The sequence below is a fragment of the Actinomadura latina NBRC 106108 genome (genome assembly GCF_001552195.1).
GTDB lineage: Bacteria > Actinomycetota > Actinomycetes > Streptosporangiales > Streptosporangiaceae > Spirillospora > Spirillospora latina.
Window position 1 is genome coordinate 1 of the sequence record NZ_BCQS01000033.1, and the last position, 57,671, is coordinate 57,671.

Consider the following 57,671-nt stretch of genomic DNA (forward strand, 5'->3'; position numbering starts at 1 on the left):
ACAGGCCAACAACCCCGGCAGCCTGCTGCACTGGACCCGCAAAATGATCGAGATCCGGCAGCGCCACCCCGTCTTCGGCGTCGGCTCCTACGTCGAACTCTCCGCCTCCAACCCCTCCGTCCTCGCCTTCACCCGCGAGATCACCGAGGACGAGAGCCCGTGGGGCGAGATGGACACGGTGCTGTGCGTCGCCAACCTGTCCCGCTTCCCGCAGCCGGTGGAACTCGACATGCGGCGCTTCGAGGGCTACTCCCCCGTCGAGTGCATGGGCGGCGTCCAGTTCCCGGCCATCGGCGAACTCCCGTACCTGCTGACGCTTCCCGGGCACGGCTTCTTCTGGTTCCAGCTGCTCCCGCCGGACGACGCCGGCGCGGACGGGATCGTCGGCGCGGGAAGGACCGTCTGACCGTGCTTCCACCGCGATCCGACCTGGCCCGAGACCTCGCGGAGTGGCTGCCCCGGCAGCGGTGGTTCGGCGGCAAGGACGGCCCGATCGACGAGCTGTCCATCGGCACCGCCACCGAACTGCGCGCCGGCGACCCCGCACTCCACCATCTCGTCCTCGACGTCCGCCAGAACGGCGTCACCGACCGCTACCAGCTGCTCCTCGGCGTGCGGCGGCACCTGCCGGACCGGCTCCGGCACGTGGAGATCGGCGGCGCCGCGGGCGGCGCGGAGGCGCGCCCGTACGACGCCGCCCACGACCCGGACCTGACCCGGATGCTGCTGGACGCGCTGGCGGACGAGGCGTCCATCGGCCCGCTGCGGTTCCACCGCATGGACGGCGCCCGCATCCGGACGGAGCTGGCGAGCCTGCCCATCACCGCCGAGCAGAGCAACACCTCGCTGCTGTTCGGCGACGCCTACATCTGCAAGCTGTTCCGGCGGCTCAGCAACGGCGTCAACCTCGACCTGGAGGTCAACCTCGCGCTGACCCGCCAGGGCTGCGAGCACGTCCCGGCCGTGCACGGCTGGATCGAACTGGAACCGGGCGAGCCCGGCGCGGAACCGGTCACGCTCGGGCTCCTGTCGGACTACCTGCACACCGGCGCGGACGGCTGGAGCCTGGCGATCGCGAGCGTCCGCGACTGGTTCGCGTACCCGCTGCCGCCCGGCGACGAGTGGGCGGAACTGGACGCGAGCGGTGCGGGCGGCGACTTCGCCGCCGAGGCCGAGCGGCTCGGCGCCGCCACCGCGCAGGTGCACCGGGCGCTCGCCGGCGCGTTCGGGGTGACGACCGTCCCGGCCGGCGAGGTGCGCGCGACGGCCGCCCGGATGAACGCCGAGCTGACCGCGACCTGCCGGGCCGTGCCCGGCCTCGCGCCGCACGCGAAGTCGCTCACCGGGGCGTTCCTGGACCTGGCCGCGCAGGCGGCGCCGATGGCGGTCCAGCGCGTGCACGGCGACTACCACCTCGGCCAGGTGCTGCGCACCGAGTCGGGCTGGGCGCTGCTGGACTTCGAGGGCGAGCCGGCCCGTGCGGAGAGCGAGCGGCGCGCCCTCGCGCACCCGCTGCGGGACGTCGCCGGGATGCTGCGCTCGTTCGAGTACGCGGCGCGGTTCCTCATCACCAAGGCCGGCACGGTACCGACCGAGTCGGGCCCGCACCTGGAGACGCGGGCGCACGCCTGGGCGGCGCGGAACAGGGCCGCGTTCTGCCGCGGCTACGCGGCGGCCGGCGGCGCCGACCCGGCCGCGCATTCGGTGCTGATGCACGCGTTCGAATTCGAGAAGGCCGTGTACGAGGTGCGGTACGAGGCGCGGAACCGGCCCGCGTGGCTGCCCGTCCCGCTGACTTCGCTCGCTCATCTGACCGCATGATCAAAGACACCAAAGCGCGTCTCCAATTCGGCGTCATGATCATGTAAAATCGGCGATCTCTCCCAATCCCATGGCGATCAACGGGTACCCGAACTCTCGGCGAGGTGATCACCCGCCGAGCACGACCCGACAATGGGAACGGAGAAAACAGAAATGTCCATCGGACGCCACTCGCACGAAGACGACGCCGGAAGCCGAGCATTCGAGGGCCATACCGGCCGCACCCGGGCGGAGGGCCGAAAACAGGGAATGCTCCTGGCGGCCGTCACCGTGACGGCGACCGGGTTCGCGCTGGCGGTGCCGCTGGGCGCCCCCGCGCGGGCGGCGCTCAATCCCGCGGTACTGGAGACCCTGCACCTCGACTCCGGCACGCTGGCGAAGGTCCAGGCCTACGACAAGTACCGGACGCGGGTGGCGTCCCAGCGGACGAAGGCGAAGAGGGCGCTCAGATTCGCCCGCAAGCAGATCGGCAAGCCCTACCGCTGGGGCGCCGACGGGCCGAACGCCTATGACTGCTCCGGCCTCACGATGGCCGCGTGGCGCAAGGCGGGCGTGGAGATCCCGCGGGTCACCTACGGGCAGTACCGCAAGGTCGACCGGAAGGTGAAGCTGACGGACCTCAAGCCCGGCGACCTCATCTTCTTCCACGGCCGCAGCCACGTCGGCCTCTATGTCGGGCACGAGCGATTTCTGCACGCGCCCCATTCCGGGGCGAGGGTCCGCATCAACAAGCTCGGTTCGCGGCGGAAGGGACAGTTCGCCGGAGCGGTGCGCCCCGGCGCGCCCGCCCGCAAGGATTTCCCTCAGTCGGTGAAGGAGCTCGTCGAGAAGATCGACCGGATGAGCGCGCAGAAGAGAGCCGACCAGAAGCCGCCAGATAAGGAGCGGACCCCCCACATTCCGCCACCTGCCGACAGCGTTCCACCATCCCGCGACACTCCCCCGGCCACCGCCCCCGAAGACACCCCGGCGAAACAGGCCGCGCCACCCGGCGGCCCCGCCCCCGCGCCGGACGATTCGGCGGCCCAGCCGCCGCAGAGCGGCCCACCGCCGGACGAGACGAAGCCGGCCCCCAGGCCGCGCACCGAACCGGCCGCCCACCTGTACACGCCCAGGCACCACGCGTGGGCCAAGTACACCGGCCGCATGCCGTTCACGGTGCTGACCTGATCGAACGGTGCTGACCTGATCGAACGGTGCTGACCTGATCGAACGGTGCTGACCTGATCGAGCCGCTCCACGCCGCCATGGGCGCCCACGAGCCCATGGCGGCCTGGTCATCGGCGGGGGCGGAGGCGGCCGTCCAGCAACCCGTCGAAGCTCAGCCGGACCAGTGCCTCCCCCAGGGACGACATTTCGCGCAATGTCTGCGTCAGCTGGGCCAACTCCTGGAAGGCGCGGCCGTAGGCGCGCTGCCGGTCGAGGGACAGCCGGGGAATCCGGGCGCGGCGCAGGTCCATGCGGCTGGATCCGGTGCCTGTGCGGGTGGGCGCGAACGTCAGGAACCCGGCGAGGAAGCGCGGGTCGAGCCGCTGCGGGTCCGGCCGGTAGAGGGTGAGGTAGGGGCCGAGCGCGGCGCCGGCGGACGTGATGACGCGGGCGGAGCCGGCGGTGGTGGCGACGACGTCGCCGGGTTCCACCATGATCAGGCCGGGGTCGGCGGCGGCCGTCCCGGTCGGGCCGGTCCCGGCGCGGACGTCGTCCGCAGTGAGGACGGCGACGTCGCCGCCGGCCGGCAGCCGGGCCGGCGCGTGGCTGATCGCGACGACGCCCGCCTTGGCCAGCTCGGCGAGCGTGGTGAACGGCAGGGGCCGCTGGTCGGGCAGCAGTTCCAGGGCCGGCGGGGCGGGCGCGGCGGCGGCCAGCCGGTCGAGCGCCCCGGTGAACCGGTCGGCGAACGCCGGGCCGCTCTGCCGGGGCCGGTGCCGGGCGGGGCTGAGGTCGACCTCGTCGTCCAGCAGGTCGATGACCGGGACGCGGAACTCGCCGTCCGCACGGCGCTCCCAGGCGCGTTCGGCGCGGCCGAGGTCGCCCTCGGCGTCCAGCAGCAGGACGGCGGCGGGCGGCGGCTCGGCGGGGCGCGGGCGGCGCAGCAGCCACAGGTCGGGGCCGCCGGGCGCGAGCGTGATCACGGCGCGCAGCGCGCCGGCCCGCAGCAGGTTGCCGCGGATGCGGCGGCCGGGCCGGCGGCCCGCGACGGCCGCCGGCAGCAGCACCGCCGCCCGGCCGCCCGGCCGGACGTGCGCGAGGCAGTGCTGGACCCAGGCCAGCTCGGGCTCGCCGCGCGGCGGCAGCCCGTACTCCCAGCGCGGGTCTCCGGCGAGGTCCTCGTGGCCCCACGACCGGTCGCCGGACGGCGGGTCGCACACGACCGCGTCGGCGACCTCGCCGGGGAAGCCGTCGCGGCGGAGGGAGTCGGCGGCGGCGACCTCGGCGGGCGTGCCGGCGAGCAGCAGCCTGACCGCGGCGATCCGGGCGGCGGCCGGCGCGGCGTCCTGGCCGAGCGCGCGCCGCGCCCCGGGCGCCGCCAGCAGCAGCGTGCCGAGCCCGCACGCCGGGTCGAGGACGACGTCGCCGTCCCCGCAGGCGAGGCGGGTCATCAGCTCCGCCACGTCCGGACGGGTGAGGACGAGGCGCCGCGAGTGCGCCTGGACGTAGCGGCGGAGGAGCAGTTCGAAGGCGGCGGCGTGGCCGTGCTCGGCGGCCAGGTCGGCGAGCATGGCGGGAAGGCCGGGGTCGTCCGGTTCGAGATCGGGCGGCGGCACTGCCCCGGCGCCGCCGTGCAGGCCGGGGCCCCGGTCTTCGAGGAGGCGCACTCCGGCCCAGCCGACGAGGTCGGCGAGCCGGAAGTCGTCGCCGGACGCGCGGAGCCGCTGCCAGACCCGGTCGCCGAGGGACACCTCGAACGGCTTGCCGTTGCGGCGCAGCCAGGCCTCGACGTCGGCGAGGGAGAACAGCGGGCTGGCCGCGGTCCCGCCGACCGGGCGGGGGAAGTCGCCGTGGCGGCGCCGCCAGTTGCTGACCGTCGCGCGCCCCACGCCCACCAGCCGGGCGATGTCTCCGGCCGTCACCCCGGGGTCGCCGGTCACGAGCGGCCGAGCCGGGTCGGGCGTCCCGGGGCGGCGGCCCCGACCAGCTGCGGGCGCTGCTCCGGGGCGTCCGCCGCGGGGACGACGTCCGCGACGACGCAGGTGATGTTGTCGTGCCCGCCGGCCCGGTTCGCGAGGGCGATGAGCCGCGCGACGGCGTCCTCCGGGCGTGCCTCCTCGGCCATCGCCGCGCGCATCGCGTCGGGCGGGACGAATCCGGAGGCGCCGTCGGAGCAGAGCAGGTACCGGTCACCGGGCAGGGCATCGTGCCGGAACACGTCGGGCTCGCCGCTGCCGCCGCTCTGCAGCGCCCGGACGAGCACCGAGGCCCGGGGATGGTTCGCGGCCTCCGCGGGGGTGAGCTGCCCTCCGTCCACGAGCGTCTGGACCATCGTGTGGTCGCGGGTGAGCTGGAAGAGGTCCCGGCCGCGCAGCAGGTAGGCGCGGGAGTCGCCGATGTGCGCGACCGCGAAGCCGTGGCCGTCCCATGCCATCGCGGTGAGCGTCGTGCCCATCCGCGCGAGCTCCGGGTCGCGCCGGCCGAGGGCGTCGAGCCGCGCGGCCACCTCGGCGACGCCGGCGGCGAGGGCGGCGGCCGGGTCGTCGCCGAGCGGCAGCGCGGCGACGGCCGTGATGGCGGTGCGGCTGGCGACGTCGCCGTGCGGGTGCCCGCCCATCCCGTCGGCGACCGCGAGCAGGCGCGGACCGGCGAACGCGGAGTCCTCGTTCGTCTTCCGCCGCCTGCCGACGTCCGTCCCGGCGGCGAAGCGAAGCATCTGGTGAGCCATGCATCCCATGCAAGCACGTTAAAACTCAATTCACAAACTTCCCTCTTCGGCACCTTGCTTGCAGGGCGCGTGTCCCGGGCGGGCGCCCTCCTCGCCGTATCGGCGCTGCTGGCGGCCGGATGCGGGGCGTCGTCCGACGCCGGGCACGAGGCCGGCCCCGTCCTGCCGTTCGCCGTGCACGGCATCGGCGAGCTGTCGTTCGCGGGGGCGGCGAGCGCGCTGCTGCTCGGCACGAGCGTGGCGGGCGGCTCGATCGCGGGCGCGGCGGCGCCCGGCTCGGCACCGTCCCCGCATGATCTCCCGCACATGATCTCTTGGTGCCCGCCCGGCACTGGACGCCGGGCGGGCACCGCACCGCGGTGGGCGTTCCGGATATTCCGGATCTCCGGTCGCCAGGTCGTTGCGATTCGCTTACCCACCCGTGGGCATCGCCGCAGGACGCAAGGGCATCTACAAGACTCTTGCGACTTTCGGGGCGATTGGGAGGGACGCGATGTGGGATTTCGCGGGCCGTGACACCGCTATCGACCTGGGCAGCGACACCGTGCGGATGCACGTGAAGGACCGCGGCGTGGTGTGCCGCGAGCCGTCCGTGCTCGCCCGCTCCCGGGAGACCGGGCACATCCTCGCGCTGGGGCTGCCCGCGCGGGAGATGGCCGGCCGCAACCCCGACGTCACGCTCGTCCGGCCGATCCGGGAGGGCGCGCCGACGGAGACCGACGAGGCCGAGTACCTGATGCGGCACCTCGTCCGGCGGCACCACCGGCGCCACTACACCGCCCGCCCGCGGCTCGTCGTGACCGTGCCGAGCGGGATGACGTCCGTCCACTACCGGGCCCTGCAGTTCTCCGCCTACCAGGCCGGCGCGCGGCGGCTCACGCTCGTGCCGACGCCCATCGCCGCCGCGATCGGGATGGGGATGACCACGTCCACGCGGCCGGAGATCGCCGTCATCGCCTGCATCGGCGCGGACGTCACCGACGTCGGCGTCATCGCGTTCGGCGGCCTCGTCACCTCGCACACCGCGCACGTGGGCGGGTCGGCGCTGGACAAGGCGATCGTCGCGCTGGTCCGGCGCGAGCACGGCGTGGTCCTGTCGCGGTCCGCCGCCGAGGCGGCGAAGCTGGAGGTCGGCGCGGTGCCGCCGCTCGGCCGGCGGCCGGTGAAGCAGACCGTCGTGACCGGCCGCGACATCGCGACGGGGATGCCGCGCGAGATCGTCCTCACCACGCTGGACGTCGGCCGCGCCATCGCCGCGCCGGTCGCGGAGATCGTGGACGCGCTCCGCACCGGGCTGACCGGCTGCTCCCCCGAGATCTCCGGGGACCTGCTCAGCGTCGGCATCACGCTCACCGGCGGATGCGCCCGGCTGCCCGGCCTGGAGCGGCTGATCCGCGACAGGACCGGGCTGGAGGCGCGGCTCGGCGACGACACCGGCGACGCGGCCGTGCTCGGCGCCGGGGAGGTGCTGCGCTCCGCCGGGACGCAGGAGCCGTCCGCGCGCAGGTCCGCGCCGCGGCCGCAGGTGCTGACCACCCTGCCGGAGTACTGAACGGGGCTACACTGCCGGTCCCATGAGCGACGCGCCCGGCCTCGACGGCCCAGGAAGCCCCCGCCTGCAGGAGGTCTCGGACGGGGTCTTCGCCTACGTCCAGCCGGACGGCACCTGGTGGATCAACAACACCGGCTTCCTCACCGGGACGCGCGGGGTGGTGAGCGTCGACTCGTGCTCGACCGAGCGCCGCACCCGCGCGTACCTGGAGTCGATCCGGTCGGTGACGGACCGGCCCGTCCGGACGCTCGTCAACACCCATCACCACGGCGACCACACGTTCGGCAACTACCTGTTCGCGGGCGCGACCGTCGTCGGCCATGAGGGGACGCGGGAGGGCGCGCTCGCCTGGGGCAAGCCGTTCGACGAGCCGTTCTGGACGAAGGTGGACTGGGGCGACATCGAGGTGGAACCGCCGTTCCTCACCTACACCGGCGGCGTGACCCTGTGGGTGGACGACCTGCGCTGCGAGGTCCGGCACGTCGGGACGCCCGCGCACACCACCAACGACTCCATCGTGTGGATCCCGGAGCGGCGCGTCCTGTTCTGCGGCGACCTCCTCTTCAACGGCGGCACGCCGTTCCTGATGCAGGGATCGGTCGCGGGCGCCATCGCGGTGCTGGCGGAGGTCGTCGCGCCGCTGGGCGCGGCGACGATCGTCCCCGGGCACGGCCCGGTCGGCGGCCCGGAGCTGATCGACCGCGTCCTCGGCTACGCGCGGTTCGTGCAGGCGACGGCCGCCGCGGCGAAACCGGCCGGGCTGACCCCGCTGGAGGCGGCGCGGGAGGCCGACCTCGGCCCGTACGCGGAGCTGACCGACGCCGAGCGGCTCGTCGGCAACCTGCACCGCGCCTACGCCGAGCTCGACGGCCTCCCACCGGGCGGCGACATCGACCTGGCCGCCGCGCTCAACGACATGATCGCCTTCAACGGCGGCCGCCCCCTCACCTGCCGCGCCTGAGCCGGGGGACGGACGGAACGGTCAAGAGAGGCAGCGATGGGGATCGGGGACGGGACGCTGGCCGTCGGAGCCGGGCGGCCGGAGGCGGAGAACTACGCGCCGAGCCTGCCCGGCCCGGTCTTCGCGTCGCACTTTCATCTGGCCGGCGAGGCCGGCGGGCCCTACACGTACGCGCGGGACACCAACCCCACGTGGACGCTGCTGGAGCGGGCGATCGGGGAGCTTGAGGGCGGGGCGGAGGTCGTCTCGTTCTCATCCGGGATGGCAGCCGTGTCGGCCGTGCTCCTGTCGCAGGTGCGGGCCGGCGACACCGTCGTTCTCCCGGACGACTGCTACCAGGTGACGCGGGCGCTCAAGGAGCGGCTGGAGTCGTACGGGGCGGAGGTGCGGATGGCGCCCACCGCCGGGGACGCGCAGATCGCGCTGGTCGACGGGGCCCGGCTGGTGTGGCTGGAGTCGCCGTCCAATCCGGGTCTGGACGTGTGCGACATCGCGCGGCTCGCCGAGGCCGCGCACGCGGCGGGGGCGCTGCTGGCGGTGGACAACACGTTGGCCACGCCGCTGGGTCAGCGGCCCCTGGATCTGGGCGCCGATTTCTCGGTCGCCAGTGACACCAAGGCGTTGACCGGGCACGGCGATCTGCTGATCGGCCATGTCGCGACGCGCGATGCGGAACTGGCCGAGGGAATCCGGTTCTGGCGCAAGACCGTGGGCGCCATTCCCGGGCCGATGGAGGCCTGGCTGGCGCACCGGTCGCTCGCCACCCTGCAGCTGAGGCTGGAGCGGCAGGCCGCCAACGCGCTGGCGGTGGCGGAGGCGCTGCGCGGACGGGTCGCGGGGCTCAGGCATCCCGGGCTGCCGGACGATCCGGCGCACGAGGTGGCGGCCCGGCAGATGCGGCGGTTCGGATGCGTCGTCTCGTTCACGCTGCCGAGCGAGGAGGCCGCCGAAAGGTTCCTCGGGTCGCTGCGTCTGGTCATGCAGGCCACCAGCTTCGGCGCCGTGCACAGCTCCGCGGAACGGCGCGGACGCTGGGGCGGCGACGCGGTCGAACCGGGGTTCGTCCGGTTCTCGGCCGGCATCGAGGACACCGATGACCTCGTCGCGGACGTTCTCCAGGCCCTGGAGGCCGGCGGCCCGGCGTGAGCGCCGCCGGCCCGGACGATCACGAACGGGTGCGCATGTCCTCCTCGACGGCGTCGGCGGCCTTGCGGGCGGCGATCAGGACCGGGTCCCAGACGGGCGCGAACGGCGGCGCGTAGCCGAGGTCGAGCCCGGTCATCTCCTCGACCGTCATCCGGTTCCACAGCGCGATGGCGAGGCCGTCGATCCGCTTGGCGGCGTTCTCCTCGCCCACGATCTGCGCGCCGAGCAGCCGCCCCGAGCGCCGCTCGGCGATCAGCTTCGTCTTCATCCCGGTGGCGCCCGGGTGGTAGCCGGCGCGGGTGGTCGACTCGACGACCACGCTCAGCGCCGCGAACCCGGCGGCGGCCGCCTCCCGCTCGCTCAGGCCGGTCCGCGCGACCTCCACCTGGCAGATCTTGGCCACGGCGGTGCCCACGACGCCCGGGAAGGTCGCGTAGCCGCCGCCGATGTTGACGCCGGCGACGCGCCCCTGCTTGTTGGCGTGCGTCCCGAGCGGGATCGCGACCGGGCCGCCGGACACGAGGTGGCGGCTCTCGACGCAGTCGCCCGCCGCCCACACCCGCTCCGCCCGGGTCCGCATCCGGCGGTCGGTGACGATGCCGCCCGTCGGGCCGGTCTCGATCCCCGCGTCGCGGGCCAGCCCGGACGCCGGTTTCACGCCCAGGCCGAGGACGACCAGGTCCGCGGGCAGCGTCCGGCCTCCGGTGCGGACGGCGGCGACGTACCCGTCCGGCGCGGTGTCGAAGCCCTCGACCGGCTTGCCCAGGTGCAGCCGCACGCCGAGGCCGCGCATCGCGTCCGCGATGATCGCGCCCATATCCGGGTCGAGGGTGCGCATCGGCTGGTCGGCGGCGTCCACCAGGGACACCTCCAGGCCGCGCCGCACCAGCGCCTCGGCCATCTCCAGGCCGATGTAGCCGCCGCCCACCACGACGGCGCGGCGCGGCGCGCGCTCTTCGAGGACGCGGCGGATCGCCACCCCGTCGCCCAGGACCTGGACGCCGTGGATCCCCTTCGCGTCCGCCCCGGGCAGCCGCGGCCGGACCGGGACGGCGCCGGTCCCGATCACGAGGTCGTCGTAGGGCTCCCAGCGCTCGCCGCCGCCGTCCACGTCGCGGACGCGCACCCGGCCGCCGTCCAGGTCGATCTCCACCGCCTCGGCGCGCAGCCGCAGGTCGATGTCCCGGTCGCGGAACTCGGCGGGGGTGCGCGCGATCAGCTTGCCGAGCTCGTCGACCACGCCGCCGACGAAGTACGGGATGCCGCACGCCGAGTAGGACGCGTAGTGCCCGCGCTCGACGGCGACGATCTCCAGCTCGTCCGGGCCGCGCCGCCTGCGGGCCTGGGACGCGGCGCTCATCCCGGCGGCGTCGCCTCCGATGACGAGCAGGCGTTCACGTGCGGCCATGACGGCTTCCTCCCCAAATGATCGTCCGTAACGATCGTTCTCGTCACCGACCATAGACGCGGCGGGCGTTGCCCGACGCGATCATCCCCGCGATCCGCTCGGCGTCCCCGGACGTCCACGCGCCGTCCTCGACGCCGCCCGCGAGGAACCCGGCGAGGCCGTGCCGGAACAGCAGCGCGCCCAAGTGGTACAGCTCGGCGAGCCCGAACGCGTCCGAGGAGTACAGCACCTTCCCGAACGGCGCCAGCTCCAGCAGCTCGGCGATCAGCGCGGGCGAGCGGTGCCCGAGGTTGTGGGTGGCGAGCCCGGCGTCGACGTACACGTTCGGGAGCACCTGCGCGAGGTAGCCGGCGTGCCGGTGGAACGGGTAGTTGTGCAGCAGCATCGCCGGGACCGGGTCCATGGCGCGCAGCAGCTCGATCAGCAGCAGCGGGTCGCCGCGGCGCAGGTCGGCGTCCACGTCCCCGTACCCGGCGTGGAACTGGACGGGCAGCCCCGCGTCGACCGCGCACCAGACGAGGAACCGGTGCAGGACCTCGTCGCAGACGCGCGGCGCGTTCCCGCCCGCCTCCGCCGCGAGCATCAGCCGCCCGGCGGCCCCCGTCACCTCGGCGTCGGACGGCCGCTGCCCGGACAGCTCCAGCCCGGCCCGGTAGGCGGCGATCGACTTGGCGCCGACGACGTCCCGGGCATCGAGCCGGGAGCGCACCTCGTCCGCGAAGCCCGCGGCTCCGACGCCGCCGGCCGCGACCCGCTCGGCCACGGTCTCCAGCCGGACGATCTCGCGGGCGTCCGCGCCGGCGAGCCGGCCCAGCTCGGGCGGGCCGAGGATCGCCTCCGGGCTGTAGCCGGTGTCCACGTACAGGGCGTCCAGCCGGGCCGCGGCCAGGAAGCGGCGGTTGACCTCGGCCGCGCCCAGCCCGGCGCGGCGCGCCAGGTACCCGTCCGGCTCCGCGTGCGCGTCCAGGCCCAGGACGGGCGGGCACCAGCGCCGCAGCGCGAACCCCACCTGCGTGTCGAACATGCTCACTCCGGGCGGCCCGGACGTCTCCGCCTCGGTCAGCGACTCCTCGAACGCCGCCCGGCCGAGATCACGGTCGAGGACGCCGTGACAGTGGTGATCGACCAGCGGCAGCGACTCCAGGTGCTCCAGCACGGCGCCCGCCTCCCTGAAACAAGCCGTCGTTCTCCCTACGATGCCCTTACGGGCCGTGCCCGCGTCCGCCGCCGCCACTCCGACCGGGAGCCAGCACCGTGGAACAGACCCCCGAGACCGCGACCAGCGGATCCGGCCTCGACGCGTACGCGCTCAGCGGAGCCGAGCGCACGCGCCTCGCTGACCGCGCCGCCGTCGCGGCCCGGAGGCTGGCCGGGGACGGTCTCGTGGGCATCGCGCTGACCTGGGTGGACGTCAGCGGCATCACCCGCACCAAGACCGTCCCGGTGGAGCGGCTGGAGCACGCCGCCGCGTGGGGCGTCGGGATGTCCCCGGTGTTCGACGTCTTCCTGCTGGACGACTCGATCGTGTCCGGGCGCCACATCGGCGGCCCCGTCGGCGACCTGCGGCTCCATCCCGTCCTGGAGCGGCTCGTGCCGATGGCGGCGCTGCCCGGCTGGGCGCACGCGCCCGCGCACCGCTACGCGCAGGACGGGGTCCCGCACCCGCTGGACGCGCGGGCCCTGCTGCGCCGCGAGACCGACCGGCTCTCGGCGCTGGGCTGGTCGGTGAAGGCGGCGTTCGAGATCGAGTGGGCGGTGTCGCAGGGCGACGGGGACGAGTTCACCCCCGCCTGCAAGGGCCCCGCGTACGGGATGACGCGGATCACGGAGCTGGCGGGCTACCTGCGGGACGTCCTCGGGGCGCTGAAGGAGACGGGCGTCACGGTCGTGCAGCTGCACCCGGAGTACGCGCCCGGGCAGTACGAGGTGTCGGTGGAAGCGGAGGACCCGCTCGGCGCGGCCGACACAACCGTCCTGGTCCGGGAGACGATCCGGGCGGTGACGATGCGGCACGGCATGGCCGCGTCGTTCTCCCCCAAGGTCGAGGCCGACTCGGTCGGCAACGGCGCCCACGTCCACCTCAGCCTGTGGCGGGAGGGCACGGGCGACGGACCGGCGAACGCGATGGCGGGCGGCGGCGGCCCGTACGGGATGACGGCGGCCGGGGAGGCGTTCGCCGCCGGGATCCTGCACCACCTGCCCGCGCTGCTGGCGATCGGCGCGCCGACGGTGGCGAGCTACCTGCGGCTGATCCCGTCCCATTGGGCGGGCGCGTTCGCCTGCTGGGGGCTGGAGAACCGGGAGGCGGCGCTGCGGTTCGTCACCGGGGCCGAGGGCGAGCGGGCGACCGCGGCGAACCTCGAGGTCAAGTGCCTGGACGCCGCCGCGAACCCGTACCTGCTGCCGGCGGCCCTCCTCGCCGCCGGGCGGGACGGCCTCGACAGCGGCCTGCGGCTGCCCGCGCCCGTCGACGTCGACCCGGCGGGCCTGCCGGAAGCGGACCGCGCGGCCCGGGGCATCGTGCCGCTCCCGGCCTCGCTGGCGGAGTCGGTCGCGGCGTTCGAGGCGGACACCGTCCTGCGGGACGCGCTCGGCGAGGCGGTGGCCGACACGGTCGCGGCGGTGCGGCGCGGGGAGATCGAGCTGCTGGACGGCGCGACGCCGCAGCAGGTCGCCGCCGCCACCCGCTGGCGCCACTGAGGGACCGGAGGCAGCGGCGATGCGCGTCACGGGTTACCGGAGCCACGGGGTGTCGGCGGCGGTCGCGCTGGTCAACGCCGTGACGAGCGCCGGCGGGGACGGCTCCGCCGGCGCGCTGCGCCGCATCCTGCGCGACGCCGAGTTCTTCTGGCGGGAGTTCCGCGACGAGGACGCCGAGGAGCTCCGCCGCTGGGGCCGGACCCTGCGCCCGTTCTTCGACGCCGGCCGGCTCCAGGACGCGACAGCGCTGCTGAACCGGCTCATGCTGGAGAGCCCCATGCACCCGCACCTGGCCGACCACGAGCCGCACGGCCTGCACATGCACTACGCGCCGCCCTCGTCCCGGCTCCCGGACCGGTTCCGCGCGACCACGCTGATGAGCCTCGCCGAGCTGGTCGTGGAGCACGGGCTCGGCCGGACCGGCGTGTGCGCGGCCGCCGGCTGCGACCGCGTCTACGCCGACACGTCCCGGGCGGGCCGGCGCCGGTTCTGCTCGGAGGCGTGCGCGAACCGGACGAACGTCGCCGCGTTCCGCGCCCGCCGCCGGACGTGACCTCCCCCGCATTCAGGGGCTTTGCCGCAATATTGCCGGGGTGCGGGAAGGACGTACGGCATGCCACGCCCGCTCTTCCGCGCCCGGTCCGGCCGGGGCGACCGTGCCGGACGCTCGCCGCTGCACGTGGCGATGGAGGTGCAGTCCACCGTCTACCGCATCGCCCGGCTGACGCTCACCGCCGTGCTGGCGTTCGTGCTGGCGAGCGCCGTGCTGCCGCCGGGCCAGCCGGAACCGCTGCTGTCGCCGCTGACGGCGCTGCTCGTGGTGCAGTTCTCCGTCGTCGGGACGATCAAGGCGGGCATCCTGCGGGTCCTGGCGGTCACCTCGGGGGTGCTGGTCGCGGTGATGGCCGCGTCCACCATCGGGTTCTCCTGGTGGACGCTCGGCCTCACGATCTGCGCCGCGCTGGTCATCGGGCACGTCCTGCGGCTCGGCGAGCACGTGCTGGAGGTGCCGATCTCCGCGATGCTGATCTTCGCGCTGGGCGCGGCCAGCGAGGCGGGCGCGACCGAGCGGGTGCTGGAGACGCTGATCGGCGCGGCGACCGGGCTGGCGGCGACGCTGCTGGTCCCGTCGGTGCGGGTGCGGCCGGCGGAGGAGGCCGTCGAGGACGTCGCCGGGAAGCTGCGCGGGCTGATCGAGGACATCGCGGACGGGCTGCGCGGCGACCGCACCGAGGGCGAGGCGGCCCGCTGGCAGGACGAGGCGGAGCGGCTCGCCCGCGAACTGGGCCGTACCGACCGCGACCTCGGCGCCGCCGAGGAGAGCGTCAGGCTGAACCCGCGGGCGCGGCGGCTCGTCGACGCCGGCGTCGCGCTGCGCAACGCCATGGAGACCATGGAGCACTGCATGCTGTCGCTGCGCGGGCTGACCCGGTCCCTCGCCGACGACGAGGGGTTCGGGGAGCGGGGCCGGCTGCTGACCGACCCGACGCTGCGCCGCGAACTCGGCGACGCGCTCGCCGGGATCGCCGCGAGCATCGCCGCCTACGGCCGGCTCGCCCGCTCCGACCTCACCCGCGACGCCCGCCCCTTCCTCGCCGAGCACGACCTGGAGGTGCGGGTGGACGTGGCCCGCGAGCGGCGCGCCCGGCTGCGCCGCGAGCTGCACGGACGCGCCGCGGCCGGGGACCTGTGGCCGCTGTACGGCGAGGTGTCCATGGACATCGACCGGCTCATCGAGAACCTGCGGGTCGAGCACCGGGCCCGCGCCCGCGAGCACTGGCGGCGGCACCGCGGCGCGTCCCGGCACCTGCCCGCCCGCCCGGTCCAGGCCGTCCAGCAGGCCGGGCACCAGCTCCGCCGGGCCGCCGGCTCCGCCACCCGGGCGGCCGAACGCAACCCCCGCGACCGCGGCGGGCCGGACGACCGCCCGTGACGGCCTCTGGCGACTCCTGTTCGGCGGCAGTCAGCGGAAGGCCGGCTCCAGGACGTCGATACCGCGGGTGTTGTCGGCGACGTAGACGTACTTCCCGTGCCAGTACGGCTGCCAGGACGCGGCGTCCGCCGGCCGGTAGTAGGCGACCTGCCTGGGGTTCGTGGGGTCGCGGACGTCCAGGAAGCGCGTCCCCTGCGAGTAGAACGACTGGACGATCACCCCGTCGCGGACGTCGAAGTAGTGGGCGGAGCAGTCGGTGCTGGCGGGGTCGCTGCCCTCCTTGCCTGCGACGCCCCACGTCCCGACGGTGTGCAGGCGGAACTTGTGCTCCGGCGTGGAGCGCCAGCCTTCGCCCCTGTAGGAGCCCTTCAGGGACGCGATGACGAGGAGGCCGTCGTTGGCGCAGCCGTCGTTGAAGGTCTCCTCGGTGACGTAGAGGAGCTGCCCGTTGCCCCACCTGCGGGGGTCGGCGGCCTGGTTCCGCGTCCGGCCCACCGCGCGGTAGCTGTTGTGCATGAACGTGGAGTTGGTCGTGGCCTCGTCCAGGCCGCCGCCCGCGTACGGGACGGGGTCGACCGCGGTGGCCCTGCGCCACTCCTTCTCCACCGGGTCGTAGTGCCGGCCGGTCGTGTAGTAGCCGCGGACGCCGCCGCGTCCGGACGCCCATGCCACACCGTTGGAGTCGACCTGGATGTCGTGGGTGTAGTCGGTCTTGCCGTCGTTGCGGCCGGTGTCGATCGGGTCCTGGTGGACCTTCGGCCTGGCCGGGTCGCGGACGTCGGTGACCCAGACCGGGCGCCCGCCCCAGTCCTCGGGCATCCAGTCGGCCTTGGCGGGGCCGCCCGTCCACAGGTACCTGCAGTCGTTCACGCACGTCGTGGTGTGCCCGGCGGGGACCTTCACGTAGGTGATCTGGCGCAGGTTCTCCGGTTTGGACGCGTCCACGACGTAGATGCCGGACTCGCCGGTGCGCGTGTCGCCGCCGAATGCGCGCGGGTCCCGGGACAAGTAGATGATCTTGCGCTTGGGGTCGAAGTCGGTGTCCTCGGTCTCCCACATGCCCGGCATGTTCAGCTGCCCGACCAGCGTGGGGACCTTCGGATCGGCGGTGATGTCGTAGGCCTTCAGCCCGAACTCGCCGGTCGCGTACATGATCGTCCGCTTGTGGGGGCCGCGGCCGTAGTCCATGAACATCAGCGAGATGGCGCCCTTGGCGTCGGACACGCCGCCGACGCGCCGCACGCCCTTGACCGCCTCGGACTTCGCGGCCGCGGCGGCGTCAGCCCGGTGGTAGTGCCCGGCGTGGCCGCCGGTGCCTTCGGTCCCGGCGGCCTGCCCGGTCCGGGTGTTCTCGGGTTCGGGCGGGCAGGCCCAGGCGGAGCCGGCCAGCAGCGCCACCGACGCCGCGACCGCCGCGCCGCCCTGGGCGAGGCGCCCGGCGGGGATGGATGTGCGAGGGAGCATCGCGCCTCCACGGAAGAAGATCTTCGCAAGCGCCAGTGTGACCGCGCCCGCAGACTTGATCAACAGGCGGCTTGGTCACGAAATGGACTCAGCACCGTAAGAGCTGGTGGGACCTGTCGTCGTCCTCTACGCTCACCGGCGTCGGCCGCCCCCTGCTCCCGGGAGAGGCATGAAGAGCTCCACGCGCACGGCCGCCCTGATCACCGGGGCGGTGGCGGTGCTCCTGGCACCGGTCGCGGCCCTGCGCGCGTGGAGCGAGCCGGCCGATCCGCGGATCTCGGTGGGCGCCGCCGCGCCGGCGACGCTGCTGCCCGGCGACGTCCGCGACCCGGCCGGGCGGATGATCGCGAACGCGGTGTGGACGGGGCTCGTCGCCTACGACCCGGAGACCGGGGCGCCCGGGAACGCCGCCGCCGCGTCGGTCACCAGCCCGGATCGGCGGGTGTGGACGGTCCGGCTGCGCCCCGGCACGACCTTCCACGACGGCTCGCCCGTCACGTCCCGCTCGTTCACCGGCGCCTGGACGGCCGTGCTGCGCGAGGGCTGGGCCGGTGCGCGGCTGTTCACCGAGGTCGCCCACCTCAAGGGCGCGCGGCGGGGTGCTGAGGAGGTGTCCGGCCTCAGGGTCAAGGACGACCTGGCCTTCGAGGTGACGCTCGACCGGCCGCTGAGCGGGTTCCCGGCCCTGCTCGGCGACCCGGCGTTCTTCCCGCTGCCCGAGAGCGCCCTGGCGTCGCGGGACTGGGCGTCCTACGGGCGGAGGCCGGTGGGCAACGGGCCGTTCCTGGTGGCATCGCGGAGCGCGCGGGAGATCGTCCTGCGGCGGCGGTCGGGAGAGGGGCGCTCGGTGGTCGTCAAGGCGATGCCGGACGCGAAGGCGCAGTACGACGCGGCGGCGGCCGGTGACCTGGACGTCGCCACGCGGGTCCCGCCGGACAGGCACGAGTCGGTGGAGGCCGACTTCGGGGACCGCCACCTCTCCGTCCCCGGACGGGACGTGACCTACCTGGCGTTCCCGGCATGGGCGGACCGGCTGGCGTCCCCGACCCTCCGGTCGGCGCTGTCGATGGCGATCGACCGGTCGGCGGTGGCGGAGGGCGCGCTCGGGCGCCAGTTCTCCCCCGCCGACTCGCTCGTCGCGCCCGGCATCCGCCCGGGGCACCGGGAAGGGCAGTGCCGGCTGTGCGTGCACGACTCGAAGGCCGCCGTCGCCGCACTGGCCGACGCGGGCGGGCTGAGCGGTCCGCTGAACGTCTGGTACGAGGCGAACCGGGGCGATGACGCGTGGGTGAAGGCCGTCGCCGGCCAGATCCGCACGGAACTGAAGGTCGACGCGCGTCCCCATCCGGTCGCGGACCTGCGCAGGGCCGTGGACGACCACGAGGTGGACGGGCCGTTCGCCGTCCACACGACGGCCGCCTACCCCGCCCCGGTCGCCGCGCTCACTCCGCTGCTGGAGGCCGGGACCGGGTTCGGCGACGACTACACCACCGGTCTGGTCGCCGATGCCGAGCGCGCCGCGACGGCCGATGACGGCGTGATCGCCGCGCGCCTCGCCGAGACCGCGATGCTGCGCGACATGCCCGCGATGCCGCTGTGGTCCGCCCACGATCACCTGGTCTGGTCGGAGCGCGTGCGCGGCGTCTCCGCCGGGGCCTTCACCGGCGTCCGCCTGGACCGCCTGACGATCGGGAAGTAGAGGGCCGGGAGAGCACCGAGGAGGGCCAGGGCCGCGGCGGTGACGAGCATCGGCCCCGGCCCGGCCAGGCCGTAGGGGACGCCGAGGACGGCGACGCCCACGGCGATCCCCAGTTGCTTGGCCGTGTTCGTGATCCCGGCGGCGACTCCCGCGCGCTCGGCGGGGGCCGACTCCAACGCGACCTGGCTGGACACCAGGTTGCCGATCGCGCCGAGGCCGCCGACGGCGAAGCCCGGCACCATCGCGGGCCACGACCCCGTCCGGTAGGTCGCGGCGAGCAGCAGCGTGGAGACCACGGTCAGCAGCGGCCCGGCGGCCACGAGCGCGGCGGACGGGAAGCGATGGGCGATCCGCCCGAGGATCAGCGGCGCCCGACGCGGCCGCGTACACGCCGAGCGCCCGGTTGCGGGCGCGTCCCGCCGGATACGCCGCCGCCAGCAGCGGCGACGCCGTCCCGTACAGGACGGCCGCGCCGCAGCCCTGCACCGCGCGGAAGACGTCCAGGACGAGGGCCGACGGCGCGAGCCCGCACGCCAGCGAGGCCGCCGTGAAGGCGGCGAGCCCGCCGAGCAGCATGCGGCGGCGGCGCATGTCGGGGAGCGCGATGTTCACCCCGACGAGGTCGAGGACGAGCAGGTATCCGGCGGCCGAGGCGACCACGAGGGTCCATGGATGCCACTCTTTCGGCGCGAGCACGCGAACGGGCCTATCGCGCCCATGCGACTAGCTCAGCCGTCGCCGCAATCACGAATCGACCTCCATGCGTGCGATCGCGTGCGAAGCCAGGTTCGAGCTTGCGAGAACCTGATCGCGCAGTGAGCCGCTAGGCGAGCCGGAGCGATGCCAGCGATCGCCGCAGCGCCCGCCGAAGGAGGGCCCCCAGGGCCCGACGCCAAGGGCGATGCAATCAGCACTGTCAGCATGCGCGGCGTCGCCGGCCGGCTCGGCGTCACGCCGATGGCGCTCTACCGCTACGTCGGCGACAAGCAGGGACTGCTGGACGGCCTGGTCGAACGCCTTATCCGGGAACTGCCGGAGGACGACCCCGCCCTGCCCTGGCAGGACCGCCTGCGCGCGATGGGCACCGGCATCCGGGAGGTCGCGCGGCGCCATCCGCAGGTGTTCCTGCTGCTGTTCATGCGGCCGACCGTCACCGAGGAGGCGCGGCGAGCGCGCAACACCGTGCAGGCGCTGCTGCGCAGCGCGGGAGTCCCGGAGGAGGTCGTCCCGCCATTGCAGCGGCTCCTGGACACGATCGGCATGGGTCTCGCCGCGTCCGAGGCCAACGGCCGCTTCACCGGCGACGCCGAGGACATCGACCGGATCTACGACCTCGCGGAGGACCTCCTCCTCACCGCGATCGAGCGGTACGCGCGGAAGTGATCTCCGTCTCCGCGCGGATACCGAGTTTCGGAGTCGCCGCCGAGATCCTTATGCTTCGAGCATGCAGCAGGAGGACGAATCAGCCCGGGTGACCCTGGCTCAAGTGGCGGATCAGGCCGGCGTCTCCATTTCGACGGTTTCGAAAGTCCTCAACGGACGGGAGGACGTGGCCCGGAAGACGCGCCTCCGCGTGGAGCGCCTGCTGGAGCACCACGGCTACCGGCGCGGGTCCCGGTCGGGCCCCGACGCGCCGCTCATCGAGATCGTCCTCCACGAGATCGAGAGCCTCTGGACGATGGAGCTGATCCGCGGCGTGGAGAGCGTCGCCAAGGCCAACGGCGCGAGCGTGGTGCTGACCGAGAGTGGCACCCGGCACTCCCCCGGCCCCGAGTGGATCAGCGGGGTGCTGCGCCGCCGCCCGCTCGGCGTCGTGCTGACGTTCTCCAGCCTGCCGCCGGAGTACAAGAAGCGGCTGCGGTCCCGGTCGATCCCGTTCGTCATCATCGACCCGGCCGGCGACCCGGAGCCGGACGTCCCGTCGGTCGGCTCGGCCAACTGGTCCGGCGGGCTCGCCGCCACCCGGCACCTCATCGACCAGGGGCACCGGCGCATCGCGATCATCACCGGCCCGGCGGACATGCTGTGCTCCGTCGCGCGCCTGGACGGGTTCCGCTCCGCGATGAGCATGGCGGGCCTGGACGTCGAGCCGTCCTACGTGTCCTACGGCGACTTCCACGTGGACGGCGGCTTCGAGCGGGCGATGGAGCTGCTCGGCCGCCCCGACCGGCCGACCGCGATCTTCGCCGGCAGCGACCTGCAGGCGCTCGGCGTGCTGGAGGCGGCGCGGGTCCACGGGCTGCGGGTCCCGGACGACCTGTCGGTCGTCGGGTACGACGACGTGGCGGTGGCGCCCTGGGCGAGCCCCGCCCTCACGACCGTCCACCAGCCGCTGCGGCAGATGGCGGAGTCCGCCACGCAGATCATCCTCGGCATCCGGAACGGGGAGCCGGTCGCGACGCGGCTGGAGCTGTCCACCAGCCTGGTCGTCCGCAAGAGCACCGCCCCGCCGCCCGGCGAGGGCTGACCTGCGGGAGCGCCTCCCCGCGGCCGGGGCCGGGCCGCGGGGAGGCGCTGTGCGGGGCGGGCCGGGTCAGCCGGCTCTGCAGGAGACGTCCGGCCAGGTCCAGTTGCCGTTGTGCTGGATCGTGAAGCCGAAGGTGTTCCCGCTGCCGTTCGGCCTCATCGTCATCACGTTCCCGCTGGAGTCCCAGGACGGCGAGCCGTTCCAGGTCGCGATGATCTTCTGCGGGCTGTGCACGGTCACGGTGACGACCCAGCTGCTCGTCCCGGAGACGGTGACCGACAGGTTGAACCGGTCGCTCCACTGCTGCCCCTGGGAGATCTGGGCGGTGCAGGAGTCGCCGCCCCCGCCGCCGGGAGGCGGCGTCGTGCCCCCGCCTCCTCCTCCGCCGCCGCCGTCGGGCGCCACGGCCCGGCCGGTGGACGGCGAGATCATGCCGGGGCACAGGTTGCGGCTCTTCAGGTTCGCGACGATCTGCGGGATGGCCTGGATCGTCGTGTTGTAGCCGTCGTGCATGAGGATGACCTGGCCGTTCTGGAGCTGGCCCGCCCGCTGCACGATCTGGGCGGTGGACGCGCCGTTCCAGTCCTGCGAGTCGACGTCCCAGATGATCTCGGTCAGGCCGAGCTGCTGCTCGACCGCCCTCAGCGTGGAGTTGGTCTCCCCGTACGGGGGCCGGAACAGCGTGGGCGCCGTGCCGGTCTGCTGCTGGATCACCTGCTGGGTCCGCTGCAGTTCGGAGAGCATCTGCGACTGCGACATCTGGGTGAGGTGCGGGTGCGTCCAGCTGTGATTGCCGATCCACATGCCGGCGCTCTTCTCCGCGCCGACCAGCGACGCGTTGTTCTGCGCGTTCTGCCCGATGTTGAACAGGGTGGCGCGGACGCCGTTCTGCTGCAGGGTGGACAGCAGAGTCGACGTGAACCCCGAGGTGGGGCCGTCATCGTAGGTCAGTCCGACGTAGCCGGCGCTGCAGTTGTCGGCGGCGAGCGGGACCGCGGCCGGTCCGCGCGGGGCCGCGAGGCCGGCGGTGGCGGACAGACTCACCAGGAAGGCGGCCGCCAGCGCGAGCGCGGCGGCGATGATCGGCGCGCGGCCGGTGCCGGAGGGTCTCCTCCGGGATCTGCCGGGCGGGGGAGCATTCTTGATCATTCTGGTCCTCCAGGGGGCGGGGGGCGAGTGGCGGAGGCCGGGGGCGGGGAACCTCATTCTCAAAACGACTCCGAAAGGTGTCAATACATTCAGGATGACTTTCGGGGTCGAAATACTTTCGGAGTCGTCGACCTTTCTTCTGATCTGCTGATTTACTGTCGAAATGTTTCGGCAGTATGGAAGCCGGTCCATGTGAACGATCTTGGACGGGTTGGAATTTGTAGACCGGTCGGTCTAGTGTGTCGGGCATGGCACCGCGTGGAGAGACGAGAGAGCGGATCCTGCGGACGGCCGCGGAGCTGTTCCAGCGGCAGGGCTACCACGGGACCGGGCTGAACCAGGTCCTCGCCGAGAGCGGGGCGCCGAAGGGCTCGCTGTACTTCCACTTCCCCGAGGGGAAGGAGCAGCTCGCGTCGGAATCGGTGGCGCTGTCCGGGCGGACGGTCGGCGAGGCGCTCGGCGGCGCCGTGCTCGCCGCGCCGGACGGGCGGGCCGGGCTCGCGGCCCTCGGCGAGTACTTCGCGCGGAGCCTGCGCGAGTCGGAATTCAGCAAGGGCTGCCCCATCGCGACCGTGGCGCTGGAGACCGCGGCCGAGAGCGAGGCCATCCAGGCCGCCTGCGACACCGCCTACGGGGAGTGGCTGCGGGGCCTCCGCGCCGCGCTGCGCGGCTGGGGCGTGCCCGAGGAGCGCGTCGGGCCGCTGGCCGCGCTGGTCCTGTCGTCCCTGCAGGGCGCCATCATGCTCGCCCGCGTCCAGCGGGACGTGTCCGTCATCCACCAGGTCACCCGGCAGCTCGCCGGCCTTCTCTGAGGAGTTCCCCTATGCGCGTCCACCACCTCGACTGCGCCCCCATGCGGGAGATCGAGCCCGCCGACGGGCCGGAGAGCCCGCTGCGGGCGGCAGGCCACGTGCTGCTGATCGAGACCGATGCTTCCGGGCTCGTCCTCGTTGACGCCGGTATCGGCCTCGGCGACATCGAGCGCCCGTCCGAGCGGCTGCTCGACGACTGGGTGGAGATGACCGGGCCGACGCTGGATCCCGCCGCGACGGCCGTCCGGCAGGCCGAGGCGCTCGGGTACTCCCCCGCCGACGTCCGGCACGTCGTCCCGACGCACCTGCACCGCGACCACGCGGGCGGGCTGAGCGACTTCCCGGACGCGGCGGTGCACGTCTTCGAGGCCGAGCACGCGGACGGCGGCAAGACCCCGGCGCAGCTCGCCCACGGCCCGAAATGGGTCGTCTACGAGGACCGCGGGGGCGAGACGTGGCACGGGTTCGACGGCGTCCGGGCACTGGAGGGCGTGGCCGAGGAGATCCTGCTCGTCCCGCTCGGAGGGCACACGCCGGGGCACGCGGGCGTCGCGGTGCGGGACGGCGGCCGCTGGCTGCTGCACGCCGGCGACGCGTACATGTACCACGGGGAGGTCGACCGCCCCGAGCCGGTCACGCATCCGCTGATGGAGCTCGTCCAGGCGGGCGGCGAGGTGGACCGGGCGCTGCGGCTCGCGAACGTCGCGCGCCTGCGCGAACTGGCGTTGAGCGGCGAGGTCGAGGTGTTCTGCGCCCACGACCCCTGGGAGCTGGCCCGTTACCGCTGAGACAAGCCCCTACCGCTGAGACAAGCCCCTACCGCTGAGACAAGCGATGGGCGAGGGCGGTGTGGCGGCGGCCCGCGCCGGCGGTGCGGACGGCGGCGGCCAGGGCGCGGCGCGAGCCGACGAGGACGACCAGCTTCTTCGCGCGGGTGATGCCCGTGTACAGGAGGTTGCGGCGCAGCATCATCCACGCGCCGGTGGTGAGCGGGACGACGACGGCCGGGTACTCGCTGCCCTGCGACCGGTGGATCGTGATGGCGTAGGCGTGGGTGAGTTCGTCCAGCTCGTCGAAGGCGTAGTCGATGCTCTCGTCCTCGTCGGTCAGGACGGTCAGCGACTGCTCTTCGAGGTTGACCTTCGTGACGACGCCGACCGTGCCGTTGAAGACGCCCGCCTCGCCCTTGTCGTAGTTGTTGCGGAGCTGGGTGACCTTGTCGCCGACGCGGAAGACGCGCCCGCCGTAGCGGCGTTCGGGGCGGGCGTCGTCGTGCGGGGTCAGCGCCTCCTGCAGGAGGTTGTTCAGGGAGCCCGCCCCGGCCGCGCCGCGGTGCATGGGCGCGAGGACCTGGACGTCGCGGCGCGGGTCGAGGCCGAACTTGCGGGGGATGCGGTTGGCGACCACGTCCACGGTCAGCTCGGCGGCCTCGTCCTGCTCCTCGCAGGGGAACAGGAAGAAGTCGTCGTAGCCGCCCGTGCGGGGGTGGTCGCCGGCGTTGACGCGGTGCGCGTTGACGACGATGCCGGACTCCTGCGCCTGCCGGAAGATCTTCGTCAGCCGGACGCGCGGGATCACCTCGGCGCCGAGCAGGTCGGCGAGGACCTCGCCCGCGCCGACGGACGGGAGCTGGTCGACGTCCCCGACGAGCAGCAGGTGCGCGCCGCGCGGGATCGCCTTCACCAGCTTGTTGGCCAGGATCAGGTCGACCATCGAGCTCTCGTCGACGACCACCAGGTCGGCGTCGAGCGGGTTGTCCTGGTCGTACTTGGGGTCGCCGCCGGGCTGGAGCTGGAGCAGCCGGTGGACGGTCGCGGCCTCGTGCCCGGTCAGCTCGGCGAGCCGCTTGGCGGCGCGCCCGGTCGGCGCCACCAGGACGATCCTGGCCTTCTTCGCGGCGGCCAGCTCCACCACCGAGCGGACGGTGAAGCTCTTGCCGCAGCCGGGGCCGCCGGTCAGCACCGACACCCTGGACGTCAGCGCCAGCTTGACGGCCTCCTCCTGCTCGGCGGCGAGCGCCTGGCCGGTGCGCTTCTTCAACCAGGGGAGGGCCTTGCCCCAGTCGACGTCGGCGAACGCCTTGAGCCGGTCGGTCGGCGCGTCCAGCAGTTCGAGGAGGCCGCGGGCGAGCGACCGTTCGGCCCGGTGGAACGGGACCAGGTAGACGGCGGGGATCGTCGCGGCGTCCTCGCCTTCGCCGGGGATCGGCTCCCGGACGACGCCCTCGTCGCGGGCCAGCTCGTCCAGCGCCGGGACGATCAGCTCCTTCGGCACGCCGAGGATCTTCTCCGCCGCCGTGACCAGGTTCGGCTCGGGCAGGAAGCAGTGCCCGTCGTCGGCCCCCTCCGACAGCGTGTACTGGAGCCCCGCCTTGATCCGCTCGGGGCTGTCGTGCGGAATGCCGACGGCCTGCGCGATCGTGTCGGCCGTCTTGAACCCGATGCCCCACACGTCCGACGCGAGCCGGTACGGCTCCCTGCGGACGGTGTCGATCGACCTGTCGCCGTACTGCTTGTAGATGCGGACGGCGAGGGACGTGGAGACGCCGACGCCCTGCAGGAAGACCATCACCTCCTTGATGGCCTTCTGCTCCTCCCAGGCGTCCCCGATCCGCTTGCTGCGCTTGGGTCCGAGGCCGCGGACCTCGACGAGGCGCTCCGGCTCCTCCTCGATGACGCGGAGGATGTCGGTGCCGAAGTGCCCGACCATCCGGTCGGCCATCACCGGCCCGATCCCCTTGATCATCCCGGAGCCGAGGTAGCGGCGGATGCCCTGGATCGTCGCCGGCAGCACGGTCGTGTACGAGTCGACCTCGAACTGCTTGCCGTACTTCGGGTGCGAGCGCCACCGGCCGGTCAGCCGCAGGCTCTCCCCCACCTGCGCGCCGAGCAGCGCCCCGACGACCGTGAGCAGGTCGGGCCCGCTCTTGGCGGTCGCCACGCGCGCGACCGTGTAGCCGGTGTCCTCGTTGGCGTAGGTGATCCGTTCCAGGACCGCGTCAAGCTGCGCCGGCTGCGGAGCGGTGGGGGGGTTCGGGGAGGTCGGCACGGTCACCATGATGGACGATCCGGCCGGGTGTCGCGCCGGCCGACACCTCCAGCACGCCCGTCTCGGTGACCAGCGCGGTGACGAGGCGGGCGGGCGTGACGTCGAACGCGGGGTTGTACGCGGTCACGCGATCGGGGGCGGTCCTCGTGCCGCCCCAGGTCAGCACCTCGTCGGCGGGACGCTCCTCGATCGGGATGCCGCCGCCGTCCGGGAGGGCCAGGTCGACGGTGCTCCACGGCGCGGCGACGACGAGGGGGATCCCGGCGGCGTGGCAGGCCAGCGCCACGCCCACCGAGCCGATCTTGTTGGCGGTGTCGCCGTTGGCGGCGATCCGGTCGGCGCCGATGACGGCGACGTCGGCGAGGCCGCGCAGGATCGTGCTCGGCGCCGCGCCGTCCGCCTGGACGACGCACGGGATGCCGGCCTGGTCGAGTTCCCAGGCGGTGAGCCGCGCGCCCTGCAGCAGCGGGCGGGTCTCGTCGGCGTAGACGAGCTCGACGCGGCCCCGCTCGTGCAGTTCGCGGACGACGCCGAGCGCCGTCCCCCATCCGGCGGTGGCGAGCGCGCCGGCGTTGCAGTGCGTGAGGACGCGCAGGGGCCGGTCGCCCGCGCGGGCCAGGATCCAGCCGGCGCCGTGCGCGCCGATCGCCCGGTTCCCGCGGACGTCCTCGTCCAGGAGCGCCTGCGCCTCGGCCGCCACCGCGTCGGCGCCCTTGCCGATGTAGGGGAGCACGCGGTCGACGCCGGCCGCGAGGTTCACCGCCGTCGGCCGGGCCTCCCGGACCCGCGCGATCGCGGCGTCGCGCGCCGCGCCGTCCCATCCCTCGCGGGCGGCCTGCAGGACGGCGACGGCGACGCCGAACGCGCCCGCGACGCCCAGCGCCGGGGCCCCGCGCACGACCAGCCGCCGGATCGCGTCCACGAGCGTGTCGACGTCGCGCGCCACGACGTACTCGACGCGCCCCGGCAGGACGGTCTGATCCAGCAGGCGCAGTCCGTCGCCCGTCCACTCCAGGGTTCGTGCGTCGCTCGTCATACCGCCCATAATGCCCGCAAAATCACGCGAAGCCCCACGCCACCGGGCTTTCCACCCGCCACGACTCCGCTCCGTGACCTGCGAGAACTTGACACAGGTCGAACTCGTGTTCGAAATTATGCACAGGGCGGTGAGAGGAGGACGACGGTGCCGGAGGCCGCGCTGCGGGACCTGTCAGCGGTGCTGGAGACGGCACCCTGGCGGTCTTCGCACACCGTGGAGACGGTACCCGTGCTGCCCGCGCTGCGCCCCGTGCTGCCCGGCGGCGGGCTGCGGCCCGGCTCGGTCGTCGGCCTCGGCGGGCTCGGCGCCGCGTCCCTCGGCCTCGCGCTCGTCGCGGGCGTCTCCCGGCACGGCGGCGAGGACGGCGCCGGCGGCTGGTGCGGCGTCGTCGGCGTCCCGGACTTCGGCGTGGTCGCCGCCGCCGGGATGGGCGCCGCCCCCGAACGGCTGCTCCTCGTCGACGACCCGGGCGACCGGTGGCCGGACGTGGTCGCCGCCCTGGCGGAGGCCGCCGAGCTGATCCTGCTGTGCCCGCCGGAGCGTCCGGGGGCCGCCGCCGTCCGGCGGCTGTCGGCGCTGGCCCGCAAGCACGGCTGCGTCCTGGCGCTGACCGGCCCGTTCGCCCGCGAGTGGCCGGGCACCCGGCTCCGGCTCCGGCTGGACGAGGCGGCCTGGGACGGCCTCGGCGACGGCCACGGGCGGCTGACCGGCCGCCGCGTCCAGGTGACCGCCGAAGGCCGCGACGCCCCCGGGGCCGGCCGCAGCGCCCGCCTCTGGCTCCCCGCCCCCGACGGCACGGTCAAGCCCGACGAGACCGCACGGCCACCGCTGGAACTGGTCCCCGACGCCGTGTCGGCGGGGGCGCCCGTCCATACGCCTCGGCCGCTGACGCCGCGTCCGCCGAGGACCACGGCCCGCCGCGACGCGCCGCACGACGTGCCGGAGCCGGTGGGCACCGGCGCGGCGGTGCGCGCGGCGGTGCGCGCGGCGGTCCCGGCGCGGCCGGCGTCCGCGCGCGGCTCCGGAGAGGGGGCCGCGTGACGCGGGTGCTGGTCGTGTGGTGCCCGGACTGGCCGGTCACCGCCGTCGGGGTCGACGCCGCCGCGCCTGGGGCCGTCGTCGCGCGGGGGCGGGTCGCCGCGTGCTCGGCGGCGGCGCGGGCGCAGGGGGTGCGGCGCGGGCAGCGGCTCCGGGACGCGCAGCGGCGCTGCCCCGAACTGGTCGTCCGGGAGCGGGAGCCGGACGCGGAGGGACGGCTGTTCGAGGCCGTCGTGGCGGCGGTCGCGGAGCTGACGCCGCGCGTCGAGGTCGTGCGGCCGGGGATGTGCGCGATCCCCGCGCGCGGGCCGGCCCGGTTCTACGGCGGCGAGGAGGCGCTGCGCGTCCTCGTGCAGGACACGGTCGTGGAGGCCGGGCACGACTGCGGGTCGGGCGTCGCGGACGGGCTGTTCGCGGCGGAGCTCGCGGCGCGGGCCGGGGAGGGCGGCGTGGTGGTGCCGGAGGGCGGCGCGGCGGCGTTCCTCGCGCCGTATCCGCCGGCGGTGCTCGACCGGCCGGAGCTGGCCGATCTGCTGCGGCGCCTCGGGATCAGGACGCTCGGCGACTTCGCCGCGCTGCCGTCCGGGCACGTCGCCGGGCGGTTCGGGCCGGACGGGGCGCTCGCGCACCGGCTGGCGCGCGGCGAGGAGCCGCGCCCGCTCGCACCCGTCCGGGGCGCGCCGGACCTGGCGGTGCGCGGCGGCTTCGACCCGCCCGCCGAGCGGGCCGAGCGGGTGGTGTTCGCGGCGAAGCGGCTGGCGGGCGAGCTGCACGAGGGGCTCGCGGCGGGCGGGCTGGCGTGCGTCCGGCTGGAGGTCGCGGTCGGGTTCGCGGACGGCCACGTGCTGCGGCGGGTGTGGCGGCACGAGGGCCTGTCCGCGCTGGCCGTCGCCGAGCGGGTGCGGTGGCAGCTGTCGGCCTGGCAGGGCGCCGAGGCCGAGGACGTCTGGGGCGGCGTCACGTGGGTGGAGCTGGCACCCGACCAGATCGTCCCGGACGAGGGACGCCAGGAGTCGCTGTGGGGCCGGGCGGCCGGCGCCGACCGGATCACGCGGGCCGCCGACCGCATCCAGGCGCTCCTCGGGCACCGGGGGGTCACCCGCCCGGTACTCGTGGGCGGTCGCGGGCCGGGCGAGCGGGTCGTCCGGGTGCCCGTCGGGGACCTGGCCCCCTCGGGCCTGCCCGAGGGCCCGTGGCCGGGCCGCGTGGCGGGACCGGCGCCGGCCGTCGTCCCCGTGCCGCCGCCCGCGGCGGAGCTGGTCGACGCGTCCGGCGACGCGGTGGTGGTGTCGGCGCGGTGCGAGGTGTCCGCGCCGCCCGCGACGCTCGTCGTCCGCGGCCGTCCCGCCGGGGTCACCGGCTGGACGGGCCCGTGGCCGGCCGACGAACGCTGGTGGGATCCGGGCACGGCACGGCGCAGGGCGCGCTTCCAGGTCACCACCGAGGACGGCGCCGCCTACCTGCTCGCCGTCGAGGGCGGCCGATGGCACGTCGAGGCCGTGTATGACTAGGCGCGGCGTATGACCAGGCGCGGCGTATGACCAGGCGCGGCGTATGACCAGGCGCGGCGTATGACCGGCTGGTACAACCCGCCCATCTCGTGGCGGGAGTTCGAGGAGCGGCTGTCGTGGCGGCCGTCTGAGCGGGCGCCGGCGGAACCGCAGGAAGAACCCGAGGTCCCGCGCCGTGCCGAGGGCGAGGTGCCGTGGGCGGAGCTGCACGTCCACTCGTCGTTCAGCTTCCTGGACGGGGCCAGCGATCCGGCCTCGCTCGTCGCGGAGGCGGCGCGGCTCGGCGTGGAGGCGATGGCGGTCACCGACCACGACGGCATGTACGGGGCGGTGCAGTTCGCGCAGGCCGCGCGCGACGCCGGGATCGGGACGGTGTTCGGCGCGGAGCTGAGCCTCGGCCTGACCGCCCCGCAGACCGGCGAACCCGACCCGGCGGGGCGCCATCTGCTGGTTCTCGCGCGCGGCGCGCAGGGGTACGCGCGGCTGTGCTCGGCGATCACGTCGGCGCAGCTCGCGGGCGGGCGCAAGGGCCGTCCCCTTTACGACCTGGACGCCCTCGCCGGCGCGCACGACGGCCACTGGGCGGTGCTGACCGGATGCCGGAAGGGGCCCGTCCCGGCGGCGCTGGAGTCGGCCGGCCCGGACGCGGCGGAGCGGGAACTGCGGAACCTGATCGCCATGTTCGGCCGCGGCAACGTGTTCGTCGAGCTGGTCGACCACGACCAGCCGGACGACGACCTCCGCAACGACGTCCTCTTCGAGCTGGCGGAACGCGCCGGAGTCGACGTCGTCGCCTCCAACAACGTGCACTTCGCGGCGCCCGGAGCGGACGCGCGGCTGGCGCAGGCGCTCGCCGCCGTCCGCGCCCGCCGCAGCCTGGACGACATGGTCGGCCGGCTCCCGGCGAGCGGCACCGCGCACCTTCGCTCCGGCGCCGAGATGGCGAAGCGGCTGGCGCGGTTCCCCGGCGTCCGCGAGCGGACGGCCGGACTCGCCCGCGAGTGCCTGTTCGGCTTCGACGTGGTCGCGCCCCGGCTGCCCGACTGGCCCGTCCGCGGCGGCCACACCGAGGCCAGCTGGCTGCGGCACCTGGTGAAGGACGGCGCGCTCGAGCGGTACGGGCCGCCCGGGCGGGAGCGGGTGCCGGGCGCGTACGCGCAGATCGCCAAGGAGCTGGACGTCATCGAGCAGCTCCGCTTCCCCGGCTACTTCCTGATCGTGCACGACATCGTGGAGTTCTGCCGGAGCAGGGGCATCCTGTGCCAGGGGCGCGGGTCGGCGGCGAACTCGGCGGTCTGCTACGCGCTCGGCATCACGGGCGTGGACGCCGTCCGGCACGGCCTGCTGTTCGAGCGGTTCCTCTCCCCCGGACGCGACGGGCCGCCCGACATCGACCTCGACATCGAGCACAGGCGCCGGGAGGAGGCCATCCAGTACGTCTACGAGAAGTACGGGCGCGAATGCACCGCACAGGTCGCGAACGTCATCAGCTACCGGCCGCGCATGGCCGTCCGGGACGCGGCCCGCGCGCTCGGCTTCTCCCCCGGCCAGCAGGACGCCTGGTCGAAGGGCATCGACCCGCGCGACCCGGTCGGATCGGAGGCCGGCATCCCGGCGCCCGTGCTCGACCTCGCCGACCGGATGCTGAAACTGCCCCGGCACCTCGGCATCCACTCCGGCGGCATGGTGATCGCGGACCGCCCGGTCGGGGAGATCTGCCCGATCGAATGGGCGGCGATGCCGGGCCGCAGCGTCCTGCAGTGGGACAAGGACGACTGCGCGGCGGCCGGCCTGGTGAAGTTCGACCTGCTCGGCCTCGGGATGCTCGCCGCGCTGCACGACTGCTTCGACCTGGTGGACGAGCACCACGGGCGGCGCTACGACCTGCAGTCCGTCCCGCCGGAGGATCCCCTGGTCTACGACATGCTGTGCGACGCCGACACCGTCGGGGTGTTCCAGGTGGAGTCGCGGGCGCAGATGGCGACGCTGCCGCGGCTGCGGCCCCGCGAGTTCTACGACCTGGTGGTGGAGGTCGCGCTGATCCGGCCGGGGCCGATCCAGGGCGGGTCCGTCCACCCGTACCTGCGGCGGCGGAAGGGGCTGGAGCCGGCCGTCTGCCCGCACCCGCTGATGGAGCCCGCCCTCGGCCGGACGCTCGGCGTGCCGCTGTTCCAGGAGCAGATGATGCAGCTCGCCGTCGACTGCGCCGGGTTCAGCCCGGCGGAGTCGGACCAGCTCAGGCAGGCGATGGGCGCCAAGCGCGCCCCGGAGCGGGTCGAGCGGCTGCGCCGCCGGCTGCTGGACGGGATGGCCGCGCGCGGCATCCCGTCCGACATCGCGGAGAGCGTCTACGAGAAGATCCTCGGCTTCACCGGGTTCGGGTTCCCGGAGTCGCACGCGCAGAGCTTCGCCCACCTCGTCTACGCCAGCGCCTACCTGAAGCGCCATTACCCGGCCGCGTTCACCGCCGCTCTGGTGCGCAACCAGCCGATGGGCTTCTACAGCCCGCAGAGCCTGCTGGCGGACGCCCGGCATCACGGTGTCGTGGTCAGGGGCGTGGACATCAACGCCAGCGGCGTCCACCCGACGCTTGAGGAACCCGTCGAGGTCGACTCCGGCCATCCGCATGCGCCGAGCGAGCCGCAGCCGGCGATCCGGCTCGGCCTGTCCGGTATCCGGAACCTGGGCGACGGCACGGCGGAGGCGATCGCGGCAGGACGCCCCTACACGAGCATGGAGGACCTCGCGCGGCGCGCGCCGCTGTCGGCGGGGGCACTGGAGGCCCTCGCCACCGCGGGCGCGTTCGGCGGGCTGGGCCTGTCGCGGCGCGAGGCGCTGTGGGCGGCCGGCGCGCTGGCCGGCTCCGGGCCCGGGCAGCTGGAGGGCGTGACGCCGGGCGCGGCGGCGCCCGCGCTGCCCGCGATGACGCCGGTCGAGGAGACGCTCGCCGACCTGTGGGCCACCGGCGTCTCCCGCGTCCATCCGGTCGCGCACGTCCGCGACGCCCTCGACGAGCTGGGCGCCCTGTCGTCCGCGCGGCTCGCCGCCGCCCCGGGCGAGACCAACGTCGTCGTCGCCGGGCTCGTCACCCACCGCCAGCGGCCCCCGACCGCCGGCGGCATCGTGTTCATGACGCTGGAGGACGAGACCGGGATCATCAACGTGGTGTGCCCGCCGCAGGTGTTCCAGCGGTACCGCGGCCTCGCCGTCGACTCGCAGGCGCTGCTGGTCGGCGGGCGGCTGGAGCGCGCCGACGGCGTCGCGAACGTGCGCGCGACCCGGCTGCGCCGGCTGCCGGTCCCCGGCCGTGTCAAGGCCCGCAATTTCCACTGATCCGCGGACGCTAGAACCTCGGGCCGCCCTCTGTCATCGTAAGGAAGCGTTGGGGCCGCGTGCCGCCGCGTGGCGGCCGCCAAGACGCGGCTCGGGGAAAAGGTGATCTTCATGGACGGGCCGCGAGCGTCGTCCCTGCGCGAGCTGCGCCCGGACGACCCCACGCGGATCGGCCGGTACCGGATCGAGGCCAAGATCGGCGAAGGCGGCATGGGCGCCGTCTACCTGGGCCGCGACGAGGAGGGGCGGGCCGTCGCGGTGAAGGTCGTCCGCGCCGAGCTGGCCGGCGACCGGACGTTCCTGGCCCGCTTCCACGACGAGGCCGCCAACGCCCAGCGGGTCGCGTCGTTCTGCACCGCGCAGGTCCTCGAACACGGCGAGGACCTCGGCCTCGCCTTCATGGTGACCGAGTACATCGACGGGCCGTCGCTGCTGGAGCACGTCACCGAGAAGGGCGCGCTGTCGCCGGGGATGCTGCACGGCGTCGCGGTCGGCGTCGCCGCCGCGCTCGTCGCCATCCACAGCTCCGGGCTGGTGCACCGCGACCTCAAGCCGAGCAACGTGCTGCTGTCGATCTCCGGGCCGCGGGTGATCGACTTCGGGATCGCCCGCGCGCTGGACATGGTCTCGTCCCACACCCGGACCGGGCAGGTCGTCGGGACCCCCGGCTGGATCGCACCCGAGCAGATCACCACGCAGCAGGTCACCACGGCCGTGGACGTGTTCGCCTGGGGCTGCCTCGTCGCCTACGCGGCGAGCGGCCGCAACCCGTTCGGGCAGGGCTCGTTCCAGCTGCTCGCGGCCCGCGCCGTGCACGCCGAACCCGAGACGGGGGACCTGCCGCCGTCGCTGTCCGGGCTCGTCCGGGCGGCGCTGCGCAAGGACCCCGGCACCCGGCCGAGCGCCCGCGACCTGCTGCTCGCCCTGGTCGGCGGCGGCGGGGAGGCCGCCGTGACGACCGAGCTGGGCGAATCCTGGACGCCGCCGCCGGCCACCGGTGACCCCGGCGTCACCTCGCGGGACGTGACGCCCCCGCCTCCTCCTCAGCTCCCTCCACCTCCACCTTCGCCTTCACCGTCGCCTTCCCCTTCACCATCGTCTTCGCCGTCGCCGCCGCCTGCGCCCGCACCGGAGCCGGCGACCCGTCCCGTGTACGAGCCGCCCACCGCCTACGCACCCCCGCAGCCGTGGCGGCCCCCGCCTCCGGGGAGGTCCAGGCGCAGCACCCTGATCGCCGCGTCGGTGGCGGGCGTGCTGGTGGCGGGGGCCGTGGCGGGCGGCGTCTACTACCTGAACCGGCCGTCCGGCAAGGCGGCGAACACGGGCGCGAAGCCGGCGGCGTTCCCGTCCGGGCCGCTGCTGGTGCGCGTCGACACCGAGCCCGGCTGGCCGAAGTCGTGCAGTGCCGACATCGGCCTGTTCACTCCGAGCGACGGGTCCGTGCAGACGCTGGTCGGCGGGCCGACCTGCGACGTCCTGCCCGAGCGGTCGCCCGATGGGAGACTCATCGCCTTCACCAGGACCGGCGCGGGGGCCTCCTCGGCTTGGGTGGCGAAGGCCGACGGCACCGGCGCCGAGAAGGTCACCGACATCGCGGGCGGGCGGGTGACGTGGTCGCCGGACGGCACGCGCCTCGCCTACATGGGCAGGCAGGGCGGCGCCAAGCAGATCTTCACGATCGGCCTGCGGGACCACAAGGTCACCCAGCTCACCGACGACGACTCGGCCAAGGACGACCCGATGTGGTCGTCCAAGGGCCGGATGGTCTTCTGGAGCAAGCGCGACGGCGTCGAGCAGATCTACACCCTCGACCCGAACCGCCCCGGCGGCACCCGGACGCGGCTGGCCACCGGCGGCGTCCGCTCCGTGGACCCCGAATGGTCACCGGACGGGTCGAAGATCGCCTTCACCCGGGGCACGTCCGACGACAGCACGATCTGGACGGTGAACGCCGACGGGTCCGGTCTGCGGGCCGTCACCTCCGGCGGCAAGCACGACATGGACCCGGGGTGGTCCCACGACGGCCGCTGGATCTGCTTCGTGCGGGGCGCGGTCACCGACCCGGTGCTGCACGCCGTCCGGGCGGACGGCACCGATGACAAAGTCCTCACCCCCACCGGCAGCGTCCTCGGGCACCCGAACTGGTCGTGACCCCGCTCAGCCGGTGATCATGTCGAGGCGGCGGAGGATGACGCCCTCGCGCAGCGCCCACGGGCAGATCTCCAGCTCGGTCAGCTCGAACAGGTCCATCGCGGCGTCCGCGACGATCGCGCCCGCGAGCAGCAGCTCGGCGCGGCTCGCCGACACGCCGGGCAGCTCGGCGCGCTCCGCGGACGGCATCGGCGCGAGCTTCTCCGCCCAGTCGGTCACGTCGGTGTCGGACAGGCTGCGGCGCTGGTACGGTCCTTCGGCGGACGGCGCGGCCCCGGCGATGCGGGCCAGCTGCTTGAACGTCTTGGACGTGGCGACCGCGTGGTCGGCGGCCCCGTACCGGGCGACGTCCCCGACATGCCGCGCGATCTCCGCGCGGACGTGCCGGCGCAGCTCGCGGATCTCGTCCGGCGGCGGCGGGTCGGCGGTGAACCGGTCGCGGGTGAGCCGGCCCACGCCGAGCGGCAGCGAGATCGCCACGTCGGGCTCCTCGTCGATGCCGGACGCGATCTCCAGCGAGCCGCCGCCGATGTCGACGACGAGCAGCCGGCCCGACGACCAGCCGAACCAGCGGCGGACGGCGAGGAACGTCAGCCGGGCCTCCTCCTCGCCGGGCATCGAGCGGATGTCGATCGACTTGTCGGCGCGGATGCGGGCGAGGACGTCCTCGCCGTTGGCGGCGTCGCGGACGGCGGAGGTCGCGAACGCCACCAGGTCCTCGACGCCCTTGTCCTCGGCGACCTGCAGCGCCTCGTCGACGAAGTCGCGCAGCAGCACCTCGCCCTCCTCGGACAGGCGGTCGGAATCGTCCAGGTGGGCGGTGAGCCGCAGATCGGCCTTGTGGGAGTACGCGGGCAGGGGCCGCGCCCCGTGATGGGCGTCGACCACCAGCAGGTGCACGGTGTTCGAGCCCACGTCCAGCACGCCGAGTCGCATGCCTGCGACGCTACCGGACGCCCCGTGGCGCGGCGTGGCGGCGGCCCGGCCCGGCCGGGGGGCGGTTGCGGCTACGGTGGCGGGCATGGATGCGGGATCACAGTGCCGGTGGCGGGTACCCCCAGGTCATGTGGCGGTGAAGTGCGCCGCCGCGGCGGCCGTCACGGCGCTCATCGTCCTCTACAGCCACGACCCGCAGTTCCTGTTCCTCGCCGCGGCGGCGGCGATCGGGCTGAACGCGCTCGTGCTGCGCGACCTGGTCGCGCCGGTCCGGCTCGCCGCCGACGGCGACGGGCTCACGGTCGTGACGGGCTACGCGGGGCGCCGGCACATCGGCTGGGACGAGGTGCGGACGATCCGGGTCGACGAGCGGCGCCGCCTCCTGCTGCACACGCGGATGCTGGAGATCGAGACCGCCGACGACCTGCACCTGCTCAGCGCGTTCGACCTCGGCTCCGATGTCCACGACGTCGCCGACGAGCTGTATCGGCTGCGGGCCCGCACGAGCCGCTAGAACCAGTCGCTCGCACCAGTCGCCGGCACGGGCCGCCGGCACGGGCCGCTAGGGCTCGGGCAGGTCGTCCGGCGTCGGGTAGGAGCTCTGCGCGCCCCGCCTGCGGACGGCGGCGGCGCCCACGCGGGTGGCGTACCGGGCGGCGTCGCGCAGGGAGTCGCCGCGGGCGAGGCGCAGGCACAGCGCGGCGGTGAAGGCGTCGCCCGCGCCGGTCGTGTCGACGGCGTCGGCCTTCGGCGACGGGATCGCCGTGACGCCCTCGGCGTCGGCGACCACGACGCCGTCGGCGCCGAGCGTGACGACGACCGAGCGCGGCCCGGAGCGGGCGAGCGCCGCCGCCGTGGCGCGGGCGTCGCCGCCGGCGCCGTCGAGGACGAACGCGGCCTCGTGCTCGTTGACGACCAGGGGATCGCAGAGGGCGAGCAGCTCGCCGGGGACGGGCGCGGGCGGCGACAGGTTGAGCACGACGCGCCCGCCCGCCTCCGCCGCGGCGCGGGCGGCGGCCGCCACGGCGGGCAGCGGCACCTCCAGCTGGAACGACACCACGGACGCCCCGGCGATCATCGCGCGGGCCGCCTCGACGTCGTCCGGGCCGAGCCGGGCGTTGGCGCCGGGCGAGACGATGATGCTGTTGTCGCCGTCCGGCCCGATCGTGATCAGCGCGACGCCGGTCGGCACGCCGGGCGTGGTGGCCAGGTGGGCGAGGTCCACGCCGTCGGCGGCGAGCGCGCCGCGCAGCAGTTCGCCGTGCCCGTCGTCGCCGATCCGCCCGACGATGCCGGCCCGGCCGCCGAGCCGCGCCGCGGCGACCGCCTGGTTGGCGCCCTTGCCGCCCGGATGGACGACCATGTCGGAGCCGAGGACCGTCTCCCCCGGCGCGGGCCGCCGGCCGACCTCGACCACCAGATCCGCGTTGACCGACCCGACCACGACGACTTCCCACTGCTTGTCCACGGGTAACGACTACAGGCGCTGCGCCGGTTCGCGCAAGCGCTGGTCAGAGCGGGTGCAGCTCGGCGAGGTCGACGGCCTCGGCGAGTTCCTCGACCGACGGGTAGTAGCCGCGGCCGACCAGCTCCCCGTCCCGCGTCACCAGGAAGGCGTCGTCCCCGCGTACACCCGCGTACTCCGCCAGGACGCGGTGCGCGCCCGTGAGCCGCACCGCCGTCACGCGCAGCCCGCCGGGCCCCGTCCAGCTTCCCCGATCATCCCCCATGCACGGAACGTTACGTGTAACCACGGTGCGCAATGAGACCGGGTTCCACGTTCGTGTTGCCGCCCGCCCCCGATGGGACGATCATGACCGGGTGACCGACTTCTCGGACGGGACCGCGGCCGGCCTGGACACCGGCTCCCCCAACGTCGCGCGGATGTACGACTACTGGCTCGGCGGCAAGGACAACTTCGCCGCCGACCGGGAGGCGGCCGAGCGCGTGGTGGAGATCTCCGAGGGGCGGGTCGTGCGCGGCGTCCGCCTCAACCGGGCGTTCCTCCGCGCCGCGGTGCGCGCCGCCGCCGCGGCCGGCGTCCGCCAGTTCCTCGATCTCGGGTCCGGGCTGCCGACGCAGGAGAACGTGCACGAGGCCGCGGCCGACGCCGCCCCGGACGCGCGGACCGTCTACGTCGACAACGACCCGGTCGTCTGCGCGCACGGCCGGGCGCTCCTCGCGGGCGCGGCGAACGCCGGGTTCGCCGAGGCCGACCTGCGCCGCCCGGACGACGTGCTCGGCCACCGCGCCGTCCGCGAGATGATCGACTTCTCCGCGCCGGTGGCGCTGCTGCTGGTGTCGGTGCTGCACTTCGTGGACGACGCCGACGACCCGCACGCGCTGGTCGCCCGCTACCGGGACGAGCTGGCGCCCGGCAGCCGGCTGATCCTGTCGCACCTGGCCACGGACGCCTTCCCGGAGCAGATGGCGCGGGCCGAGCAGGTCTACGCGGGGGCGAGCGCGCGGCTGGGCGCCCGCCCGAGCGCACAGATCCGCGGTTTCTTCGACGGGTTCGAGCTGCTGCCCCCGGGCCTGACCGGCCCCCGCGAGTGGCTGGACGACGGCGGCGCCGACGGCGAGCGCTTCGCCGGCCTCGTCGGCGCGGCCGAGCTGCGCTGAGCCCGCGCTACCGCGCCGGACGGCCGCCGCCGCGCCAGGCGCTCTGGTCGCGGGCGACCTGCTGGAAGGCGTCCTTGAAGGCGGTGTAGTGCTCGTCGCCGAGGGCCCGCCGGTGGCGGTCCTCGATGGCGGCGAGGATGGCGCGGGCCTTGGCGATCTCGTCGAGGCCGTGTTCGGTGGGGACGACCCGCTTGGCGCGGCGGTCGGCCGGGTCGGGTTCGCGGCGGACGTAGCCGAGCGCGGCCAGCTCGTCCACGATGGTGCCGACGATCTGCTTGTGCTGGCCGGAGCGGGCCGACAGCTCGGTCGCGCGCGCCCCGCCGGCGTCGAGGAAGGCCAGCACGGTGCCGTGCCGGGGCCGGACGTCCGGGTGGCCCTCCTCGGCCAGGCGATGGAACAGCTCCTCCTGCAGCGCCCGCGTCAGCCGGCCCGCCAGCATCCCGAGGTCGGGCTCGTGCCCCTCGCCGTCCCGCGCATTAGTCACGGACATTGACTATACAGCGGCGCGCCGGCCCGTCAGGGATTGACCCGCACCAGGTCGACCTCCATGAGGTCGGCGAGGGACTTCAGGTCGGCGGCCAGATGGCCGGTGCCGAGAGCCCAGTGGTGGGAGATGCCGGTGGCGCTCCAGGCGTCGGTCCACTCGCCCGGGTCGCAGCCGAAGTCGACGCAGGACGTGGTGTTGCCGATCCGCAGCAGCGGGCCGTCCACGGTCTCGCCCTCGGACGCGACGAACGCGAAGCGGCCGTCGCGGCGCTGGACGATCCCGAACGCGGTGACCGGGCCGTGCTCGACGTCGAACTCCACGGACACGCCGTAGCCGCGCTTGCCGTGGTAGACGCCGAGGCCGCGCAGCAGCGGGCGGCGGGCGCTGATCGCCAGGTGCGCGGGCCCGTCGTGGCCCATCTCGACGTGGCCGCGGCGGAAGTCCAGGGCCTGCAGCTCGGTGAAGGAGCCGCCCGCGCCGAGCCGGTCGGCGATCAGCATGGCGAGGGACGTGCGCAGCTCGTACTCGCCGGCCGCCGGGACGCCCCGCGCGGTGAGCAGCGAGGCGCCGAGGATCATGCCGGCGCCGAGGCGCTCGTGGATCTCGCCGTCCAGGCCCCGGTGGTAGTAGGCGAGGCTGTCGAGCCGGAAGTCCTCGGTGAGGCGGTCGAGACCGGCGGCGACGCGGGCCGCCCAGGTCAGGTCGTCGTCGTCGACGGAGTCGTCCAGCTCGAAGATCTTCTCCGCCTCGGCCTTCTTCGCGGCCGTCTCGGCGTCCGTGACCTTCTCCACCCGGACGCGCAGGTCGTCGAACTCCAGCACCTCGACGTGCCCGCCGAAGTTGGCGCTGACGAGGGTCAGGTCGGTGGAGACGTCCAGCATGCCGGGGTAGAGGTGGCCCATGAGGCCGTGCCGGCCGCGGCGCAGGACCGCGCGGACCCCGGCGGCGCGGACCCAGCGGCCGATCTTCGCCCAGGCCCGCTCGTCCTCCAGGTGGCCGGAGACGGAGCGGAACGGGACGCCGCAGCGCTCGAACGCGTTCGCCATCTCCGGCAGCGGGCAGGCTCCGCAGTAGGCGAGCCACTGCCCGGTGTCGAAGGCGGCGTGGTCCATCGACTCGGTCGGCTGCAGGTTGATCAGCAGGACGGGTGCGTCCGCCCGCTGCGCGACCGGGACCAGCATCGACGCGGTCATGTAGGTGGTGAGGAAGCCGACGATGATGTCGCAGCCGGCGGCGCGCAGCTTCTCGGCCGCCGCCGCGCCCTCCTGCGCGTCGGAGATGAAGCCCGCGTCGACGACCTCGGCGCCGAGCCCGCGCATCCGCTCGGAGACGCGCTCGGCGGACCGCTTCAGCTGCGGGAGCAGGTCGGGGAACTGCGGCCAGTACGCGCCGAGGCCCCCGGCGACGAGACCGACCTTCACGGGCGTGCTGTGTTCTGCGAACTTCTCGGTCTGGTCCATCGTTGTCCCTTTCGGGTTCCTTTTGGTCGAGCGGGCCCTGTGGGACGGCCGGCGGTCCGGGTGGGGACGGTGCGGCGGGCGTGTGTGAGCGCCGCCGCACGGTCCGGGCGGCCGGCCGTCCTCTGTCCGGGGATGCCCCCCGTCAGCGCAGGAACGCGGCGGCGACGCCCGCGTCGACGGGGATGTGCAGTCCGGTGGTGCGGGTCAGGTCCCCGCCGGTGAGAGCGAAGACGGCGGCGGCGACGTGCTCGGGCAGGACCTCGCGTTTGAGGAGCGTCCGCTGGGCGTAGAACTCGCCGAGCTTCTCCTCCTCCACGCCGTAGACGGCGGCGCGCTCGGCCCCCCAGCCGCCCGCGAAGATCCCAGAGCCGCGCACGACCCCGTCGGGGTTGACGCCGTTGACGCGGATGCCGTGCCCGCCCAGTTCGGCGGCCAGCAGCCGCACCTGGTGCGCCTGGTCGGCCTTGGTCGCGCCGTAGGCGATGTTGTTCGGCCCGGCGAACACCCCGTTCTTGGACGCGATGTAGACGATGTCGCCGCCCATCCCCTGCTCGACCATCACGCGGGCGGTCTCGCGGGACACCAGGAACGAGCCGCGCGCCATGACGTCGTGCTGCAGGTCCCAGTCGGCGGCGGTCGTCTCCAGCAGCGGCTTGGAGATCGACAGGCCGGCGTTGTTGACGACGAGGTCGACGCCGCCGAACGCCAGGACCGCGTCCCGGACGGCGTTGGCGATCTCGTCCTCGGAGGTGACGTCGGCGGCGGCCGCGACGGCGGCGTCCGAGGGGCGCAGGGCGTCCGCGCCGATCTCCGCCGCGACCTTCCCGGCGGCGGCCGCGTCCCGGTCGGCGACGACGACGCAGGCGCCCTCGGCGGCGAGCCGGCGCGCGGTGGCGGCGCCGATGCCCGAGCCGCCGCCGGTGACCAGCGCGACCCGCGCGGCGAGCGGCTTCGGCGCCGGCCTGCGGCGGAGCTTGGCCTCCTCCAGCTCCCAGTACTCGATGCGGAACTTCTCCGCCTCGTCGATCGGCGCGTACGACGACAGCGCCTCCGCGCCGCGCATCACGTTGATCGCGTTGACGTAGAACTCGCCCGCGACGCGGGCGGTCTGCTTGTCGGCGCCGAAGGAGAACATGCCGACGCCGGGGACCAGCACGATCGCCGGGTCCGCGCCGCGCATCGGCGGCGAGCCGGCGGTGGCGTGCCGGTCGTAGTAGGCCGCGTACTCCTCGCGGTAGGCGGCGTGCAGCTCCGTCAGCCGGGCCTTGACGTCATCGAGCGGTGCGTCCGGCGGCAGGTCCAGGACCATCGGCGCGACCTTGGTGCGCAGGAAGTGGTCCGGGCAGGACGTGCCGAGCGCGGCGAGCCGCGGGTGCTCGGCGCGGGAGACGAAGTCGAGGACGGTCTCGCCGCCGGTGTAGTGCCCGACCTGCGGCCGGTCCGTGGACGCCAGCCCCCGGAGCAGCGGGAACAGCGCCGCCGCGCGGGCGCGCCGCGCGTCCCCGGGCAGCGCCGGATGGATCACCTCGCCGAACGGGTCGGGTCTGCCGTGCGCGGCGATGTACTGCTCGGCGGTGCGGATGATGTCGAGCGAGTTGGCCGCGCACTCCTCGCTCGTGCCGCCCCACGCGGTGATGCCGTGCCCGCCGAGGATCACCCCGATCGCCCGCGGGTTCGCCTTCTTGATCGCGGCGATGTCGAGGCCGAGCTGGAAGCCGGGCCGCCGCCACGGCACCCACGCGACCCGGTCGCCGAAGATCCGCCGCGTCAGCTCCGCCCCGTCGGCGGCCGTCGCGATCGCGATGCCGGAGTCGGGATGCAGGTGGTCGACGTGCGCGGCCTCCACGAGACCGTGCATGGCGGTGTCGATGGACGGCGCCGCGCCGCCCCTGCCGTGCAGGCAGTAGTCGAACGCGGCGACCATCTCGTCCTCGCGCTCGACGCCCGGATAGACGTCCGCGAGGGCGCGCATCCGGTCCAGCCGCAGGACGGCCAGGCCCTTCTCGGTGAGGGTGCCGAGGTCGCCACCGGAGCCCTTCACCCACATCAGCTCGACGTCGCGGGCCGTGACGGGGTCGGTGACGGTGCCCTTCGCGGACGCGTTGCCGCCCGCGTAGTTGGTGTTGCGCGGGTCCGAGCCGAGGGTGTTGGCGCGTTCCAGCAGCCGCTCCACCTCGGGCGGGGCAGAAGTCATCGGTTTCGTCTCCTTCACGTGTCAGGCGCCCCAGCCGGCGGCCTGGCCGTCCCTGCGCTCCTCGGCGATCCGCTCGTAGTAGCCGGACGCCTTGTAGGCCGCGACCGGGTCCGGGTGCAGGCCCATCTCCTCGCGCAGCTCGGCGAGCAGCGGCCGGACGTCGGTGTTGTAGGCGTCCATGAAGACCGCGTTCGCTTCGAGGACGTCACCCGACCGCTGCGCGGCCCGCAGCGCGTCCGCGTCCACGAGCAGCGCCTTCGCGGTGGCCTCCTGCACGTTCATCACCGAGCGGATCTGGCCCTGGATCTTCGGCTCGATGTTGTGGCACTGGTCGAGCATGAACGCCACGCCCGTCTCCCCGCGCTCCTGCCGGGGGGTGTGGGGGGTCGCCCCCCCACCGGTGTACGCGTCGTAGCCGCCCCCGCGCACCACTTCGTACATGATCCGGAACAGCTGGAACGGGTCGGCGGAGCCCACCATCAGGTCGTCGTCGGCGTAGAAGCGGGAGTTGAAGTCGAACCCGCCGAGCTTCCCCTCGCGCAGCAGGAACGCCACGATGAACTCGATGTTGGTGCCGGGCGCGTGGTGCCCGGTGTCCACCACGACCTGCGCCTTCGGGCCGAGCTTGACGCAGTGCGCGTAGGAGGCGCCCCAGTCCGGCACGTCGGTCATGTAGAACGCGGGCTCGAACAGCTTGTACTCCAGCAGGAACCGCTGGTCGTCGCCGAGCCGCTCGTAGACGGCGGCGAGGGCCTCGGCCATCCGGTCCTGGCGGGTGCGGATGTCGTCCTGCCCCGGGTAGTTCGTCCCGTCGGAGAACCACAGCTTCAGGTCGCGGGACCCCGTGAGGTCCATGATGTCGACCGCTTCGAGCAGATGGTCGAGGGCCTTGCGGCGGACGGCGGGGTCGGGGTTGGTGACGCTGCCGAGCATGTAGTCGTCGTCCTGGAACACGTTGGTGTTCACCGCGCCGATCCGCACGCCCCGCTCCTTGGCGTGCGCGGCCAGCGCGGCGTAGTCGTCCACCTTGTCCCAGGGGATGTGGACCGCCACGCTGGGCGCGACGCCGGTGAAGCGGTGCACCTGCGCGGCGTCGTCGATCTTCTCCTGCGGGGTGCGCGGCACGCCCCGCTGGGCGAAGACCTTGAACCGGGTCCCCGAGTTCCCGTACGCCCACGAGGGAGTCTCGATCTGCTGGCGGCGGAGGGCGTCCTTCACCGCGCTGGTGTCGTTCACGGGTTACCTCTCAATCCAGGTGGAAGACCTCGGTGAGCGGCCGCATGCCCTCGTCGGGGCGGCCGTCGAGGTCCTCGAAGTACTGCGCCATCTCCGCCTGCCACCGGGCGTTGACCCCGGTGCGGGCCATCGCCTCCTGGGCGGCCTCGAAGTCGTCGGTCTCCAGGTAGCCGACGAGGAGGCCGTCCTCCCGCAGGAACAGCGAGTAGTTGTGCCAGCCGGTGTCGCGCAGCGCGGCGAGCATGTCGGGCCAGACCGCCTGGTGGCGCAGCTTGTACTCCTCCAGGCGGTCCTGCCTGACCTTCAGCAGGAAGCACGCACGCTTCATGCGGTCAGAAGTGGTACTCGTCGATGTTCTTGCCGTCGAAGACCGTGGGCGGGCCGAGGATGACCTCGCCGTTGGCGCCGATCGTGCGCTCGCCGAGCTTGCCGGCCTTGAACTTCTCGCCCTCCGCGCCGGTGATCTGGCCGGACGACAGCGCCGCCGCCGCGTAGGCCGCGAGGTAGCCGAGGTTCTTGGGGTCCCACAGCTCGAACTCCTCGACCGTGCCGTCCTTCACGAACTTGCGCATCTGGTCCGGGGTGCCGAGGCCGGTCAGCGCGACCTTCCCCTTGTACTTGGAACCGGAGATGTAGCGCGCCGCGGCGGCGATGCCGACCGTGGTCGGCGAGATGATGCCCTTGAGGTTCGGGTACGCCTGCAGCAGGCCCTGCGTCTGCTGGAACGACTTCTGGTCGTCGTCGTCGCCGTAGGCGATCTTGACGAGCTTCATCCCGGCGTACTCGGGCTTCTTCAGCTCGTCCTGCATGAACTTGATCCAGGTGTTCTGGTTCGTGGCGTTCGCCGTCGCCGACAGGATCGCGATCTCGCCCTTGTGGCCGAGCTGCTCGGCGAGGAGCTTGACCTCGCTGCGGCCGATCTCCTCGGAGCTGGCCTGGTTGATGAACACGTCCCGGCAGTCGGGGTTGGTGTCGGAGTCGTAGGCGACGATCTTGATGTTCTTGGACATCGCCTGCTTGAGCGGGCCGCACACCGCGTTCTCGTCGTTGGCGGCGATCAGGATCGCGTCGTGCCGCTGCTGGATGAGCGTGTTGATGTAGGAGACCTGGGAGGACGCCGACGCGTCGGACGGGCCGACCTCCTTGGCCTCCGCGCCGAACCCCTTGGCCGCCTCGATCCCGGCGTTGTCGACGATCGTCTCGTAGGGGTTGTTGACCTGCTTCGGCAGGAACGCCAGCTTCAGGCCCTTCTTCAGCGGCGCGTTCGGGTTCGCCGTGGCATTGCCGCCGGCCGCCTTGGCGTCCCCGGAGTCGGAGTCGTTCTTGGTGGTGCCGCCGCAGGCGGCCATGCTGAGGGCCAGGACGCTCGCCGTGGCGACGGCCGCCAGCCGGCGCGGGGCGCGCAGACGAATGGTCATCACGATTGCCTTTCGGGGGTGGGATGGGGACGCGGCGGGGGGACGTGTGTCAGGGGGCGGTGGGGACCGCGGGTCTCGCGCCCCGCCGTCTGCCCCGTGTCTCGCGGACCACGGCGATCAGCCGCGGCGTGAGGACGCTGACGATGAGCAGCAGCCCGGTGACGATCGACTGGACCTCGGTGGAGACGTCGTTGAGCATCAGCAGGTTGCGGAGCAGGCCGATGAGCAGCACGGCCGCGATGACGCCGCCGAGGGTGCCCTTGCCGCCGTCGAAGTCGATGCCGCCGAGCAGCACCCCCGCGATGACGGTGAGCTCCAGGCCGAGCCCGTTGTCGGCGCGGGCGCTGCCGTAGCGGAGCGTGTAGACGATGCCGGCGAACCCGGCGACGAGGCCGGAGACCGTGAAAAGGATCAGCTTGATGCGCTTGACCCGGATGCCGGCGAAGTAGGCGGCGTCCTCCTGCGCGCCGATCGCGAACAGGGACCGCCCGATGCCGGTGGCGTGCAGGACGATGCCGGTGGCGATCGCGAGCACGACGCACAGCGCGATCGGGTACGGGATCGGCGTGCCGGGGATGGACGAGGTGGCGAGGCCGGTGTAGGCGGACGGGAACTCGGAGATGGCCCCGGTGCCGAGCGTGACGTACGCCAGCCCCCGGTAGAGGGTCATCGTGCCGATCGTCACGGCGAGGGACGGCAGCCCGAGCCTGGTCACGAGCAGCCCGTTGACCAGGCCGCAGGCGACCCCGACGACGAGCACGATCGGGATGATCGTCTCGATGGCCATGCCGCCGTCCCACATCTTGCCGGTCAGCGCGCTGCACAGGCCGAGGATCGAGGCGACCGACAGGTCGACCTGGCCGCACACGACGAGCAGCGTCATCGGCAGCGCGATCAGCGCGATCTCCGACAGATCGTCGAGCGCGAACGACAGGTTGTCGTTGTTCGCGAAGTCGGGCGAGAACCCCGCGCCGCCCGCGAACACCACGATCAGCAGGAAGGTGACGGCGGTCTCCCACCGCACGAGCCCTCCGAGGCGGCTCATGACCGTCCCTCCTTCTTCCCCGGAACCGAGTCCGGAGCGGTGTCGCGGTGCGCGGCGGACTCCAGCGACCGCTGTTTCAGCGCCCGCGTGACGCGCAGCGCCAGCAGCCGGTCGACGCTGATGGCCAGCAGCAGCAGGACGCCGGTGATCGCGTCCTGCCAGAACGAGTTGACCTTGAGCACCACCAGCACGCTGCCGATGGTGGTGAGCAGCAGGCCGCCGAGCGCCGCCCCGTACACCGTCCCGACGCCGCCGGTGATGGCGACGCCGCCGACGACGACCGCGGCGACGACCGTCAGCTCCCAGCCGTGCGCGGCGTCGGCGACGACGGTGCCGAACCGGCCGAGCCACAGCACCCCGGCGAGGCCGGCGAGCGCGCCGCTGGCCAGGTAGGCGGTGAGGACGCGGCGGCGGATGGGCACGCCCGCGAGCCGCGCGGCCTCAGGGCTGGACCCGATCGCGTAGAACTCGCGGCCGGAGGAGTAGGAGCGCAGGTAGTAGCCGACCGCGAGCATCGCCACGACCGTGATGATCGGCAGGTAGGGGACGCCGAGGATCCCGTCGTTGCCGAGCCTCAGCACCGAGGACGGCAGCTCGGCGGCGCCGATCTGCTGCCCGTGGGCGATGCGGTAGTCGAGCCCCTGGATCACGTACAGGGTGCCGAGGGTGACGACGAGGGACGGGACGCGGCAGAAGCTGACGAGCAGTCCGTTGACCAGCCCGCAGGCCAGCCCGATCGCGAGCCCGAAGAGGAGGACGAGCACGACGCCGTGGTCGCCGCCGGCGGCGAACTTCCCGGCGCTGAACGCGACGAGCCCGACGACGGACCCGACCGACAGGTCGATGTTGCGGGTGACGACGACCACCGTCTGCCCGACGGCGAGCAGCACCAGGATGGAGGCGTTGAGGAAGATGTCCTCGACGCCCTGCCCGGACAGGAACCGCGGGTTCGCGACGGTCGTCGCGACGACCAGGACGACGAGGCCGCCGAGGATGCTCATCTCGCGGGCGCGCAGCACCAGCTCGACCAGGCGGCGGCCGCCGCCGGCCGGTCCGCCCGCGCCGCCCGGCCGCGCCGGGGTCTCGGTGAGTACGCCGGTCATCAGGCCGCCTTCCCGGTCCCGGCGCGGCCGGTCGCGGCGGCCATCACGCTCTCCTCGGTCGCGTCCGCGCGGGCGATCTCGGCGGTGAGCCGCCCCTCGTGCATGACGAGGACGCGGTCGGCCATGCCGAGCACCTCCGGCAGGTCGGAGGAGATCATCAGCACCGCGAGGTCCCGCGCGGCCAGCTCCGACAGCAGCCGGTGCACCTCGGCCTTGGTGCCGACGTCGATGCCGCGGGTCGGCTCGTCCACGATCAGCACGGCGGGCTCGGTGGCGAGCCACTTGGCGAGCACGACCTTCTGCTGGTTGCCGCCCGACAGGACGCCGACGGCGTCGGAAAGCCTGGAGTACTTGAGCTGGAGCCGCAGCCCCCAGTCGGCGGCGCGGTCCCGCTCGACCCTGCGGGAGATGAGCCCGCCGCGCCCGGTCGCGCGGCGCAGCGCCTTCAGCTGGGTGAGGCCCATGTTCCGCTCGATGGACATGTCCATGACGAGGCCCTGCTGGCGGCGGTCCTCGGGGACGAGCGCGAGCCCGGCCGACATCGCGGCGGTGGGGCTGCCGGCCGGCAGCGCGCGGCCCTCGACCTCGACGGCCCCGGCGTCCCAGCGGTCCACCCCGAAGATCGCGCGGGCGACCTCGCTGCGGCCGGCGCCGACCAGCCCGGCCAGCGCGACGATCTCGCCGCGGCGGACCTCGAAGGAGACGTCGGTGAAGGCGCCCTCGCGGGTCAGCCGGCTCACCTTAAGCGCGACCTCGCCGGGCGTCACGTCCTGCTTGGGGTAGAGCGCGTCGAGGTCGCGGCCGACCATCCGGCGGACGAGGTCGTCGGGGGTGATGTCCGCGACCCTGTCGGTGCCGATGTAGATGCCGTCGCGCAGCGTCGTGACCCGCTGGCACAGCTCGAAGATCTCCTCCAGGCGGTGCGAGATGAACAGCACCGCGCAGCCCTGCTCGCGCAGCGTGCGGGTCACCGCGAACAGCCGGGCGACCTCCTGGCCGGTGAGCGCCGCGGTGGGCTCGTCCATGATGAGGACCCGCGCGTCCCGGGAGATGGCCTTGGCGATCTCGACGACCTGCTGGTCGGCGATCGACAGGCCGCGGGCGGGCTGCTGCGGGTCCAGCGCGACGCCGAGCCGCTCGAACAGCCGCGCCGTCTCGGCGTGCATGGTGCGGCGGTCGATGCGGCCGAGCCCGGCACGGGGCTGGCGCCCCATGAAGATGTTCTCGGCGACCGACAGGTCGGGGAACAGCGTGGGCTCCTGGTAGATGACGGCGACGCCCGCGGCCTGCGCGTCGGCGGGGCCGTGGAAGGCCGCCGGCTCGCCGTCCACCCGCACCTCGCCCGCGTCGGGGCGGTGCACCCCTGCGAACGTTTTTACGACCGTGGACTTGCCGGCGCCGTTCTCGCCGGCGAGGGCGTGCACCTCGCCGGGGTGCAGCTCCAGCGTGACGTCCTGGAGGGCGCGCACGGCGCCGAACGACTTGCTCACGTTGACCAGCGCCAATGTCGGCGGCGACGACCGGCCGGGTGCGTTCATGGCGGCCCTCCTCGCGGGGGACGTCGGGTTCCTTCGGATGAAAAACGTTTTAACCTGATGTTGCGGAGGACGCTAGATGTGAGCCGGAGCACTCGTCAAGAGGGAACCCGCCCGCCGCCCCGGCCAGAACCGGCGGAAGCCCCGCCGGGCAGGGGCCGGAAGAGTTTCCGAAGTCACCGCGGCGGGACCCGGCGGACCTGGCCGGACCGCCGGCCTTTCCGGCTCCGGGGTTGACACGTTTTAATTTCATGACCCAGAGTGAGCGGCGACACAGGCGGCGGACGGACCCGGGGGCACACAGATTGAGCAGGACGGTCGGCATCAAGCAGGTCGCGGCGCACGCCGGCGTCTCGCCCGGCACCGTGTCCAACGTGCTCAACCGGCCCGAGCGGGTGGCCGAGGCGACCCGCGTCCGCGTCGAGAAGGCGATCCGCGAGCTGGGGTTCGTCCGCAACGGCTCGGCGTCCACGCTGCGCGCCGGGCACAGCAGCACGATCGGGCTGATGGTCCTCGACCTCGCCAACCCCTTCTTCACCGACGTGGCGCGCGGCGTGGAGGACATCGCCAGCGAGCGCGGCTACGCGGTGCTGCTGTCGTCGTCGGGCGAGTCGGCGGAACGGGAGCAGCGCAACCTGCGGGTGTTCGCCGAGCAGCGGGTCCGCGGCGTGCTGCTGACCCCGTTCGGCGAAGACGGCGAGGCCGCCGACCGGCTGCGCGAGCGCAACGTCCCGGTGGTGCTGCTCGACCATCCGACGCCGCGCGCCAACCAGTGCTCGGTCGCCGTCGACGACGTCGCGGGCGGCGAGCTGGCGGCCGGCGAGCTGCTGGCCGGCGGGACCCGCACGATCGCGTTCGTCACCGGGCCGATGGTGCTGCGGCAGTGCGCCGACCGCCGCAGGGGCGCGCTGCGGGCGCTGCGCGCCGCCGGGCTCGGCCGCGAGGCGATGCGCGAGGTCGCGGTCGGCGCGATGAACGCGCGGTCCGGGCAGGAGGCGGCGCGGCGGCTGCTGGAGGCGGGCCCGCCGCTGCCGGACGCGATCTTCTGCGCGAACGACCTGCTCGCGCTCGGCGTGCTGCGCGTCCTGCTGCAGGCCGGGATCAAGGTGCCGACTGACGTGGCCCTGATCGGGTACGACGACATCGAGTTCTCGGCGGCCGCCGCCGTCCCCCTCAGCTCGGTGCGGCAGCCGACCTACCAGCTCGGCCGGATCGCGACCGAGCTGCTGCTGGAGGAGTGCGACGAGTCGGGCGGGCACGCCCACCAGCAGGTCATGTTCCAGCCCGAGCTGGTCGTCCGCGAGTCCAGCCGCTCCCCGGGAGGCAATCAATGAGCGAAGCGAACCGGGGGTTGTGGGGGGTCGCCCCCCACAGGAGGCACGCATGAAGGTCGCGCTGTTCCTCACCTGCGTCAACGACACGATGTATCCGGGGACGGGGAAGGCGATGGTGCGGCTGCTGCGGCGGCTCGGCCACGACGTCGAGTTCCCGGAGTCGCAGACGTGCTGCGGCCAGATGCACCTCAACACCGGGTACCGGCGGGAGGCGCTGCGCCTGGTGAAGGGTTTCGCGGAGACGTTCGAGCCGTACGAGGCGATCGTGGCGCCGTCCGCGTCGTGCGCGGCGATGGTCCGCGAGTGGCATCCGAAGCTGGCGCCGCGCACCGCCGGGGTCGCGTCCCGCGTCTACGAGCTGTCGGAGTTCCTGGTGGACGTCCTCGGCGTCACCGACGTCGGCGCCTGGTTCCCGCACCGCGTCACCTACCATCCGACCTGCCACTCGCTGCGCATGCTGCACGTCGGCGACCGTCCGCTGCGGCTGCTGCGCGAGGTCCGCGGCATCGACCTGGCCGACCTGCCGGACGCGGCCGAGTGCTGCGGCTTCGGCGGGACGTTCGCGCTGAAGAACTCCGAGGTGTCGGCGGCGATGTGCGCCGACAAGATCACCGCCGTCCGGGAGACGAGGGCCGAGGTGCTGTGCGCGGCGGACAACTCGTGCCTGATGCACATCGGCGGCGCCCTCACCCGCACCCGCGCGGGGGTGCGGACGATCCACCTGGCCGAGATCCTCGCGTCGACCGAGGAGGACCCCTCATGACGAGCGAAGCGCACCGGGGGGCGCGGGGGGCCGTCCCCCCGCGAGAGACGGGTGCCATGCCCACGTACGTCGGGATGCCGTCGTTCCCGGACGCGGCGCGGCGGGCCGTGGCCGACACGCGGCTGCGCGGCAACCTCGCGCACGCGACCACCACGATCCGGGACAAGCGCGCCGGCGCGGTCGCCGAGCTGGCCGACTGGCCCGCGCTGCGCGAGGCGGGCAAGCAGATCAAGGACCACGTCCTGGCGAACCTCGGCCACTACCTCCGGCTGCTGGAGGAGAAGGTGACCGAGGCCGGCGGGACGGTGCACTGGGCACGGGACGCCGGCGAGGCCAACCGGATCGTCGCGGACCTGGTGAAGGCGACCGGCGAGACGGAGGTCGTCAAGGTCAAGTCGATGGCCACGCAGGAGATCGGCCTCAACGAGTTCCTCGCCGCGGAGGGCATCACCGCCTACGAGACCGACCTCGCCGAGCTGATCGTGCAGCTCGGGGACGACCGGCCGTCGCACATCCTCGTCCCGGCCATCCACCGGAACCGCTCCGACATCCGCGACATCTTCCTGCGCGCGATGGACGACGCCCCCGAGGGCCTGACCGACTCCCCCGCCGCGCTCGCGGAGGCGGCGCGGCGGCACCTGCGCGCCAAGTTCCTGTCGGCGAAGGTCGGGGTGTCCGGCGTGAACTTCGCGGTCGCCGACACCGGCACGCTCGTCGTCCTGGAGTCGGAGGGCAACGGGCGGATGTGCCTGACGCTCCCCGAGACCCTCATCTCGGTGATGGGCGTGGAGAAGATCGTGCCCAGCTGGCGGGACCTGGAGGTGTTCCTGCAGCTGCTGCCCCGCTCGTCCACGGCCGAGCGGATGAACCCCTACACCTCCGCCTGGACGGGCGTCTCCCCCGGCGACGGCCCGCGCGACTTCCACCTCGTCCTGCTGGACAACGGCCGCACCGCCACCCTCGCCGACGAGGTGGGCCGGCAGGCGCTGCGCTGCATCCGCTGCTCGGCGTGCCTGAACGTGTGCCCGGTCTACCAGCGCGCGGGCGGCCACGCCTACGGGTCGCCGTATCCGGGGCCGATCGGCGCGATCCTGTCACCGCAGATCAGAGGCATCGGGTCGGACGTGGACGCGTCCCTGCCCTACGCGTCGTCGCTGTGCGGGGCGTGCTTCGAGGTGTGCCCGGTCGCGATCGACATCCCGGAGGTCCTCGTCCACCTGCGGGCGCGGGCCGTGGAGAAGGGCCCGCGCCATCCGCTGGAGCGGGTGGCGATGGCGGCGGCCGGATGGACGCTGCGCTCCCCCACGCGGCTCGGGCTCGCGCAGCGCGCCGCGTCCGCGAGCCGCCGCGTGGTGGCGCGCGGCGGCCGGATCCGGCGGCTGCCCGGCCCGCTGAGCGCCTGGACCGAGACGCGGGACGCGCCCGCCCCGCCGCCGGAGTCGTTCCGCGCCTGGTGGGCCCGCACGGACGGCGGCCGCGAGGAGGACGGCGAGTGAACGCCCGCGAGGAGATCCTGCGCCGCATCGAGGGGATCGTCCCCACCCGCCCGGCGGCCGAGGTCGCGGCCTCCTACGACCGGATCGACCGCTCCTACCTGCGCCGCCACCACGAGGACGGCGTCCTCGGCCTGTTCGCCGAGCGGGTCGCCGACTACCGCGCGACGGTCCTGCGGGTGTCCGCGCGGGAGGTGGCCTCGGCGGTCGCGGAGCGGCTGTCGGCCCGGCCCGGCCCGTACGGCGTCCCGGCCGGCCTGCCCGCGGAGTGGACGTCCGCGACGGACGCCGAGCTCGTCCGCGACTTCTCCGTGGCGTCCCTCGACCGTGTGGCGGGCGCCGTCACCGGCTGCGCCGCCGCGATCGCGGAGACCGGCACGATCGTCCTGGACCACGGCGCCGCGCAGGGGCCGCGCGCCCTGTCGCTCGTGCCCGACTACCACCTGATCGTGGTGCTCGCCGAGCAGGTCGCGCCGGACGTGCCGGAGGCGCTCGAACGCCTGGACCCGTCGCGTCCGCTGACGTTCGTGTCGGGCCCGTCGGCGACGAGCGACATCGAGCTCTCCCGCGTGGAGGGCGTGCACGGGCCCCGCACGCTGGAGGTCCTGGTCGTCCAATGAGCGCCACGACTTTCGCGGCCGTCGACCTGGGCGCGTCCAGCGGCCGCGTGATGGCCGGGCGCGTCGGACCCGGCACCCTCGAACTGGAGGAGATCCGCCGGTTCCCGAACCGCCCCGTCCGGGTCAACGGCACCCTGCACTGGGACATTCTCGGCCTCTACGGCAACGTCCTCGACGGGCTGCGCGCCGTGCCGGCCGGGGCGGCGTCGGCCGGGATCGACTCGTGGGCGGTCGACTACGGGCTGCTCGACGCGAACGGCGCCCTGCTCGGCAACCCCGTCCACTACCGCGACGCCCGCACCGACGGCGTGATGGACCGCGTCCGCGCCGACCTGGGCGACGACGTCCTCTACCGGGCGTCCGGCCTGCAGTTCCTCCCGTTCAACACGATCTACCAGCTCGTGGCGGACGACCTGTCGCGGGCGGGCACGCTGCTGCTCATCCCCGACCTGCTGGCCTTCTGGCTCACGGGCGAGATCGGCGCCGAGCGCACCAACGCGTCCACGACCGGCCTGCTGGACGTGCGCGACGGCACCTGGTCGCAGGATCTGCTGGGCCGTCTCGGCCTCCCCGCGGAGATCCTCCCGGAGCTGCGCGACCCCGGGTCGGTGATCGGGACCCTCCGCCCGGACGTGGCGGCCGAGACCGGCCACGGCGCGCTCCCCGTCACGGCCGTCGGCTCCCACGACACCGCGTCCGCGGTCGCCGCCGTCCCCGCCGCCACCGATCGTTTCGGCTACATCTCGTGCGGCACCTGGTCGCTGGTCGGCGTCGAGCTGGGCGCGCCCGTGCTGACCGACGCGAGCCGCGAGGCCAACTTCACCAACGAGGTCGGAGTCGACGGGACGGTCCGCTACCTGCGCAACGTGATGGGCCTGTGGCTGCTCCAGGAGTCCCTGCGGACCTGGGGCGGCCCCGGCCTGGCCGCCCTGCTCGCCGAGGCCGCCCGCCTCCCCGGCCTGCGCTCGCTGATCGACCCCGACGACCCGGAGTTCCTGCCGCCCGGCGACATGCCGTCCCGGATCGCCGCGCACTGCCGGCGGCGCGGGTACCCCGAGCCGTCCACCCGCGCGGAGACCGTCCGCTGCATCATGGACAGCCTCGCCCTGGCGCACCGCGCCACGCTGCGCCAGGCCGCGGCCCTGTCCGGCGCCGGCGTCGAGGTCGTCCACCTGGTGGGCGGCGGCAGCCGCAACGACCTGCTGTGCCGGCTGACCGCCGACGCCTGCGGGATCCCGGTCGTGGCGGGTCCGGTCGAGGCGACGGCCCTCGGGAACGTGCTGGCCCAGGCCCGCGCCCACGGCGCCGTCAAGGACCTGGCCGAGTCGCGCGCCCTGGTCGCGGCCACCCAGGACGTGCGCCGGTACAGCCCTTCGGGGGACGGCGCCCGGTGGCGGGAGGCCGCCGTCCGCCTCGGCCTGGAAACCTGAGGGGTTCTCCGGATGTCACGGGGCCGCGACGGTTTACCCACCCGAGGTTGACACGGGGCTTGCGAAGGCCGTTCATAGCTATGTACACACGGTCACTGAGGAGGCCACCCCGTCGGGATCACCTGCGGTCGGGGGCGTGTTGCCCCACCTTATTGACGTTCCACCCGATAAGGTGAATCCCGCAATTCTCAGGACCACAACGAGAACATGATCACGGCGTATCGACCGCCTGTCGCTGTTGGGATGTGGACATGCAGGGTCGTGCGGCGCGCGAGGCCGGAGGCTCCGGCAACGCTCCGCTGATCGGCCGACGGGACGCGCTGCAGGAGATCGGCCGCGTCCTGGACGCGGCCGCGGGCGGCTACGGCTTCCTCGCCATGGTCGGCGAGCCCGGCGCCGGCAAGACACGGCTGCTGAACGAGCTCGCGGACGGCGCGATCGCGCGGGACCTGCCGTTCGTGGCGGGGCGCGCGGCCGAGTTCGAGCAGGAGATGCCGTTCGGCGCCGTGGTCGACGCGCTCGACGACCGCCTCGAAGAGCGCACCCCGGCCCTGCCCCCGGGGGCGCTGCGGCTGCTCGGGACGGTGTTCCCCGCGCTGGCCGACCTCGCCGGCGATGCGCCGCTGGCCTCGCCGGAGTCCCAGGTGGCGCGGTACCAGCTGCACCGGACCGTCCGGCATCTGCTGGAGGAGCTGGCCGAGCCGTCCGGGCTGGTGCTGATCCTGGACGACCTGCACTGGGCCGACGACGCGACGATCGAGCTGCTGGACCACCTGGTCCGGCACCCGCCGCGCGCGCGGGTGCTGGTCGCGGTCGCCTACCGGCCGGCGCAGGCGTCGCCGCGGCTGGCGGCGCTGGTGGACGCGGCCGGCCCGCAGGGCGTGCGGGTGGCGGTCGACCCGCTCACGCAGAGCGAGGTGCGCGAGTTCCTCGGCCCGGACGTCAGCCGGTCGCGGTGCGAGTCGCTGTTCAAGGCCAGCGGCGGCAACCCGTTCTACCTGGAGGCGCTGGCCAAGATGGACGCCGGCGCCGCGCCCGTGGCCGGCAACGGCCTGGACCGGCACTGGGAGAAGGGCATCGCGAACCTGACCGAGGTGCCGCCGGCGGTGCGGGCGGCGCTGCAGGTGGAGCTGAGCGCGCTGCCGCCGCAGGCGCTGGCGATGGCGCGCGGCGCCGCCGTCGCCGCCGACGTGTTCGAACCCGCCCTCGCCGCCGTCGCCGCGGAGATGGAGCCCGACGACGCGCTCACCGCGCTGGACGTGCTGACCGGCCACGACGTGGTGCGGCCCGCGCCGGGCGGCCGGTTCCGGTTCCGGCATCCGCTGGTCCGGCACATCGCCTACGCCTCGACGGCGGCGGGCTGGCGGATCGCGGCGCACTCGCGGGTCGCGGCGCGGCTCGCCGACCTGGGCGCCCCGGCGGCCGTCCGCGCCCACCACGTGGTGCGGTCGGCGCGGTTCGGCGACGCCGAGGCGATCCGGACGCTGGTGGAGGCCGCCCGCGTCGTCGCGCAGCAGGCGCCCGGCACCGCCGCGTACTGGCTGCAGGCCGCGCTGGACCTGATGCCCGACACCCCCGGCGACGCCTACCCCGACCGCGTCGAGCTGCTGGTCGAGCTGACCTTCATGCAGGCCGTCAGCGGCCGCGCCGAGGAGGGCCAGGAGACCGCCAGGACCCTGCTCGGGCTGCTGCCGCCGGGCGACATCGTCCGGCGCGCGCGGACCGTGCACATGTGCGCGATCATGGAGCGGCAGCTCGGCCGCATCCACGAGGCCCGCGCCATCGTCCTGGACGAGCTGCGCCGCATCACCGACCGGCAGACCCCCGAGGCGGTCCTGCTGCGGATCCGGCTGGTCGCCGACCGCATCCAGCGGATCGACACGCGCGGATCGCACGCGATCCTGGAGACGATCCCGGACAGCGCCCCCGGCTGGGGCCCGGGGCTGACGGCGGCCGTCGCGGCGATGCGCCCGATGGTCGCCTACGGGCGCGGCGAGGTCGAGGAGGCCATCGGCTACGCGCAGGCCGCCGACCAGCTGTTCTCCGCCGCGTCCGGCAACGACTTCGCCGACTGCCTGGACTGCTTCGCCTGGCTGGTGTTCGCCGAGTGCTTCCTCGGCATGTACGACGAGGCGCTGCGGCACGCCGAGCGGCTGGTGTCGATCACCCGGATGACCGGGCAGACGTTCATCCTGGGCTACATGCTGGCCGGGCAGTCCCGCGTCCTGGCGCTGCTGGGGCGGCTGGAGGAGGCCGCCGCCGCCGCCGACGAGGCCACCGCGGTCGGCCGCGACCTGCGCTCGCAGGAGGTCCTGGCCTACGGGCTGATCCAGCAGTGCCTGACCGCGTCCTGGATGGGCGACCACGAGCGCGCGCTGCGGGCCGGGGACGAGGCCGTCGCCAACGACACCGGCTCGGGCGAGTGGTGGACGCACATGGCGCACGTCGCCCGCGCCATCGCGGTGGTCAACGAGGGCCGGCTGGAGGAGGGCGCCACCGCGCTGATCCAGGCGTGCGGCACCGGCGACCAGGGCCTGGACTTCGGCACGCTCGGCAGCTGCGCCGAAGCCCTCGCCTGCGTCCGGGCGGCGCAGGACGACGCCGACGCCGCGAACTGGGCCGACATCGCCGAGGCGATCGCCAACCCGGCGCTGACCGGCGACGTCGGCCTGGCCAGGCTGACCCGCGCGCACGCGCTGCGCGCCGGCGACCCGGCCGCGTCGGCGGCGCTGGCGGCGGAGGCCGCCGACCTGCTCACCAAGGCGGGGCGGCGGCCGGAGGCGGGCCGCGCCGAGCTGGCCGCCGGGCTCGCGCACGCCGCCGCCGGCGACCGCACCGCGGCCCGGGAGCGGCTGCGCGCCGCCGCGGAGATCTTCGAGTCCTGCG

Annotated in this window: 47 protein-coding genes (1 of these 47 running past the window's edge); 26 read left to right on the forward strand and 21 right to left on the reverse strand. The window is 74.1% G+C overall.

Translation table 11 applies throughout. The features are described 5' to 3' along the window. The 3 genes from AL2_RS30730 to AL2_RS30740 form a co-directional block, all read left to right on the forward strand. The coding region (locus AL2_RS30730) for an alpha-glucosidase C-terminal domain-containing protein (RefSeq protein ID WP_174550896.1) at positions 1–406 on the forward strand (406 nt) is incomplete at its 5' end. A 2-nt stretch (positions 407–408) separates the two neighbouring features. Beyond that, entirely contained in the window at positions 409–1,821 is a 1,413-nt protein-coding gene (locus AL2_RS30735) for a maltokinase N-terminal cap-like domain-containing protein (RefSeq protein WP_067639848.1), read from the forward strand. 153 nt (positions 1,822–1,974) lie between these two features. Further along, positions 1,975–2,991 carry a C40 family peptidase gene (locus AL2_RS30740; protein WP_210748804.1) on the forward strand — a complete coding sequence of 339 codons (1,017 nt, stop codon included), beginning with the start codon at positions 1,975–1,977 and terminating at the stop codon, positions 2,989–2,991. Positions 2,992–3,098: 107 nt separating this feature from the next. Here AL2_RS30740 and AL2_RS30745 read toward each other — a convergent pair whose 3' ends face one another. Both AL2_RS30745 and AL2_RS30750 read right to left on the reverse strand, forming a co-directional pair. Beyond that, positions 3,099–4,892 (reverse strand): N-6 DNA methylase, encoded by a 1,794-nt coding sequence (locus AL2_RS30745; RefSeq protein ID WP_245667051.1) that lies wholly within the window; start codon positions 4,890–4,892, stop codon positions 3,099–3,101. A 14-nt stretch (positions 4,893–4,906) separates the two neighbouring features. Then, positions 4,907–5,698, reverse strand: coding sequence for a PP2C family protein-serine/threonine phosphatase (locus AL2_RS30750; RefSeq protein ID WP_083947074.1), 792 nt, complete (start codon positions 5,696–5,698; stop codon positions 4,907–4,909). 493 nt (positions 5,699–6,191) lie between these two features. Here AL2_RS30750 and AL2_RS30755 point away from each other — a divergent pair, with 493 nt between their 5' ends. The 3 genes from AL2_RS30755 to AL2_RS30765 are packed head-to-tail and all read left to right on the forward strand — an operon-like array spanning position 6,192 to position 9,357. Next, positions 6,192–7,250 carry a rod shape-determining protein gene (locus AL2_RS30755; RefSeq protein WP_067639854.1) on the forward strand — a complete coding sequence of 353 codons (1,059 nt, stop codon included), beginning with the start codon at positions 6,192–6,194 and terminating at the stop codon, positions 7,248–7,250. Positions 7,251–7,272: 22 nt separating this feature from the next. Then, positions 7,273–8,211 carry an MBL fold metallo-hydrolase gene (locus AL2_RS30760; protein WP_067639856.1) on the forward strand — a complete coding sequence of 313 codons (939 nt, stop codon included), beginning with the start codon at positions 7,273–7,275 and terminating at the stop codon, positions 8,209–8,211. A 36-nt stretch (positions 8,212–8,247) separates the two neighbouring features. Next, a complete protein-coding gene (locus tag AL2_RS30765; protein ID WP_067639858.1) occupies positions 8,248–9,357 on the forward strand; it encodes a cystathionine gamma-lyase in 1,110 nt (369 codons plus the stop codon). 19 nt (positions 9,358–9,376) lie between these two features. On the opposite strand, the gene AL2_RS30770 is transcribed toward AL2_RS30765, so the two are convergent. Then, positions 9,377–10,765, reverse strand: a complete 1,389-nt coding sequence (locus AL2_RS30770) for an FAD-dependent oxidoreductase (protein ID WP_067639859.1) — start codon at positions 10,763–10,765, stop codon at positions 9,377–9,379. Between the two features lie 43 nt (positions 10,766–10,808). Then, positions 10,809–11,921, reverse strand: coding sequence for an amidohydrolase family protein (locus tag AL2_RS30775; protein ID WP_067639861.1), 1,113 nt, complete (start codon positions 11,919–11,921; stop codon positions 10,809–10,811). Between the two features lie 98 nt (positions 11,922–12,019). Here AL2_RS30775 and AL2_RS30780 point away from each other — a divergent pair, with 98 nt between their 5' ends. Genes AL2_RS30780 through AL2_RS30790 form a run of 3 tightly spaced genes read left to right on the forward strand, consistent with a single transcriptional unit; the run spans position 12,020 to position 15,398 of the window. Further along, positions 12,020–13,465, forward strand: coding sequence for a type I glutamate--ammonia ligase (locus AL2_RS30780; RefSeq protein ID WP_083947059.1), 1,446 nt, complete (start codon positions 12,020–12,022; stop codon positions 13,463–13,465). A 19-nt stretch (positions 13,466–13,484) separates the two neighbouring features. Continuing rightward, a complete protein-coding gene (locus tag AL2_RS39510; RefSeq protein ID WP_067639863.1) occupies positions 13,485–14,018 on the forward strand; it encodes a CGNR zinc finger domain-containing protein in 534 nt (177 codons plus the stop codon). A 60-nt stretch (positions 14,019–14,078) separates the two neighbouring features. Further along, entirely contained in the window at positions 14,079–15,398 is a 1,320-nt protein-coding gene (locus AL2_RS30790) for an FUSC family protein (RefSeq protein WP_083947060.1), read from the forward strand. 30 nt (positions 15,399–15,428) lie between these two features. On the opposite strand, the gene AL2_RS30795 is transcribed toward AL2_RS30790, so the two are convergent. Beyond that, the gene (locus AL2_RS30795; RefSeq protein WP_067639865.1) at positions 15,429–16,862 is read right to left on the reverse strand and encodes an LVIVD repeat-containing protein; all 1,434 of its coding nucleotides are present in this window, start codon (positions 16,860–16,862) and stop codon (positions 15,429–15,431) included. Positions 16,863–17,031: 169 nt separating this feature from the next. On the opposite strand from AL2_RS30795, the gene AL2_RS30800 reads away from it, so the two are divergent. Continuing rightward, positions 17,032–18,561, forward strand: a complete 1,530-nt coding sequence (locus AL2_RS30800) for a peptide ABC transporter substrate-binding protein (protein ID WP_067639866.1) — start codon at positions 17,032–17,034, stop codon at positions 18,559–18,561. Here the strand turns inward: AL2_RS30800 and AL2_RS30805 are convergent. After that, a complete protein-coding gene (locus tag AL2_RS30805; protein ID WP_067639868.1) occupies positions 18,474–18,881 on the reverse strand; it encodes an MFS transporter in 408 nt (135 codons plus the stop codon). The genes AL2_RS30800 and AL2_RS30805 overlap by 88 nt on opposite strands. A 601-nt stretch (positions 18,882–19,482) precedes the next feature. Between AL2_RS30805 and AL2_RS30810 the strand changes: the two genes are divergently transcribed. Continuing rightward, on the forward strand, positions 19,483–19,944 hold the full coding sequence (locus AL2_RS30810; RefSeq protein WP_067639870.1) for a TetR/AcrR family transcriptional regulator: 462 nt from the start codon (positions 19,483–19,485) through the stop codon (positions 19,942–19,944). Between the two features lie 61 nt (positions 19,945–20,005). Beyond that, positions 20,006–21,028, forward strand: coding sequence for a LacI family DNA-binding transcriptional regulator (locus tag AL2_RS30815; RefSeq protein WP_067639872.1), 1,023 nt, complete (start codon positions 20,006–20,008; stop codon positions 21,026–21,028). Positions 21,029–21,094: 66 nt separating this feature from the next. Here AL2_RS30815 and AL2_RS30820 read toward each other — a convergent pair whose 3' ends face one another. Beyond that, the gene (locus tag AL2_RS30820; protein WP_067639874.1) at positions 21,095–22,177 is read right to left on the reverse strand and encodes a polysaccharide deacetylase family protein; all 1,083 of its coding nucleotides are present in this window, start codon (positions 22,175–22,177) and stop codon (positions 21,095–21,097) included. 248 nt (positions 22,178–22,425) lie between these two features. Between AL2_RS30820 and AL2_RS30825 the strand changes: the two genes are divergently transcribed. Together AL2_RS30825 and AL2_RS30830 are read left to right on the forward strand one after the other, a co-directional pair. Next, the gene (locus tag AL2_RS30825; RefSeq protein WP_067639876.1) at positions 22,426–22,989 is read left to right on the forward strand and encodes a TetR/AcrR family transcriptional regulator; all 564 of its coding nucleotides are present in this window, start codon (positions 22,426–22,428) and stop codon (positions 22,987–22,989) included. Between the two features lie 11 nt (positions 22,990–23,000). Continuing rightward, positions 23,001–23,777, forward strand: coding sequence for an MBL fold metallo-hydrolase (locus AL2_RS30830; protein WP_067639878.1), 777 nt, complete (start codon positions 23,001–23,003; stop codon positions 23,775–23,777). Positions 23,778–23,805: 28 nt separating this feature from the next. Here AL2_RS30830 and recD2 read toward each other — a convergent pair whose 3' ends face one another. Together recD2 and mtnA are read right to left on the reverse strand one after the other, a co-directional pair. Continuing rightward, a complete protein-coding gene (recD2, locus tag AL2_RS30835) occupies positions 23,806–26,037 on the reverse strand; it encodes an SF1B family DNA helicase RecD2 (RefSeq protein ID WP_376741371.1) in 2,232 nt (743 codons plus the stop codon). After that, entirely contained in the window at positions 25,988–27,073 is a 1,086-nt protein-coding gene (gene mtnA, locus AL2_RS30840; protein WP_067639882.1) for an S-methyl-5-thioribose-1-phosphate isomerase, read from the reverse strand. Before mtnA ends, recD2 begins: the two co-directional genes overlap by 50 nt. A 147-nt stretch (positions 27,074–27,220) precedes the next feature. Between mtnA and imuA' the strand changes: the two genes are divergently transcribed. The 4 genes from imuA' (at position 27,221) to AL2_RS30860 (ending at position 35,109) form a co-directional block, all read left to right on the forward strand. Continuing rightward, positions 27,221–28,117 carry a DnaE2-dependent mutagenesis accessory factor ImuA' gene (gene imuA', locus AL2_RS30845; RefSeq protein ID WP_245667053.1) on the forward strand — a complete coding sequence of 299 codons (897 nt, stop codon included), beginning with the start codon at positions 27,221–27,223 and terminating at the stop codon, positions 28,115–28,117. Continuing rightward, positions 28,114–29,625 carry a DNA polymerase Y family protein gene (locus tag AL2_RS30850; protein WP_067639884.1) on the forward strand — a complete coding sequence of 504 codons (1,512 nt, stop codon included), beginning with the start codon at positions 28,114–28,116 and terminating at the stop codon, positions 29,623–29,625. The genes imuA' and AL2_RS30850 overlap by 4 nt, the downstream gene beginning before the upstream one ends. A 60-nt stretch (positions 29,626–29,685) precedes the next feature. Continuing rightward, on the forward strand, positions 29,686–32,958 hold the full coding sequence (locus AL2_RS30855; protein WP_067639886.1) for an error-prone DNA polymerase: 3,273 nt from the start codon (positions 29,686–29,688) through the stop codon (positions 32,956–32,958). A gap of 111 nt (positions 32,959–33,069) precedes the next feature. Further along, complete coding sequence (locus AL2_RS30860; RefSeq protein ID WP_067639991.1) at positions 33,070–35,109, forward strand: protein kinase domain-containing protein; 2,040 nt, start codon at positions 33,070–33,072, stop codon at positions 35,107–35,109. Positions 35,110–35,115: 6 nt separating this feature from the next. Here the strand turns inward: AL2_RS30860 and AL2_RS30865 are convergent, their stop codons facing one another. Beyond that, positions 35,116–36,045: a Ppx/GppA family phosphatase gene (locus tag AL2_RS30865; RefSeq protein WP_067639888.1), complete on the reverse strand. Its 930-nt coding sequence runs from the start codon at positions 36,043–36,045 to the stop codon at positions 35,116–35,118. 85 nt (positions 36,046–36,130) lie between these two features. Here AL2_RS30865 and AL2_RS30870 point away from each other — a divergent pair, with 85 nt between their 5' ends. Beyond that, positions 36,131–36,559, forward strand: coding sequence for a PH domain-containing protein (locus tag AL2_RS30870; RefSeq protein ID WP_067639890.1), 429 nt, complete (start codon positions 36,131–36,133; stop codon positions 36,557–36,559). Positions 36,560–36,607: 48 nt separating this feature from the next. On the opposite strand, the gene AL2_RS30875 is transcribed toward AL2_RS30870, so the two are convergent. Both AL2_RS30875 and AL2_RS37770 read right to left on the reverse strand, forming a co-directional pair. Then, the gene (locus AL2_RS30875; protein WP_067639892.1) at positions 36,608–37,513 is read right to left on the reverse strand and encodes a ribokinase; all 906 of its coding nucleotides are present in this window, start codon (positions 37,511–37,513) and stop codon (positions 36,608–36,610) included. A 43-nt stretch (positions 37,514–37,556) separates the two neighbouring features. Continuing rightward, positions 37,557–37,775, reverse strand: coding sequence for a hypothetical protein (locus tag AL2_RS37770; protein ID WP_157438465.1), 219 nt, complete (start codon positions 37,773–37,775; stop codon positions 37,557–37,559). 91 nt (positions 37,776–37,866) lie between these two features. Here AL2_RS37770 and AL2_RS30880 point away from each other — a divergent pair, with 91 nt between their 5' ends. After that, on the forward strand, positions 37,867–38,667 hold the full coding sequence (locus AL2_RS30880) for an SAM-dependent methyltransferase (RefSeq protein ID WP_168444823.1): 801 nt from the start codon (positions 37,867–37,869) through the stop codon (positions 38,665–38,667). 7 nt (positions 38,668–38,674) lie between these two features. On the opposite strand, the gene AL2_RS30885 is transcribed toward AL2_RS30880, so the two are convergent. The 9 genes from AL2_RS30885 to AL2_RS30925 form a co-directional block, all read right to left on the reverse strand. Next, positions 38,675–39,151: a MarR family winged helix-turn-helix transcriptional regulator gene (locus AL2_RS30885; protein WP_245667055.1), complete on the reverse strand. Its 477-nt coding sequence runs from the start codon at positions 39,149–39,151 to the stop codon at positions 38,675–38,677. A 32-nt stretch (positions 39,152–39,183) separates the two neighbouring features. Further along, positions 39,184–40,614, reverse strand: coding sequence for an L-fucose/L-arabinose isomerase family protein (locus AL2_RS30890; RefSeq protein WP_067639896.1), 1,431 nt, complete (start codon positions 40,612–40,614; stop codon positions 39,184–39,186). 142 nt (positions 40,615–40,756) lie between these two features. Further along, positions 40,757–42,808 (reverse strand): bifunctional rhamnulose-1-phosphate aldolase/short-chain dehydrogenase, encoded by a 2,052-nt coding sequence (locus AL2_RS30895; protein WP_067639898.1) that lies wholly within the window; start codon positions 42,806–42,808, stop codon positions 40,757–40,759. A 21-nt stretch (positions 42,809–42,829) separates the two neighbouring features. Continuing rightward, positions 42,830–44,044 (reverse strand): L-rhamnose isomerase, encoded by a 1,215-nt coding sequence (gene rhaI / locus AL2_RS30900; protein ID WP_067639900.1) that lies wholly within the window; start codon positions 44,042–44,044, stop codon positions 42,830–42,832. A gap of 10 nt (positions 44,045–44,054) precedes the next feature. After that, complete coding sequence (locus AL2_RS30905) at positions 44,055–44,372, reverse strand: L-rhamnose mutarotase (protein WP_067639902.1); 318 nt, start codon at positions 44,370–44,372, stop codon at positions 44,055–44,057. Positions 44,373–44,376: 4 nt separating this feature from the next. After that, entirely contained in the window at positions 44,377–45,462 is a 1,086-nt protein-coding gene (gene rhaS, locus AL2_RS30910; protein ID WP_067639904.1) for a rhamnose ABC transporter substrate-binding protein, read from the reverse strand. Positions 45,463–45,511: 49 nt separating this feature from the next. Continuing rightward, positions 45,512–46,507 (reverse strand): ABC transporter permease, encoded by a 996-nt coding sequence (locus AL2_RS30915; RefSeq protein WP_067639906.1) that lies wholly within the window; start codon positions 46,505–46,507, stop codon positions 45,512–45,514. Further along, positions 46,504–47,610: an ABC transporter permease gene (locus AL2_RS30920; protein WP_067639908.1), complete on the reverse strand. Its 1,107-nt coding sequence runs from the start codon at positions 47,608–47,610 to the stop codon at positions 46,504–46,506. Before AL2_RS30920 ends, AL2_RS30915 begins: the two co-directional genes overlap by 4 nt. Then, a complete protein-coding gene (locus AL2_RS30925; RefSeq protein WP_067639909.1) occupies positions 47,610–49,148 on the reverse strand; it encodes a sugar ABC transporter ATP-binding protein in 1,539 nt (512 codons plus the stop codon). The genes AL2_RS30920 and AL2_RS30925 overlap by 1 nt, the downstream gene beginning before the upstream one ends. A gap of 302 nt (positions 49,149–49,450) precedes the next feature. On the opposite strand from AL2_RS30925, the gene AL2_RS30930 reads away from it, so the two are divergent. The 6 genes from AL2_RS30930 to AL2_RS30955 form a co-directional block, all read left to right on the forward strand. Further along, positions 49,451–50,479, forward strand: coding sequence for a LacI family DNA-binding transcriptional regulator (locus AL2_RS30930; protein WP_067639911.1), 1,029 nt, complete (start codon positions 49,451–49,453; stop codon positions 50,477–50,479). Positions 50,480–50,528: 49 nt separating this feature from the next. Next, complete coding sequence (locus AL2_RS30935) at positions 50,529–51,242, forward strand: (Fe-S)-binding protein (RefSeq protein WP_067639913.1); 714 nt, start codon at positions 50,529–50,531, stop codon at positions 51,240–51,242. A gap of 74 nt (positions 51,243–51,316) precedes the next feature. Then, a complete protein-coding gene (locus AL2_RS30940) occupies positions 51,317–52,738 on the forward strand; it encodes a LutB/LldF family L-lactate oxidation iron-sulfur protein (protein ID WP_174550897.1) in 1,422 nt (473 codons plus the stop codon). Then, positions 52,735–53,355: a LutC/YkgG family protein gene (locus tag AL2_RS30945; protein ID WP_067639917.1), complete on the forward strand. Its 621-nt coding sequence runs from the start codon at positions 52,735–52,737 to the stop codon at positions 53,353–53,355. Before AL2_RS30940 ends, AL2_RS30945 begins: the two co-directional genes overlap by 4 nt. Further along, positions 53,352–54,785, forward strand: coding sequence for a rhamnulokinase (locus AL2_RS30950; RefSeq protein ID WP_067639920.1), 1,434 nt, complete (start codon positions 53,352–53,354; stop codon positions 54,783–54,785). Before AL2_RS30945 ends, AL2_RS30950 begins: the two co-directional genes overlap by 4 nt. 251 nt (positions 54,786–55,036) lie before the next feature. Beyond that, positions 55,037–57,671, forward strand: partial view of a helix-turn-helix transcriptional regulator gene (locus tag AL2_RS30955; protein WP_067639995.1) — the 5' portion only. The gene runs 296 nt beyond the window's last position; the window shows 2,635 of its 2,931 coding nt (coding positions 1–2,635); the start codon lies at positions 55,037–55,039; its stop codon lies beyond the right edge, outside the window.

What these genes read in the sequence shown, in the direction of transcription:
- AL2_RS30740 (WP_210748804.1), top strand. Translation starts at nt 1,975, where the DNA reads ATGTCCATCGGACGCCACTCGCACGAAGACGACGCCGGAAGCCGAGCA.
- AL2_RS30750 (WP_083947074.1), bottom strand. Translation starts at nt 5,698, where the DNA reads ATGGCTCACCAGATGCTTCGCTTCGCCGCCGGGACGGACGTCGGCAGG.
- AL2_RS30755 (WP_067639854.1), top strand. Translation starts at nt 6,192, where the DNA reads ATGTGGGATTTCGCGGGCCGTGACACCGCTATCGACCTGGGCAGCGAC.
- AL2_RS30760 (WP_067639856.1), top strand. Translation starts at nt 7,273, where the DNA reads ATGAGCGACGCGCCCGGCCTCGACGGCCCAGGAAGCCCCCGCCTGCAG.
- AL2_RS30765 (WP_067639858.1), top strand. Translation starts at nt 8,248, where the DNA reads ATGGGGATCGGGGACGGGACGCTGGCCGTCGGAGCCGGGCGGCCGGAG.
- AL2_RS30770 (WP_067639859.1), bottom strand. Translation starts at nt 10,765, where the DNA reads ATGGCCGCACGTGAACGCCTGCTCGTCATCGGAGGCGACGCCGCCGGG.
- AL2_RS39510 (WP_067639863.1), top strand. Translation starts at nt 13,485, where the DNA reads ATGCGCGTCACGGGTTACCGGAGCCACGGGGTGTCGGCGGCGGTCGCG.
- AL2_RS30790 (WP_083947060.1), top strand. Translation starts at nt 14,079, where the DNA reads ATGCCACGCCCGCTCTTCCGCGCCCGGTCCGGCCGGGGCGACCGTGCC.
- AL2_RS30795 (WP_067639865.1), bottom strand. Translation starts at nt 16,862, where the DNA reads ATGCTCCCTCGCACATCCATCCCCGCCGGGCGCCTCGCCCAGGGCGGC.
- AL2_RS30800 (WP_067639866.1), top strand. Translation starts at nt 17,032, where the DNA reads ATGAAGAGCTCCACGCGCACGGCCGCCCTGATCACCGGGGCGGTGGCG.
- AL2_RS30810 (WP_067639870.1), top strand. Translation starts at nt 19,483, where the DNA reads ATGCGCGGCGTCGCCGGCCGGCTCGGCGTCACGCCGATGGCGCTCTAC.
- AL2_RS30815 (WP_067639872.1), top strand. Translation starts at nt 20,006, where the DNA reads ATGCAGCAGGAGGACGAATCAGCCCGGGTGACCCTGGCTCAAGTGGCG.
- AL2_RS30820 (WP_067639874.1), bottom strand. Translation starts at nt 22,177, where the DNA reads ATGATCAAGAATGCTCCCCCGCCCGGCAGATCCCGGAGGAGACCCTCC.
- AL2_RS30825 (WP_067639876.1), top strand. Translation starts at nt 22,426, where the DNA reads ATGGCACCGCGTGGAGAGACGAGAGAGCGGATCCTGCGGACGGCCGCG.
- AL2_RS30830 (WP_067639878.1), top strand. Translation starts at nt 23,001, where the DNA reads ATGCGCGTCCACCACCTCGACTGCGCCCCCATGCGGGAGATCGAGCCC.
- mtnA (WP_067639882.1), bottom strand. Translation starts at nt 27,073, where the DNA reads ATGACGAGCGACGCACGAACCCTGGAGTGGACGGGCGACGGACTGCGC.
- AL2_RS30855 (WP_067639886.1), top strand. Translation starts at nt 29,686, where the DNA reads ATGACCGGCTGGTACAACCCGCCCATCTCGTGGCGGGAGTTCGAGGAG.
- AL2_RS30860 (WP_067639991.1), top strand. Translation starts at nt 33,070, where the DNA reads ATGGACGGGCCGCGAGCGTCGTCCCTGCGCGAGCTGCGCCCGGACGAC.
- AL2_RS30865 (WP_067639888.1), bottom strand. Translation starts at nt 36,045, where the DNA reads ATGCGACTCGGCGTGCTGGACGTGGGCTCGAACACCGTGCACCTGCTG.
- AL2_RS30870 (WP_067639890.1), top strand. Translation starts at nt 36,131, where the DNA reads ATGGATGCGGGATCACAGTGCCGGTGGCGGGTACCCCCAGGTCATGTG.
- AL2_RS37770 (WP_157438465.1), bottom strand. Translation starts at nt 37,775, where the DNA reads ATGGGGGATGATCGGGGAAGCTGGACGGGGCCCGGCGGGCTGCGCGTG.
- AL2_RS30890 (WP_067639896.1), bottom strand. Translation starts at nt 40,614, where the DNA reads ATGGACCAGACCGAGAAGTTCGCAGAACACAGCACGCCCGTGAAGGTC.
- AL2_RS30895 (WP_067639898.1), bottom strand. Translation starts at nt 42,808, where the DNA reads ATGACTTCTGCCCCGCCCGAGGTGGAGCGGCTGCTGGAACGCGCCAAC.
- AL2_RS30905 (WP_067639902.1), bottom strand. Translation starts at nt 44,372, where the DNA reads ATGAAGCGTGCGTGCTTCCTGCTGAAGGTCAGGCAGGACCGCCTGGAG.
- rhaS (WP_067639904.1), bottom strand. Translation starts at nt 45,462, where the DNA reads ATGACCATTCGTCTGCGCGCCCCGCGCCGGCTGGCGGCCGTCGCCACG.
- AL2_RS30915 (WP_067639906.1), bottom strand. Translation starts at nt 46,507, where the DNA reads ATGAGCCGCCTCGGAGGGCTCGTGCGGTGGGAGACCGCCGTCACCTTC.
- AL2_RS30920 (WP_067639908.1), bottom strand. Translation starts at nt 47,610, where the DNA reads ATGACCGGCGTACTCACCGAGACCCCGGCGCGGCCGGGCGGCGCGGGC.
- AL2_RS30925 (WP_067639909.1), bottom strand. Translation starts at nt 49,148, where the DNA reads ATGAACGCACCCGGCCGGTCGTCGCCGCCGACATTGGCGCTGGTCAAC.
- AL2_RS30935 (WP_067639913.1), top strand. Translation starts at nt 50,529, where the DNA reads ATGAAGGTCGCGCTGTTCCTCACCTGCGTCAACGACACGATGTATCCG.
- AL2_RS30940 (WP_174550897.1), top strand. Translation starts at nt 51,317, where the DNA reads ATGCCGTCGTTCCCGGACGCGGCGCGGCGGGCCGTGGCCGACACGCGG.
- AL2_RS30950 (WP_067639920.1), top strand. Translation starts at nt 53,352, where the DNA reads ATGAGCGCCACGACTTTCGCGGCCGTCGACCTGGGCGCGTCCAGCGGC.